Origin of the sequence: Streptomyces sp. NPDC001270, assembly GCF_042896695.1 — a bacterium.
In the GTDB taxonomy this organism is placed as follows: domain Bacteria; phylum Actinomycetota; class Actinomycetes; order Streptomycetales; family Streptomycetaceae; genus Streptomyces.
In genome coordinates, this window is record NZ_JBIAXM010000006.1 from 166,984 (window position 1) to 222,937 (window position 55,954).

Sequence of the window (55,954 nt, forward strand, 5' to 3'; positions counted from 1 at the left end):
GCCGGGCCTGGACCGCTCCGCGACGCCCGAGGTGCGGCACCGGGTGCTGGGTCTGCTGGCCGGGCTGCCGGAGGGCGCCGCCCCGGCGCCCGACGCGGTACCGGCGCGGCTGCGGTGGGAGCGTCCGCTGCGCGGCACGGTGGCGGCTCCGGCGCGCGACGGCGCCCGGCCGCAGGGCGGTGCCGACGATCTGCGCTCCCGGATCGCGCGCTGGACGCTGACGGAGGCGGAGCTGCTGGGCATCACGGGCCGTGGCGCCCTGTCGTCCCACGGCCGCGCGCTGCTCGGCACGCCCGCGCCCGCCGCTCCCGACGCTCCCCCGCCGGCGCCCGCGCCCCCTCCCGCGCCCGCCGTGAACGGCAGCCGCACAGCCGCCGGCGATCCGGGCGCCGGGCCCGGGGACAAGCTGCCCGCCCACCACCGGCGGCGCCCGCCCGCACCCCGTGAGACCCTCTCCCCGGCCGAGCAGTCGGCGGCCCGCGCCGTGGCCGCCGGGCTGCTCGCCCCGCTGCTGCCGCAGCCGCTGGACCACGTCCTGCTCCAGGCGGACCTGACCGCGGTGGCGCCGGGACCGCTGGAACGGCCGCTGGCCGCGACGCTGGGCGTGCTCGCGGACGTCGAGTCGAAGGGCGGCGCGACGGTGTACCGCTTCACGCCCGGCTCCGTGCGCCGTGCCCTGGACGCCGGGCGGGCCGCCGCCGACCTGCACGCCTTCCTCGCCGCGCACTCCCGTACCCCGGTCCCGCAGCCGCTGACGTACCTGATCGACGACGTGGCGCGCAAGCACGGCCGGCTGCGGGTGGGCGCGGCGTCCGCGTACGTCCGCTGCGACGACGACGCCCTGCTGAACGAGATCCTCGCCGACAAGCGGTCGGCCGCGCTGCGCCTGCGCCGCCTGGCCCCGACCGTGCTGGCGGCGCAGGCCGACCCGGCGACGCTCCTGGAGGGCCTGCGCGCGCTGGGCTACGCCCCCGCCGCCGAGTCCGCCGAGGGCGATGTGCTGATCGCCCGCGCACAAGCGCACCGCACCCCGCCCCGGACCGCCCCCGAGCCGGTCCCGGACGGCCCGCCCACCCCCGATCCGACCCTGCTGTCCGCGGCGATCCGCGCGATCCGGGCGGGCGACCTGGCCGCGACGGCTCCGCGCAAGCCCGCGGGCAGCCCCGCGGCGGGCGGCGACCTGCCGCGTACCAGTTCGGCCGAGACCCTGGCCACCATGCAGGCCGCCGTGCTGACCGGCGGGGCCCTGTGGATCGGGTACGTGAACGCCGAGGGCGCCGCCAGCCAGCGGGTCATCGCGCCCATCCGGGTCGAGGGCGGCTTCGTGACGGCGTACGACCACACGGCGGACGAGGTGCGCACCTATCCGCTGCACCGGGTGACCGGCGTCGCGGAGCTGGCGGACGGCTGACCGGCGGGCCTCCACGATCACCTGCGACTAGGGCACACTTGACGTTTGGCCGAGAATGAGGCCGTAAGAAAGGGTGCCGCGCGTGAATGGTCCGCTGATCGTCCAATCCGACAAAACCCTGCTGCTGGAAGTCGACCACGAGCAGGCCGACGCCTGCCGCCGCGCCATCGCGCCGTTCGCCGAACTGGAGCGGGCGCCGGAGCACATCCACACCTACCGGGTGACCCCGCTGGGACTGTGGAACGCGCGGGCCGCCGGGCACGACGCGGAGCAGGTCGTCGACGCGCTCGTGCAGTACAGCCGCTACCCGGTGCCGCACGCGCTGCTCGTGGACATCGCCGAGACCATGGACCGGTACGGGCGGCTGACCCTGAGCAAGCACCCGGCGCACGGTCTCGTGCTGACCAGCACCGACCGGCCGGTCCTGGAGGAGGTGCTGCGGTCCAAGCGGATCGCGCCGCTGGTCGGGGCCCGGATCGACCCGGACACCGTCGCCGTGCACCCCTCCGAGCGCGGCCAGATCAAGCAGACGCTGCTGAAGCTGGGCTGGCCGGCCGAGGACCTCGCCGGGTACGTGGACGGCGAGGCGCACCCGATCGAGCTGCGCGAGGACGGCTGGGCGCTGCGCGCGTACCAGAAGCAGGCCGTGGAGAACTTCTGGCACGGCGGCAGCGGGGTCGTGGTGCTGCCCTGCGGCGCGGGCAAGACGCTGGTCGGCGCCGGTTCGATGGCGCAGGCCAAGTCCACCACCCTGATCCTGGTCACCAACACCGTCTCGGCCCGGCAGTGGAAGCATGAGCTGGTGAAGCGGACCACGCTGACCGAGGACGAGATCGGGGAGTACAGCGGTACGCGGAAGGAGATCCGGCCGGTCACCATCGCCACGTACCAGGTGCTGACCACGAAACGGAAGGGGATCTACCCCCATCTGGAGCTGTTCGACTCCCGGGACTGGGGCCTCATCGTCTACGACGAGGTGCATCTGCTGCCGGCCCCGGTGTTCAAGTTCACCGCCGACCTCCAGGCCCGCCGGCGGCTCGGGCTGACCGCGACGCTGGTGCGCGAGGACGGCCGCGAGTCGGACGTGTTCTCGCTGATCGGGCCCAAGCGGTTCGACGCGCCGTGGAAGGAGATCGAGGCGCAGGGCTACATCGCGCCCGCCGACTGCGTCGAGGTCCGGGTGAACCTGACCGACACCGAACGGCTCGCGTACGCGACCGCGGAGACGGAGGAGAAGTACCGCTTCTGCGCCACCACCGACACCAAGCGGAAGGTCACGGAGGCGCTGGTGCGCCGGTTCGCCGGGCAGCAGATCCTCGTCATCGGCCAGTACATCGACCAGCTCGACGAGCTGGGCGAGCACCTGGACGCGCCCGTGATCAAGGGCGAGACATCCAACGCGCAGCGCGAGAAGCTGTTCGACGCGTTCCGCGAGGGCGAGATCAGCGTGCTCGTCGTGTCCAAGGTGGCGAACTTCTCCATCGACCTGCCGGAGGCGACGGTCGCCATCCAGGTGTCGGGCACCTTCGGCTCCCGGCAGGAGGAGGCGCAGCGGCTCGGCCGGGTGCTGCGTCCCAAGGCCGACGGCCACCAGGCGCACTTCTACTCCGTGGTCGCCCGCGACACCATCGACCAGGACTTCGCCGCGCACCGCCAGCGGTTCCTGGCGGAACAGGGGTACGCCTACCGGATCATGGACGCGGACGAACTCCTCGCGGAGAGCTGAGCGGGGCGGGCCCGGGGCACGGATCACGACCGGGCACCGGTCACGGGTCGGCACGGGCCACGGATCACGCCGAGCACCGGTCACGGGTCACGGGTCACGGGTCACGCCGAGCACCGGTCTCAGGTCGGGCACAGGTCACGCCGGGCACAGGTCCGGCACCAGTCACACCGGGCACAGGTCACACGGCCGGGGCATGTACCGGGCGTCATGCCGACCCTATGATGCCCGGCATGACGGTGAACATGACCTTCTCGCTGCCGGACGAGGTGGCCGCCTATCTGAAGGCCCGCCCGAACGCGTCAGCGCAGGTCGCCGCCGCCATAAGGCGTCAGATGCTTGAGGAGGCGCTGGACGCGCTGCCCCGCCGCGGGGACGACGACGCCTACCTCGGGGCGTCCGCCGACGCGTTCTTCGGCGCACCCCGGTGAGGCGCGGCCACGTCTACGACATCGAGCACGGCGGCCGTACCCGCCGGGTTCTCGTCGTCTCCGACGACCTCGCCAACGAGCGGCTGGCCATCGCCACCTGCGTGGAGGTCCACGAACCCGGCGGAACTCCGCCCTCCCTGCTGGCCACCGAGCTGACCGCCCCCGTCCCCGGGACGGCCGTCGTGGACGCCTACGCCACCTTCGCCGCCCGGTACTTCGTCCGCGATCTCGGTGCCGTCGCGCCCCGGGACATGGAGGCGGTCGAGACCGGCATGCGGGTGATCCTCGCGCTGTAGCCGCAGCCGCCGGGCCACCGGCCCCACCAGTGCCCCGCCCGGCAGTACCGGACCCAGCAGCACCAGGCCCAGCAGCACCAGAGCCAGCAGCGGGTACGGCGCCGCCAACGGCTGCTGCCACCAGGGCAGCCGGAGGTCCAGGTCGCCCTCGTGCGGCAGCAGCCACATGGTGCGGGCGGTGAACACGGCCACCGTCAGCGGCGCGAGCCGGGTACGGCCCTCGGCGAGGAGCACGGCGGTCAGCGGCACGCACCAGATCCAGTGGTGGGACCAGCTGACCGGCGAGACGAGCAGGGCGGTGCCCGCCGCCAGCAGGATCCCGTGCCGTTCGCGCGGCGCCCGCGCCGCCGCCCACAGCCCGGCGACGGCCACGGCGGCGGCCGGGAGCGCCCACGCCGGGCCCGGCGCCGGATCGCCCATCGCCCGCGCGACCAGGCCCAGCAGCGACTGGTTGTCGACGATCCAGCCCTTGCCGACGCGGCCGGTCTCGAAGATCCGCCCGGTCCAGAAGTCGACGCTTGCCGCCGGGAGCAGGACCGCCCCGAGGGCGACGGTCCCGGCGAAGGCGGCCGTCGCCGTCGCGGCCTCCCGCCGCCGGCCGGTCAGCAGGAGATAGCCGACGAAGACCGCCGGGGTCAGCTTGATCCCGGCCGCCACGCCCAGGGCGAGCCCGCTGCCCCGGGCGCCCGGCGGGCGAGTGAGGTCCCACAGGACGAGGCAGGCGAGTGCCAGGTTGATCTGGCCGAACAGGACCGTCTGGAAGACCGGTTCGAGCCACAGGGCGAACGCGGTGGCCGTGCACACCAGGGGCAGGCGGACGGTGCGGCCCGCGAGCCGGACGGAGAGGGCGACGAGACCTGCGAGCAGGAGCGCGTTGCCCGCGAGGAAGGCCGCCTTCATGGCCGGGACGGGGATCCAGGTCGTCGGCACGAACAGGACCGCCGCGAAGGGCGGATACGTCGCCGGGAGCCGCCACTCGGTGACGGTGAAACCGTACAGGTCGCCGCCGTGCAGGACGGCCTCGCCCTCGGCCCGGTAGACCAGCGCGTCGGCCATCGGGGCCCGTTGCACGACGCAGAGGGCGGCGAACGAGAGGAGGGACAGGGTCAGGAGGAGGTAAGGCGTCGCCGTCCGTTGTGCCACGGAGGCGAACCTAGGGGTTACTTACGGCGAACGCCCGCTTCCTCGCCGTATTCACCGAGTATGACGACGCCGAACGCCGCCTCGGCGAACACCTTGATGGCCCGCAGGGCACTGCCCAGGCGGTGATGGTGGTAGCCCGCGACGGCTGTGGCGCCGGCCGGGGCGGCTGATGCTGGGTGAATGGTTGCTGCGCTCATGTCTCCATGGTGGATCGTCGGGCACAAGACCGGCATCGGTCTGCGGAGCCAATTCCGGATGCCCCCGCGTAGCTCTCGGGATGGACCCGCTCCCCCTATGGAGGGTGGAGGTGTCCCCTAGGGGACGGCGGGGCGGACGCCGGAACACGCCGCGGGAAATCCATTGGCCACCGCCCGGACCTGCGCACTAGAATCCCCGCTCTTGCCCGCCTCCCTCCCGGAGTGCTGCCGCCCGGCCGGAAACCGGACGGCGTCCACAGTCACGCAGCCGCGCCGAGCGCGCACTGTCCGTGCAGCCGCCCTTGCAGCAGCCGACCGGAGGCACCGCCTTGTCCACGCCCGCCCACGACCCGCTCGACACCCCCGCCGGCACCCCCACCGGTGGTCCGGCCGCCGATCCCGCCGCTGATCCCGCCGGCGACCCCCTCGCCAGGGAAAGCGCCCATCTCACCGAGTCCCGCGCGGCCCTGCGCGCCATGCGCGAGGACGTCGAGTCCCTCGACATCAGCGACGTCACCGCGAACTGGGTCAACGCCGAGGTGCTCGCCGCGCAGATCGACGAGCGCATCAAGTCGCTGGCCGACCTCAGCGACACCCCGCTGTTCTTCGGCCGCCTCGACTATCTGCACGCTCCGGGCGCTCAGGAGGCCGAGGGCGCGGTGGGCGAGCGGTTCTACATCGGGCGGCGGCACGTGCACGACGCCGAGGGCGACCCGATGGTCATCGACTGGCGGGCGCCGGTCTCGCAGCCGTTCTACCGGGCGTCCAAGAAGGATCCGATGGACGTGGGGCTGCGCCGCCGCTTCGGCTACACCGGCGGTGACCTCACGGCGTACGAGGACGAGCATCTGTCGGACCCCGCGGAGGTGGCGCGCACCAGCAAGCTGCTCCAGCAGGAGATCGAGCGCCCGCGCGTGGGCCCGATGCGGGACATCGTCGCCACCATCCAGCCCGAGCAGGACGAGATCGTACGGTCCGGGCTGGGCGGCACGGTCTGCGTCCAGGGCGGCCCCGGCACCGGGAAGACCGCCGTCGGCCTGCACCGCGTCGCCTACCTGCTCTACGCGCACCGCGAGCGGCTGGCCCGCACCGGCACCCTGGTCATCGGGCCGAACCGGTCCTTCCTGCACTACATCGAGCAAGTGCTGCCCGCGCTCGGCGAGTTGGCGGTGCGGCAGGCCACCGTCGACGACCTGGTCGGGCAGGTGGAGGTACACGGCACGGACGAGGCGGCGGCCGCGCTGGTCAAGGGCGACGCCCGGCTGGCCCAGGTGCTCAAGCGGGCGCTGTACGCGCACGTGACCATGCCCGCCGAGCCGGTCGTGGTGGTGCGCGGCTCGCGCCGCTGGCGGGTCGCGGCGTACGAACTTCAGGACATCGTCCGCGAGTTGCTGGCCCGCGACATCCGCTACGGGGCCGCCCGCGAGGCCCTGCCGCAGCGCATCGCGCACGCCGTGCTGGTGCAGATGGAGCGCTCGGGCGAGGCACCGGACGACCGGGTGCAGGACGCGGTGGCCCGCAACAGCGCGGTGAAGGCGGCGGTCAAGGCGATCTGGCCGCCGGTCGAACCGGCGAAGCTGGTGCTGCGGCTGCTGACCGACGCGGACTTCCTCGCGGAGCACGCGGACGGGCTGCTGTCGGAGGACGAGCAGAAGATCCTGCTGTGGGCGAAGCCGGTGCGCAGCGTGAAGTCCGCCAAGTGGTCGGCGGCGGACGCCGTACTGATCGACGAGGCCACCGACCTCGTACAGCGCACGCACTCGCTGGGGCACGTGGTGCTGGACGAGGCGCAGGACCTGTCGCCGATGCAGTACCGGGCGGTGGGCCGCCGCTGCACGACCGGCAGCGCGACCGTCCTCGGCGACCTCGCCCAGGGCACCACCCCGTGGGCGACCCGCAGTTGGGACGAGGCGCTCGCGCACCTGGGCAAGGCGGAGGGCGTGGTGGAGGAGCTGACCGCCGGTTTCCGCGTCCCCACGGACGTCATCGCGTACGCCTCCCGGCTGCTCCCGCACATCGCCCCCGGCCTCACCCCGGTCGCGTCGGTCCGGGAGAACCCGGGCTTCTTCGACCTGCGCGCGGCCCAGGGCACCGGTGAGGTGGTCGCGGCCTGCGAGGAGTTGCTGCGCAACGCGGGCTCGACCGGTCTGATCGCGGCCGACGCCCGGGTCCCGGCACTGGCCGAGGCGCTCACGGCGGCCGGGATCACCTTCCTGGCACCGGGCGAGGAGACGACCCGGCAGACCCGGCTGACCCTGGTCCCGGCGTCACTGGCCAAGGGCCTGGAGTACGACTACGTGGTCCTCGACGAGCCGCAGGCGGTGGTCGACGGCGAACCCGACGAGCGCACCGGCCTGCGCCGCCTCTACGTGGCCCTCACCCGGGCCGTGTCGGGCCTGATCGTCACCCACACCGCACCGCTGCCGCCCCAGCTGGCCTGACGCCGGGGGCCTGCCGCGCGGACGCCGGTGCGGGAGCGGGCTCGGACCCGAAACCGGGCACGGGCGCGGACCAGGCACGAAGCGGCCCCAGGCCGCCCCCGGGCACGGACACCGGCGCGGGCACCCGCAGCACACCGAGCACCGCTCCCGCGCCGGCACCGGCACCCGCACCCGCACCCGCACCCGCACCCGCAGCGTCCGTTCAGGACCCGCAGCGTCCTTCAGAACCCGTCAGTCCTGTCAGTCCTGTCAGTCCTGTCAGTCCCGTCAGTCCCGTCGAGTTCGTCCAGCGTTCTCCGCCATTCCGTCACCGAGCGGGTCGACACCGGGCCCGACCAGCCGGACGGGCGGGCCGCGCCGCCGATGTGGAAGGCGGTGATGCCCGCGGAGCGGAGGGTCGGGACGTGGTCGAGGCGCAGGCCGCCGCCGACCATGACCGTCGGCTCGTACCCCGGTTCCCGGTCGCGCCCGGCCTCCGCCACCAGGGTGGAGAGCCCGTCGTCCACACCGGCCGCCGAACCGGCGGTCAGGTAGGCGTCGAGGCCGGGCAGGTCCGCGAGCTGTTTGCGCAGGGCGTCGCGGTCGGCGGCCCGGTCGATCGCACGGTGGAAGGTCCACCGGCAGCCGTCCAGTTCGGCGACGATCCGCTCCACCGCCGCCAGGTCCGGGCCCCCGCCCGCGTCCAGGAACCCGAGCACGAACTGGTCGGCCCCGGCCCCCCGCAGCTCCCGGGCCACCCCGGCCAGCCGGTCGACGCCCTCCGGACCACCGGCCGCGAACCCGTCGGAGAGCCGCAGCATCACGCGCAGGTCGATGTCGACGGCGGCGCGGATCCCGACGAAGGTCGGCACCGACGGGGTCAGCCCGTCGGCCGCCATGTCGGTGACCAGTTCGAGGCGGTCCGCGCCTCCGGCCTGGGCGGCGACCGCGTCCTCGACCCCGAGGGCGATCACCTCCAGGACTGCACGCGTGCTCATAGGACCCCTTTCCGACGGTGCTCCCTGGAGCGATGACAGGTCTAGTCCAATTGAGGGTACGCCCGCCCGCCCCGGCCCCGCGAGATCACCCCCGCCGACCGCGGCCCGCCGCACCGGGCCCGGCGGCGGAGCCCGCACCTCCCCGCAAGCCGGCAAGCCAGTCGGCTGGAGCCCGCACCACCCCACGAGCCGTCGACCGAAGCCCGCGCCACCCCGCAAGCCCGCCAACCGAAGCCCACACCCCCCACAAGCCGGCCGTCCGGGCCCCGCACCGCCCCGTGTAGAAGATCACCCGAAGATGTTCAGCTCCCCGGCCGCCGCCCCCGCCAGTTCGTACGACGTCCCGTCGAGCGGGCGGCCCGCGTACAGCCGTACCAGCGTGGCGCTGTCCCCGATGAAGCGGGCCGGGGTGCGCACCCCGCCGGTCGCCCCGAGCCGCAGCGGCTCGTCCAGGTCGTCGAGGTCCGCGTGGACCGGCAGGTGCGACCGCTCCCGGGTCACCCGGGACAGCAGGGTGAGCGCGTGGGGCGTCCCCGGCCCGCCGTACGCCCCGGGCACGCCGAGCGCGTCACGTACGTCACCGGAGTGCACCCTCCCCCACTGCCTGAAGGGCGTGGGGGGACCCCCACCCCAACGCGACCATGTCCAGCACGCCGTCGGCCGCCGCGATCACCGGCCCGGCCTCGGTCATGCCGCGCTCCAGTTCGTCGACGACCTCCGCATGGGTCCACCCGGCCCGTTCGGCGATGTCCCGTCGGTTCGACTCGGCGGAGAACACCCCCTCCTCGAAACGGTTCTCCACCACCCGGATCAGCGCGGCCGAGCAGTGCGCGAGCACGTCCCGGACGGTCCACCCCGGACACCCCGCGGTCGCCCGCGTGAAATCCGTGTCGGGCCGGGACCGCAGCAGCGGCACCAGGGCGTCGCGCTCGACGGCGAGCAGCCGGCCGGGCAGTTCGGGGTCCCGCGGTTCACCTGTACCGGTCGTGCCAGTCATTCCAGTCATGCGGTCCACGCTAGGGCCTGTCCGAAGTCCCGACCCGGGCCCGCGCGTACCGGCGCGGGAGAATGGCCCCATGGCCGACCTCGACGCCCTCCGCATCCGTTGGACCCGTGCCCTGGAAGGAGCCCGCGGCCCCGGCGGCGGCCCCGACCCGCTGCCGTACGCCGACCGCCTCCTGGCCCGCTGGCAGGAACCGCAGCGCCACTACCACACGCTCACGCACCTCACCGCCGTCCTGGACCACGTCGACGTCCTCGTGGACCACGCCGACGACCCCGATGTCGTACGCCTGGCGGCCTGGTTCCACGACGCCGTCTACCTCCCCGACCGCTCCGAGAACGAGGAGCGCTCGGCCCGCCTGGCCGAACGGGCCCTGCCGGAGGCCGGTGTCCCGGCGGACCGGACCGCCGAGGTCGCCCGGCTGGTCCGGCTCACCGTCACCCACGACCCGGCCGACGACGACCCCGACGGACAGGTGCTGTGCGACGCCGACCTGGCGATACTCGCCGCGCCGCCGTCCGCGTACGCCGCGTACACCGCGGCCGTCCGCGAGGAGTACCACTTCGTTCCGCCCGACGCCTTCCGTTCGGGCCGTGCCGCGGTCCTGCGCCAGTTGCTGGAGCTGCCCCGGCTGTTCCGGACGCCGTACGGACAGCGCACGTGGGAGCCGACCGCGCGCTACAACCTCACCGCCGAGCTGGAGCTGCTCACCGGCTGACCCCGGATCCGGGGAATGGCCCGAGCGGGCCGGGTGTTCTTCCCCGATATGCCCGCACCCGACATACGCCGCTCCCGTATGCCCCTTGCCGTCCGTGTCCTCGGACTGTCCGTCTTCGCCCTCGGCACCAGCGAATTCATGCTCTCCGGCCTGCTGCCGGCCGTCGCCGACGACATGAACGTGTCGATCCCCCGGGCCGGCCTGCTGATCTCGGCCTTCGCCATCGGCATGGTGGTCGGCGCGCCGCTGCTCGCCGTGGCCACGCTCCGGCTGCCCCGCCGCACCACCCTCATCGGGCTGCTCGCCGTCTTCGGCCTCGGCCAGGTCGCGGGCGCGCTCGCGCCCTCGTACGGGCTGCTGTTCGCCTCCCGGGTGATCAGCGCGCTGGCCTGCGCCGGGTTCTGGGCGGTGGGGGCGGCGGTGGCCGTCGCCATGGTCGACGAGGGCGTACGGGCCCGTGCGCTCGCCGTGATGATCGGCGGACTGTCCGTCGCGAACGTCCTCGGTGTCCCGGCCGGCGCCCTCCTCGGTGAGCACCTGGGCTGGCGCTCGGCGTTCTGGGCGGTGGCGCTCGCCACCGCCGTCGCGCTCGTGGGCGTCTCGACGCTCGTGCCGCGCATCCCGCGGCCCGCCGAACAACCGCGGCTGCGGCAGGAGTTGAAGATCTACGCGGACCGCCAGGTGCAGGTCGGCATCGTGCTGATCGCGCTCGCCGCGGGCGGGGTGTTCTGCGCGTTCAGCTATCTCGCGCCGCTGCTCACGGACGTGGCCGGGCTCGCCGACGGCTGGGTGCCGATCGTGCTCGCGCTGTTCGGGATCGGCGCCCTGGCCGGTACGACGCTCGGCGGCCGGATCGGCGACGCGCACCTGTTCGGGGTGCTGCTCACCGGGACCGCGGCCTCGACGGTGTTCCTCGTCCTCCTCGCGCTCCTCGGCCAGTTCGCGGCGGCGGCCGTCGTCCTCTCCTTCCTCCTCGGCTGGTCCGCCTTCTACACCGCGCCCGCCCTCAACGCCCGGCTGTTCGACGTCGCCGCCGCCGCCCCGACGCTGGCCGGTGCCACCACCACGGCCGCGTTCAACGTCGGCAACACGGGCGGCCCCTGGCTCGGCGGCGCCGTCATCGACGCCGGCTACGGGTACGCGGCCCCCGCCTGGGCGGGCGCCGCGCTCACGCTCACGGCGGTCGGCGCGGCCGGCGTGTCCCTGCGGCTGCACCGCCGTACGTCCGCGTCCCGCGGCCCGACCGCGTCCCGCGTCGTCACCGGCTCCGACGCCACCCGGCCGGAAAACCAGGTTCGTCCGCGGGGCCGATGACCCGCAAGGCCCAGGGCAGCATGATCCGCCGATACATCGTCTGGCGGAACGAGAACGCCGCCGGCAAGCGCCTCACTGCCCTCGTCCACCGGGCGAACGCCACCTGACCCGCGCCGCCGGCGTCGGTCCTGGGCCGTCAGATCCGGGTCGGTGGCGCGCTCAACGCTGCCGTCAGGAACGTGATCGCCCATCGCCGGGCCGCGTCGCCCGCCACCGGGGACCCGCAGCCGGGGGAGGGCTGCTGGTGGACCTCAAGGCGGTCGACGACCGTCACGGCAAGGATCCCCCGCATCCGGAACCACAGTTCCTCCGGGGAAAGGCCGGGCAGTACGCGCGCGAAGGCTGCGAGGTAGCGCTCGCGGACCGAGTATTCGGCCGGGCCGGTCCAGCTGCGGGCCTCCTCGGCCGGGTCGCTGAGGATCGTCACGATCAGCCGGGACGTCCGGGCGCCGCCCTCGTCGTCGGCCGGCATCTCGTCGAACAGCGGCCCCGCGAATGCCTCCACCAGTTCGCTGACCGACGGGTCGGGGGTCCGGGCGAGCAATGTGTCGAGCCCGGCGCACTGGGCAGCGTTGACGGGCTCGCTCACGCGGCGGGCGACTGCGGCCATCAGCTCCGCCTTCGAGCCGAAGTGGTAGCCGACGGCGGCCAGGTTCGCTCCGGCGAGTTTGGTGATCGCGCGGACCGAGGTGCCGCGGTATCCGTGCTCGGCGAAGAGGCGCTCGGCCGCGTCGAGGATCTGGGTGCGAGTGTCTGGGGTCGCCACACAAGGGACTCTACATATGTTTGAATGAAACGAACGTATGAGTCAAACGAACGTGTGAAAGAGGGCTGTCATGAAGCTGCTCGTGTACGGCGCCGGGGTGTGCGGCAGTCTGTTCGCCGCCCGCATGCATGAGGCCGGCCACGACGTCTCGCTCCTCGCCCGGGGCGAGCGCCTGACCGCCCTGCGCCGGCAGGGAGTGCAGCTCGCCGAGGAAGACAGCCCAGCTGTCAGGCGGGTGCCGGTGCCGGCGATCGAGCACCCGGACGGCGCGTACGACCTGATCACCGTCTTCGTCCGCACCCACCAGGTGAATGCGGTGCTGGAATCACTCGCTGATGTCCAGGGCGACGTGCTGTTCCTGCTCAACTGGGCAGCCGGCCCGGAGGCGCTGGGTGCGGTGATCGGCCACGAGCGGGTGCTGCTCGGCTTCCCCGCCACTGGCGGCACGATGGACGGCGACGTGATCCGCTACCGCAAGACCAATTTCATCACCCGCCGGGTCGTGATGCCGATCGGCGAGCCCGACGGCCGTACCACCCCGCGACTGGTACGGATCGTGGAGACGTTCCGTACCGCCGGGTTCAACGCCAAGGCCGTGCCGCAGATGGATGCCTGGCTCAGGACGCACGCCGCGTTCGAGGTCCCGCTCGGTCAGGCGGTATACGCGGCGGGCGGCCCGGTAGCGCTGGCCGACGCCCCGGACGCGGTCCGCGGCATGCTCCACCTCATGCGGCAGAACCTCGCCGCGATGGAGACGCCGCCGGTACCCCGCGCGTTCGCCGCGTTGCGGGCTCTGCCGCAAGGGCTCCTCGTGGCCATGTTCCGGCGCTTCCTGACGAGCCCGACGGCCGTGCACAGCGGACTCAACGACCCCTCGCCTGCCACGGCGGCCGAACTCAACCGGCTGGCCGAACAGCTCCGTACCCCTGCGGCAGCCCGCTGAGCGACCCAGGACGGCGCAAACCTCACCGCGCACATCACCGCCAGTCCCACAGTCCTCGAACCCAGCTCCGCCGGCTCCACGGACGGCAACCGCTGACCTCATGACCGTTTCGGCAGCAATGGAGCGTCCGGCCTTCGGAGTTGGCGTGGCTTTTACCCCCCTTGCGGCCACGTCCTTCAAATAGCCCGGCACTACAGGGCGAACGTCGGTCGATGCGGCACTAGTCTGCGCGCATGCGTGAACTGGGCGGAGATCAGGTGGACGAGGCCGTCGCGGGCTGTGTGGCGACGCTGCGCGCGGCCGTGGACCGGGACTGGACGGCGGTCAGGGCGGGGTCGCTGGACTGGAGCTGCCGGCAGACCGCCGTGCACCTCGCGAGCGATCTCATCGCGTACGCCGGGCAGTTGGCCGGACGCGCGCAGGAGTCGTACGTACCCTTCGACATCACCCTGGACGGCGAGGGCGACGAGGGCATGCCCGCCGCCGACAGCGCCGGCGTCCTCCAGGTCATCGAGACCACCGGCGTGCTGCTCGCCACCACCGTGCGCACCACCCCGCGCGAGGTGCGCGCCTTCCACCCGTTTCCCTTCCGCAGCGCGGACCGCCAGGGCTTCGCCGCGATGGGCATCGCCGAGGTACTGCTGCACACGCATGACATGGCCACCGGGCTCGGGCTGGCCTACGAGCCGTCGGCGGACCTCGCCGAGTCCGTACTGACCTGCATCTTCCCGCATGTCCGGCCCGGCCCGGCGCCCTGGCCGACGCTGCTGTGGGCGACCGGCCGCGGCGAGCTGCCCGGACGTGCCCCGGTCACCGACTGGCGCTGGTGCAACAACCTCGTCATCCCCGCCGAACGGCTCACCCTCCAGGGCGTACGGCCCGCCGCCGCCCGCGATCTGCGGCTGGGCGGCGACGGCGGCTTCGACTGGATCGACGGCGGCCCGTTCCAGGGCACGCGGGACGCCGCCGGAATGGTGGCCAAGAGCTATGAATCCGGCGTCCACCGGCCGGAGTTCGGGCTGTTCGTGCTGGTCCGGCGGGAGGACGGCCGGGCACTCGGCGGCCTGGGCTTCCACTCGGCCCCGGACGAGGACGGCCGCGTCGAGATCGGCTACGACCTCGCCGAGGCCGCCCGAGGCCAGGGGTACGCCACCGAGGCGCTGGCCGCGCTGGCCGAGTGGGCGTTGGCCAGGGACGAGGTGAACCTGCTGGTCGCCTGCGCCGAACAGGACAATCTGCCGTCGCAGGGCGTGCTGAACCGGACGGGGTTCGTCCGTGCCGACACGGCGGAGGAGGAGACCGCGCACACGGAGCACGGCATGGCCCGTTCGCTCCGGCTCTACGTCCGCCGCTGAGCCACCTGACACCCCTCCGGCCCGCGACTCCAGCCCCACCGAGCCGAGCCACCTGACACCCCGCCGCCCCACGGCTCCAGCCCCGCCGGGCCATCCGACACCACACCAGCCTGCGACTCCAGACCCGCCCCCGCCGGGCCACCGACACCCCACCCCCGACCCGCGTCGCTACACCCGCCGGGCCTGCCGCCCCTTCGGCCTGCGCAGCCCGGCCGCGTACAGCAGCCGCACCACGTCCCGGCTGCGCACCTGCACCGCACCGGCGGCCACCGCGTCCTCGTACCGCTGTGACGGGATGTCGTAGTGATCGCGTTCGAAGGCGCGGCGGGGCACACCCAGGGTGGCGGCGAACAGGTGCAGTTCGTCGTAGGAGACGTCGCTGACGAGGTGTGACCACATGCGTCCGTGTCCCGGCCAGTCCGGCGGGTCGATGTAGACGGTCACGGCTGCCTCACGAGGACGGCACCCCGCCCGTGGCCCGCCCCAGCGAGCCGACCGCCGCGACCTTCACGCCCGCCTGGTGGCACACCCAGTGCGGGTCGGGTCCGAGTTCCGGCTCGACGTCCAGCGCGTGCGGATCGCCGGAGCCGCACACCGGGCACAGCGGCCAGCGCCCGTACCGCTCCAGGAGGGCGTCCTGCACGTCCTGCGCGACCAGCCCGGCGACGTAGGCCGCCCCGTCCGGCCACTGCTCGACCCACCAACGCCGCTGCACGACCGATTCCTCGACCAGCGAGACCACGTCCGCGTCGGCGACCTCACCCGCGACCAGGTCGGCGAGCACCCGGGCACGGGCCGTGTGCAGGGCACGTTCCAGTGGGGTGATGGGATCCATGGCGCCATTGTGCGGGGTCCCGCCCCCGCCACCAAGCCGTACCGCACCCCGCGTCTTTCATCTCACGTCGCCCGTCCCCCGGCCCCCGGCCGGGGCCCCTGCCTCCCCTCCCCCCTGAGACCACGCCGCCGCGGTCTTGACCCCGGCCGCGAGCCGAAAATATCTTTCACGAGTGACCCAGGACGTGAAGGAAATTTTCGGCAGCCCTGGCAGCCCCGGAAACGCGCCGCCCGCCCCGGCCGCCCTCACCGCCAAGGTGCGCACGCTCGCCCCGTCCATGACCCGTTCGATGCAGCGGGTCGCCGAGGCCGTCGCCGGCGACCCGGCCGGCTGCGCCGCCCTCACCGTCACCGGGCTGGCCGAACTCACCGGCACCAGCGAGGCGACGGTCGTCCGCACCGCCCGGCTGCTCGGCTACCCCGGCTACCGTGACCTGCGCCTCGCCCTCGCGGGCCTGGCCGCCCAGCAGCAGTCCGGCCGCGCACCCGCCCTCACCACCGACATCGCGGTCGACGACCCGATCGCCGACGTCGTCGCCAAACTCGCCTACGACGAGCAGCAGACCCTCGCCGACACGGCCGCCGGTCTCGACACCGCCCAGCTGGGCGCGGCGGTCGCCGCGCTCGCCGCCGCACGGCGCACCGACGTGTACGGGATCGGCGCGTCGGGACTGGTCGCCCAGGACCTCACCCAGAAGCTGCTGCGCATAGGCCAGATAGCCCACGCCCACAGCGATCCGCACCTCGCCGTGACCAACGCGGTGCAGTTGCGCTCCGGGGACGTGGCCATCGCCATCACCCACTCCGGCTCGACGGGGGACGTCATCGAGCCGCTGCGGGCCGCCTTCGAGCACGGCGCCACCACGATCGCCGTCACCGGGCGGCCGGACGGTCCGGTCACCCAGTACGCCGACCACGTGCTCACCACCTCCACGGCCCGGGAGAGCGAGCTGCGACCGGCCGCGATGTCCTCGCGCACCAGTCAACTCCTCGTCGTGGACTGCCTGTTCATCGGAGTGGCGCAGCGTACGTACGAGACGGCCGCGCCCGCGCTGGCCGCTTCCTACGAGGCGCTCGCCCACCGGCACCGCTGAGCACCGGGTGCTCCGCGGGTCCCCCAGGAAGAACCGCGTCGCCTCTCGCCTGCGGGCGGCGCGGAGGCGGGTCGCTCCCCCGAGTTCTCGGTTCCCGGTTCCCGGCTCGGCTCGCACACTCGAACAGAGGGACCCCCGTTCCCGGCGCCCCGCGCGCGGGGAATGCCGAACCGCAGCGGACTTCGCTCGCTCCACCCGCACCGCACGCCTGAAAAGCACGGAAAAGAGCCGCTCGCCATGACCTCCACGTCCGACCCCCGTCAGCTCCGCGCCCAACTCGACACGCTCACCACCGAAGCCTTCCGGCCGGAACTCGCGGACATCGACCGGCTGCCCACCCTGGAGATCGCCCGGCTGATGAACGGCGAGGACAGCGCCGTACCCGCCGCCGTGGCCGCCTGTCTCCCGCGGATCGCCGCCGCCGTCGACGCGATCGCCGCGCGCATGGCCCGCGGCGGCCGGCTGATCTACGCGGGCGCCGGCACCGCGGGCCGCCTCGGCGTGCTGGACGCCTCCGAGTGCCCGCCCACCTTCAACACCGACCCCGCCCGGGTCGTCGGCCTGATCGCGGGCGGCCCCGCGGCCATGGTCACCTCCGTGGAGGGCGCCGAGGACTCGCCGGACCTGGCCCGCGCGGACCTCGACGCCCTCGCGCTCACCCCCGACGACACGGTGGTCGGCGTCTCCGCCTCCGGCCGCACCCCCTACGCCGTCGGCGCGGTCGCGCACGCCCGCGCTCTGGGTGCCCTGACCGTCGGCCTGGCCTGCAACGCGGACAGCGCGCTCGCGGCGGCGGCCGAACACGGCATCGAGGTCGTCGTCGGCCCCGAGCTGCTCACCGGCTCCACCCGGCTGAAGGCCGGTACGGCGCAGAAGCTGGTCCTCAACCTGCTGTCGACGATCACGATGATCCGGCTGGGCAAGACGTACGGAAACCTGATGGTCGACGTCCGCGCCTCCAACGACAAGCTGCGCGCCCGCTCCCGCCGTATCGTCGCGCTGGCCACCGGCGCCACGGACGGGGAGATCGAGCGGGCCCTGGCCGAGACCGGCGGCGAGACGAAGAACGCGATCCTGACCATCCTGGCCGGTGTCGACGGCCCGACGGCCGCCCGCCTTCTGGAGGAGTCGGACGGTCATCTGCGTGCCGCGCTGGCGGTCGCGGGCGGCTGACCCGCACGCTCGGGGAGTGCGCATCGACCCCGCCTCCACCGCCGCCGCGCTGCTCCCCCTGGTCGGCGGCCCCGCCAACGTCACCTCCGTCGCCCACTGCATGACCCGGCTGCGGCTGGGCCTGGCCGACGCCTCGGCGGCCGACGCGGCCGGGCTGCGCGCGCTGCCCGGGGTGCTGGGCGTGGTGGTGGACGGGCCGTCGTACCAGGTGGTGCTGGGACCGGCGGCGGTGGCCGGCGTCACGGCCGAGGTCGAACGCCTGACAGCGGAAGCAGCAGCCGGGACGACCGGGACAGGCGGTACGACCGGAACAGGCGGCACCACCGGGACAGGCGGTACGACCGGAATCCTCGCGCCGACCGGGACGGCGGAGGCCACCGGGACGACCGAGGTCACCGGCGCAGCCCCCACGACCGCCGCCGAACTGGCCGCGCGGGGCGCCGTGCTGCGGGAGGAGCGGCGCCGCCGCAACGCGACCCCGGTCAAAGCCGCGCTGCGCCGCGTCGCGGCCGTCTTCGTGCCGCTGATCCCGGCGTTGATCGGCTGCGGCATCCTCGCCGGGCTGGCCGGACTGCTGGCCAATGCGCACTGGCTGCCCGGCCTGACGCCCGCCCTCACCGCCATCGCCTCCGCCTTCATGGCACTGATCGCGGTGTTCGTCGGATACAACACGGCGAAGGAGTTCGGCGGTACGCCGGTGCTCGGCGGGGCGGTGGCGGCCGTGGTGGTCTACCCGGGCGTGGCGCAGGTGACGGCGTTCGGTGTGCGCCTGACGCCCGGCCAGGGCGGGGTGCTGGGCGCGCTGGCGGCGGCGCTGCTCGGCACGTACGTGGAGAAGTGGTGCCGCGGCCGGGTACCGGGCGCGCTGGACGTCCTGCTCACCCCGACCGTCACGGTCCTCACCGCGGGCCTGGTGACGCTGTACGGCCTCATGTACGCGGCCGGTGCCGTGGCCACCGCCATCGGCACGGCGGCGGACTGGCTCCTGGCCACCACCGGCGCGTTCGCCGGGCTGGTGCTCGGCGGTCTGTTCCTGCCCCTCGTCATGCTGGGCCTGCACCAGGCGCTGATCCCCATCCACACCACCCTCATCGAGCAGCAGGGCTACACCGTCCTGCTGCCCCTGCTGGCCATGGCGGGCGCCGGCCAGGTGGGCGCGGCCCTCGCGGTGTACGTCCGGCTGCGCCACGACACCTCCCTCCGTACGACGATCAGGTCGGCGCTCCCGGCGGGGCTGCTGGGCGTCGGGGAGCCGCTGATCTACGGGGTGTCGCTGCCGCTGGGCCGGCCGTTCCTGACCGCCTGCGCGGGCGGCGCGGCGGGCGGGGCCTTCGTCGGCTTCTTCGCGATGCTCGGCGACAAGGTGGGCGCGACGGCCATCGGCCCGTCCGGCTGGGCCCTGTTCCCGCTCCTGGCGGGCAACCGGCCACTGGCCCTGACGGCGTCGATCTACGCGGGCGGCCTGCTGACCGCCTATGTGACGGGCTTCGCCGCCACCTACGCGACGGTCCCGGCCCTCCGACCTGAACCAGGCGGAGAACCGGGACCGAGCGGGGAACCCGGACCGCGCGGAGAACCAGGTCCCGGCAGGGAACCGGGACCGGGCGGCGTCAGCTGAGCGTCTTCAGCGCGCCCCCGTCGTACGGCTTCAGCTCGTCGAACCGGCCCTCGAGGACCTTCGCCGCCCACTCCGGGTCCTGGAGCACCGCGCGCCCGACCGCCACCAGGTCGAACTCGTCCGCCTCCAGCCGGTCCAGGAGGTCGTCGATGCCCCTGACCGCCGAGCCCTCACCCCGGAAAGCCGTGCTGAAGTCACCGTCGAGACCGACCGAACCCACGCTGATGACCGGCTTGCCCGTGAGCTTCTTGGTCCAGCCGGCCAGGTTGAGGTCGGAGCCCTCGAACTCGGGGAGCCAGTAGCGGCGGGTGGAGGCGTGGAAGGCGTCCACACCGGCCGCGGCCAGCGGGGTCAGGATCGCCTCCAGTTCCTCGGGGGTCTCGGCGAGCCGCGCGTCGTAGTTGTCCGACTTCCACTGCGAGTAGCGGAAGGTGACCGGGAAGTCGGCGGAGACGGCCGCGCGCACCGCGGCCACGACCTCCGCCGCGAACCGGGTCCGGGCCACCGGGTCCCCGCCGTACGCGTCGGTACGCCGGTTGGTGCCCGCCCACAGGAACTGGTCGAGCAGATAGCCGTGGGCGCCGTGCAGCTCCACCCCGTCGAAGCCGATGCGCTCCGCGGCCACCGCCGCCTCGGCGAAGGCGCCGATCACGGCGTCCAGGTCGGCCTGCGTCATCGCGTTGCCGGTGCCCTCGGTGCCGTCGAGGCGCAGCCCGGAGGGGCCGACCGCGGGCGCGTCCGGGAACGGCGGCTGCCCCTGCTCGCGGACCATGCCGATGTGCCACAGCTGCGGGAAGATCGTGCCGCCCGCCGCGTGCACCGCCTCGGCGACCCGGGCCCAGCCCGCCAGCTGCTCCGTGCCGTGGAACCGCGGAATCCGGTCGCTCTGTCCGGCCGACTCGTGACCCACGTAGGTGCCTTCGGTGACGATCAGTCCGACACCTGCGGCGGCCCGCCGGGCGTAGTACGACACGACGTCCTCGCCCGGGATGCCGCCCGGTGAGAACGAACGGGTCATCGGGGCCATCGCGATCCGGTTGGGGACCGTGACCCCGTTGATCGCGATCGGGCGGGCGAGAACCTGGGCCGCGCGGGAGGCGGACGTGGCGCTGACGGTCACCTGGGTACTCCTCGGTGCTGGGGACGTGATGGGGGATATGACGGGGGGGATCGACACAGGCAGTGTGTGCATGCGCATCCGTACAGCACCTGAAGCAACCTCGGCACCCTCCGCCAGATTCCACCCCGACCGCTTTGTGACCCGGAACATAGCCCTCCGGCCTCACCTCAGCGGGGCGGCTCGATCGCCCCCAGCAGACTGGCCTCCCGGTTCAACCGCCGCACCCGCTCCCGCAGCACCTCACCCGGCGCCGCCGCCTCGGCGGACTCCGGCGGACAGTCCCACTCCCGCCCACCACCAACGGGCCGCAACTGCACACACCCGCCCACGTGATCCATCACCTCACCGAGCCGCCCGCTCCGTAGATCGACGACATACCGGCCGACCGCGGGCCGCTCCCCGCTCACGCCCCACCGCCCCGCGCCACCCCCCGCAGCGCAGCCGCCAGCCGCGCGGCCACCCCGAGATTGCAACGCCCCAGATCGACCAGGGCGTACGGCTCCTCCTGCCCGGCCGACAGCGGATCCACCCCGAGCCCCGGCAGGATGATGCCGACGTCGCGCAGAGCCGAGCGCAGTTGCCCCACCGCCTCCTCGGTCGTCCGAGCGGACCGCGCGACCTCCGCCGCGCCCTTCATCTCTTCCATCCCACACCTCCACGCTGAGTTCGTGATTCGCAACACAGCGTGGCCGCCGGACTCCTAACCTGGCGAGACGCCACACCCCAACAAGATCGGGTGTCGGACGGGGAGGAATGCCATGCCCGGACCGAAGGACCTCGACCCGTCGTCGTCACCGCGCGCCCTGCTGGGCGCGGAGTTGCGGCACGCACGGGACACGGGAGAGGAAGGGCCTCAGTCAGGCCCAGTTGGGCCAACGGCTGTTCGTGAGCGGATCGTTCATCGGACAGTTGGAGACGGGATCCCGGCGGATGCAGCAGGAGTACGCGGTGCTGCTGGACGAAGTCCTGGGAACGGCGGATTTCTTCACGCGCAATTGCGCGGCAGTGGCCAAGTCGAAGTATCCGGAGCACTTCGCCGAAGCGGCAGAGGCGGAAGCGAGCGCCACAGCGATCAGGGAGTACGCGCCGCTGCTCATCCCCGGACTGCTCCAGACACCCTCCTACGCGGCTGCCGTCTGCCGGGCCTACCAGCCAACGGCACCCGAGGAGGCGATCGACAAGCTGGTGGCAGCCCGGATGGAGCGTGCCCACATCCTCGACAATCCAACAGACCCTTTGTTGTGGGCGGTGATCGACGAGGCCGCACTGCGCCGGGTGACGGGCGGACGTGCGGTGATGGCGGAGGCCCTGCGGCACATCGCCGACCTGGCCGACCGGGGCCGTGTCATCGCGCAAGTCCTGCGATTCGAGGCGGGAGCGCACGCCGCAATGCAGGGCGCGATCAAACTGATGGACTTCGAGGAAGCCCCTCCGCTGGTGTATTTCGAGGGAGTCGGCACCGGACGCCTGGAGGACGACCCGGCCGTCATCCGTCACCAGCGGTTCACGTACGAACTCCTCACGGCCTGCGCGCTCTCCCCGGAGAACTCCCTGGTCCTCATCGAGGCCATGGCGCAGGATTACGCGCATGAGGACCATCCCTGAGTACGACCCGGCCGGGGCCACCTCCGCCTGGTACAAGTCCAGCTACAGCGGCGGCAGCGGCGGAAACTGCCTGGAAGTAGCCCGCTGGCGCAAGTCGACGTACAGCGGCGGCGACGGCGGAAACTGCCTCGAAGTAGCCGACGGCCACCCCGCCCTCATCCCCGTCCGCGACTCCAAGAACCCCCACGGCCCGAAGCTCGCGTTCCGACCGGACGCCTGGTCGGCGTTCATCAAAAACGTCGGCAACCTGGGCGCTTGAGCCTCGGGCACCGAGCCCCGAGCCCTCTTTGCAAGGAACGGGTGGAGGTCCCAACCCGCCCTCCCACCCTGCGAGTTGACTTGACGCAACCGACTTGCAACGGAGGGTGACAACCGTCTAGCGTCCCGCATAACGAATCAGCCCCCGCCAGGTGCGCCAACACCTGCGGGGGCTTGACCGACGAGATCGAACACCCAAAGAAAGCGATCCCGCGGCTACCGACGAGATCGAAATGAGGTCGATCCCGTGGCTGACGCCAATGCTAGTGCTGCCCACCCGTCCGCGCATCCGACCCCGCCCCCGATGGCCAATCCGGGTTACGGAAAACGTTCGACTCCTGACCAACTCCCCCGTACCAACCTCGACTTCGCGCATCTCCCGCCCCGCGAGGCAGCCATCGCCGCGTACGTCGACCGCCTCCCCGACGGCGCCGACATCTCCGTGAAGACGCTGGCCAACACAACCCCGTACGGCCAATGCGCCCTCCGCACCGCCCTCAACCGACTCGTAACCGCAGGCCACTTGAGGCGCGGCCGGGAACGGCTGGAGACCACGGCCGGAGGAACCCGCTGGATCACCCGAACGTGGTGGTCCCGGACCGCGCGCGACGACACGTGGTGGGCGGCGTTCACCCGCGGCGACGCACCGGAACCCGGACAGCCTCCAGGACCGCCGCCGGACCAGCCGCCAGCCGACCACCGCGGCCCCACCCGGACCCGCGCCCACACCCTCCTCGCCGCCCTGGGCCGCACGGCCCCGGTGCTGTCGCTCTCCGCCGCCGACTGCGCGGCCCTCGCCCCGCTCCTGACGGACTGGTTCACCCGGGGCGCCACCGACGAGTCCGTACTCCGCGCCCTGACCGAGGGCCTGCCCACCCCGGTCCACCACCCGGCCGCCCTGGTCCGCCGCCGCCTGCTGGACAAACTCCCGCCCGAACCCGTACGGCAGTCACCCCGCCCGCCCCTCCGCCTCCTGGAGTGCGCGAAGTGCGGAGTCCCCGGACGCCCGGAGGCCCTGCCGGGAGGCGTGTGCAGCGGCTGCCGTGGCGAACGCGCCCCCACACAACCCCGTACGCCCCTGCCCGCCCCCGCAGTCCGAGCCCGCGCGGACAAGATCCGCGCTGCGATGTCCACGACACCTCTGAACAACCGACCGGACAACCAACCGAACAACCGCCCACAGGACAGGACACCCCCATGACGGCTCCTACGGTCCGCCGAGATCACTCCGATGCACCATGGAGGGAAGGAGGCAACGCCATGACCCCTGACACCGCTGACCGCCCGCAGATGTCCGTCGAGGACTTCGAGGAACTCGTCCGCAGGGCTCCGCGAGAGCTGCGGAACCGGCTGGAGTTCCTCGGCGGAAGGCTGTGCATTCGGCACGGCCCGCTCGACGTCGAGGAATTCGAGGAACTGGCCGCGGCGGCCCCAGAGACCGTGCGGCTCGAATACATCAACGGAAAAGTCGAGGTCAAGGCAGTGCCGGACGGCAACCACGGCGAGATCTTCATGTGGCTGCTCCGCCAGTGCATGCAGCAGCGCCCCGAGCTGAACCTCATGCCCGAACGGGGCGTCAAGGCCGAGGCATACCGCAAGGGCCGCGCCCGCACCGACGGGTTCCTCGCACCGGTGGGCCACTTCAGGAGTCACGGCGAATGGTCCGCCCCCGACGGCGCACTCATGGCCGTAGAGATCACCTCCCACGACCGCGACACCGACCAGCGCGATCGGATCGACAAGCCCATCGGCTACGCGGCGGCCGAGATCCCCGTCTACCTCCTCATCGACCGCGACAACAACACCATCGTCGTCCACAGCGAACCCAAGGCCGGCCGCTACCAGCAGACCCAGTCGTACCCCTGGGGCACGACCGTCGAACTCCCCGCCCCGGTGAGCATCACCCTCGACACCGAAGAACTCAAGGAATACGCCGACTGACGCCCATGCCCATCGAGGGCCGGCGCGGTGGAGCGTGAGTCAGCCGTAGGCGCGCCCGATCGGCTGTCGTGAACCGTGGAACGACCTGATCCGTTGTGTCTTGGAACGCCGCAGAAGACTCAACCAGGAGGAAACCACCGTGCTACCACCAAGAGCCGCCGAACTCCCTGAAGCAGAAAGGAAATTCTGGGAGGAAACGAGAAACATCTACTACGAAAATGATTCACGGAGTTCCACAAGAGAGAGAACACCCGAGCTGGCGAAAGCGTGGGAACACGGATATAATTCCGGCCGCCAGAATCACCCGGCCCCATACTCTGAGATCCATAAATACGACTTGTTTGTGCAGAAGTTGGCCAAGACGGCAGATGACAACCATGAAAGCTTTTGGGATCCCGGTACTTGGGTCCACTACATGCATAAATCGGGCTACGAGTTCGGCGCTCTGGAGAAGAAGTACGGATCGCGGGACGCTGCCCTGCAGAAGAAGATAGACATGTTCTGGCAGCCAGGGGATCGTCCTCGGCGGCCTGAGAGTGATGCCACCCTGGCCGTGCGGCATACCGCGAACCGCGTCGCCACGCGGCTCAGGGAGATAACGGGGATCTCCCAGAACCGCGATACCCGCGACGCTCGTGCCGCCGGAGCGCCACTGGGCAGCGGCGGTGCTGCCACGGAATCGGCCGAACGGCTGTTGCCGTCGGCCGCCTCGGTGGCTTCCTTCCTCCCGGAGGGAACCGACACGGAGTGGTCGCGGCCCGCTTCGCCCGATCAGCGGCCGTCGGCGGCCACCCCGCGCCCCATTGCCCTCGATCTCGGACCCGCCCGTAATAAGAGGTCCGCCCGCTGAAGGAGCAGGGAAGACACTCATGGCATGAATAACAAAACGCCGCCGGATCCACCCTGATCCACCCGACGGCAGAACCGTAATTCCCTGAAAGAACGACCGGACCGGACACCACTCCCTTGCCGCGGATCCCTCGACCAGAGTGGTCCGACACACCACCTCGACCCTTACCGTCCGGGGCCGACAAACCACCGCTAGCGTGCCGGGCCCCCCGCGCCGCGCCCCCGCCCCGAAGGCTGGAAGTTACCCCGGTGGGCCGGGGGAAGGTTCCCCCTTTCCACCTGACCCTCCTGCCTCGGCGGAGCGCACTGATAAGGCGACATGCCGACGGGTGGCCGAGGAGCGGAGGCCATATGACTCTGCTGGCTCCGCCGCGCATCCGCCCCCTGATGCAATTCTTGATACCTCTGATACATCTTCGTGTAATTTTGCCATCGGCCGGGATCCTGCCGGACGGAATCTCTTGCCCACCTTGCCTCGTTGTAGAGATCCTGCGTCGCAGACGGCGGCTGCGGGGGCGACGCGTCGTTCCAGGACGGGTGAGGACTGTTGTTCCAGTCCTGGGAAAACACTCGAAACTGCTCTGAGTCCGCATTCTTATGCCTGGCCCACCACTCGGCGTAAGACCAGAGATTTCCGTCCACCCCTGCGTGTTCGGTGTGCTGCCCGGACCGCGCATACCACTCGGCATACTGGTGACGGAACTGCTCGTATTCCGATGCCCGGCCCTCTCTGGCATTCTGCGTCGCCGCACGGACGTTCTCCGGCGTCAGCGCCCATTCCAGTCTCCGCCGCGCATCCCGTACTTCCGGCGCAGCCAGCAGATTGTCCGCAGACCCGATCAGCCGGTCGTGCCCATCGCGCTCGTCCGGCATGCTGAACACGTCCGCACCGCCGATGTACAGGGTAGATATCCCTTTGTAATGGATGATTTCCTGCTGATGACGGAAGGCCACCTCGCGGAGAGTGGCCAGGACGTCGATCCCCCCGGGTACATTCGGCATGGAGTACCGCGCGTATTCCCCCTCATTGACCCACAGCGGTTTGGGTCCTGCCGGATCCCGGTCCCGGCTGGAACTGACATACACCGTTTCTCTGTGGTTGTTCTGGTAGTACTGGATACTGGAGGGAACTTTATCGCTTTTATTCTCGAACCCGTCCCTGAAGACAATTCCGAGGCCGCGCTCCCTCGTGTGGGTCTCAAAGCGGTAGAGCGGATCACGGTCCAACCTATGAGCGATCTCATAGTCGGCAGCCGGTCCGCTGTTGGCCACCGTGAGATATACCGGGTCGACGCCGTATCTGGATTCCCCGGAACCCACCGTTTCCACCGGGTCCGGCCCGACCCTCCTCCCGGGAAAGGCTTCCCATGCCTGCCGGAAGTCCTCTGGAGTACTCTCGAAGCCCTCGTAGGAACCCCCGGAATCGCTGTCTGCCGCCGAGCCGAAAGATCTGGCCGGGGAGTAATCGTCCCGCGCCCGCTCCACCATCCGAGAGTCACTCCTCCTGTGTTCGGGCATGTGACAGCGCAGAAGTCACCGCCGACTCCGACCGGCCCTACGCCCAGCTTCCACTTGCTCCAGTTTCTTCCACCTCCTGAAACGGCTGAAAATACCGACCGGTTCACCAGCCCCGAGCCCTGGCAAGGGCATCTCGAACATGACGACGAGTGGCCGCTGCGAAAGCAACCGCCGCGGCGGTCCGCGCGCTCGCCAAGGATCCACGCCCGGCACTGCTTCAGCGGAACACGGAGATCAGAGCGGTAGGTCGTCCGGAAGTACCCGGAACGCCTTGTGACGACCCAGCGGGCGTACGGCCCGGAAGTCCCGCCGGTCGAGGGTGAGGATCGCGTCCGTGTCGTAGTCGGCGGCCAGCGCCACGTTCACCGCGTTGGCGAGATCGAGGTCCAGCGCGCGATAACGGACCCGGACGGACTGGGCGGCACCCAGCTGGGCCTCAGTGATCTCCGGCATGACCACACGCCCGCGGCTCATCCAGCGCCGCAGATCGTCGACGGCGCTGAGAGCGGCATCCCGCCCCAGCTCGCGCGTGGCGACGTGGTCCAGCTCCGCGAGCAGAAGTGGGGACATGACCAGGAGACCGGCCGCCATGATCGCCTCGTTGGCCGCCCCGTGCTCCGGGTGATGCAGGTCCAGGGCCGCCAGGAGGCCGGACGTGTCGGCGATGACAATGATCACGCAGCGGTCCCGGGCTCGGAGCCGGCCTCGCGCCGGACCGCGTCGGCGACCGTGTCCCGGACCTCGGCCTTGGACGGGGTACGGCCCGGACCTTCGAAGGTGCGCGAGAAAAGCGGCTCGTCCCAGACCCTGTTCGCCATGGCCGCGAGGTGGATGCCCTGACGGATGATCTCCGCCTCGCTTATCCCGCGCCGTCTGGCGGCCTCCTTGATGATCGCCAGATCCTCGGGGTCGGCGTAGACATTCGTGCGCTTCATCGACATGTACCAATGCTAGGTCATGTACCAGATTGACACATGTCATATGAACCGGTGGGCCGCTCGCTACCGGACAGGCCGCCGCAACGCCCGAGGGCGGCACCCCCCGTCACAGACAGGGAGTACCGCCCTCGGAAAAGGACAGGTGATCCAGGAAGGATCAGAAGTCCATGTCACCGCCCGGCATGCCGCCCGGAGCGGCCGCGGCGGCCTTCTCCGGCTTGTCGGCGATGACGGCCTCGGTGGTGAGGAACAGCGCGGCGATGGAGGCGGCGTTCTGCAGAGCGGAACGCGTGACCTTCGCCGGGTCGATGATGCCCTCGGCGACCAGGTCGACGTACTCACCGGTCGCGGCGTTCAGGCCGTGACCCGGGGTGAGGTTGCGGACCTTCTCCACCACGACGCCGCCCTCAAGGCCGGCGTTGACGGCGATCTGCTTGAGCGGGGCCTCCAGGGCGAGCTTGACGGCCTGCGCGCCGGTCGCCTCGTCGCCGTCCAGCTCCAGCTTCTCGAAGACGCTGGTGGTCTGGAGCAGGGCCACGCCACCGCCGGCGACGATGCCCTCCTCGACGGCCGCCTTGGCGTTGCGCACGGCGTCCTCGATGCGGTGCTTGCGCTCCTTCAGCTCCACCTCGGTGGCGGCACCGGCCTTGATGACGGCCACGCCGCCCGCGAGCTTGGCCAGGCGCTCCTGGAGCTTCTCGCGGTCGTAGTCGGAGTCGCTGTTCTCGATCTCGGCGCGGATCTGGTTGACCCGCCCGTTGACCTGCTCGGAGGAGCCGGCACCGTCGACGATGGTGGTCTCGTCCTTGGTGATGACGACCTTGCGGGCGCGGCCCAGGAGGTCCAGGGTCGCGTTCTCCAGCTTGAGGCCGACCTCCTCGGAGATGACCTCGCCGCCCGTGAGGATGGCGATGTCGCCGAGCATGGCCTTGCGGCGGTCGCCGAAGCCCGGGGCCTTGACGGCGACGGACTTGAAGGTGCCGCGGATCTTGTTGACGACCAGGGTCGACAGGGCCTCGCCCTCGACGTCCTCGGCGATGATCAGCAGCGGCTTGCCCGACTGCATGACCTTCTCCAGGAGCGGGAGCAGGTCCTTGACGGAGCTGATCTTGGAGTTGGCGATCAGGATGTACGGGTCGTCCAGGGACGCCTCCATACGCTCCATGTCGGTCGCGAAGTACGCGGAGATGTAGCCCTTGTCGAAGCGCATGCCCTCGGTGAGCTCAAGCTCAAGACCGAAGGTCTGCGACTCCTCGACGGTGATGACGCCTTCCTTGCCGACCTTGTCCATGGCCTCGGCGATCAGCTCGCCGATCTGGGTGTCGGCGGCGGAGATGGAGGCCGTGGAGGCGATCTGCTCCTTGGTCTCGACGTCCTTCGCCTGCTCCAGCAGGGCGGTGGAGACGGCCTCGACGGCCTTCTCGATACCGCGCTTCAGGGCCATCGGGTTGGCACCCGCGGCGACGTTGCGCAGGCCCTCCTTGACCAGGGCCTGGGCGAGGACGGTCGCGGTGGTCGTACCGTCACCGGCGACGTCGTCCGTCTTCTTGGCGACTTCCTTGACCAGCTCGGCGCCGATCTTCTCGTACGGGTCCTCCAGCTCGATCTCCTTGGCGATGGAGACACCATCGTTGGTGATCGTGGGGGCGCCCCACTTCTTCTCAAGGACGACGTTGCGGCCCTTGGGGCCGAGGGTGACCTTGACGGCGTCGGCGAGCTGGTTCATACCGCGCTCAAGGCCGCGCCGCGCCTCCTCGTCGAACGCGATGATCTTGGCCATGTGAAGTGGTCCCTCCAGGACTGGGGGTGATTCCAACGGACCGCGCCCGCGCCCGCGACGGACGGCTCGTCGGCCTCGTGGTTCCTTGCCCCACCCGGCCTACGGGCCTCACCGACCCGGTCCTTCATTGTCACTCTCACCTTCAGAGTGCTAACGCCAATGATTAGCACTCGGGTGGGTCGAGTGCAAGGCGCGCCCGCGAAGCGGGCTCCAAGGGGTGGTGGTCGGGTGACGGGTGGGAGCAAGGCGCGCCCGCGAAGCGGGCTCCAAGGGGTGGTGGTCGGGTGACGTGGCTCCACGAATGGAAGTGGTCGGCTTCCGGCGTGCCGGGGGTGCGTCAGCCGTGCGCGAACACGCGTCGGCGCGCCCCCGGACGGCGACGGGAGCACGCAACGGGGAACAGGTGCCGGGAACAGGTGCCGGGACGGCGACCGGAACGGATGACGACTCCGGCGCGAGGACATAAGGACATGACGAAGGACCCGTACCCGTAAAGGTGCGGGTCCTTCGTGACAAGAAAATTCAGGCGGTGACGCGAACCATGTCGGCCTGCGGGCCCTTCTGACCCTGCGAGATCTCGAACTCGACCCGCTGGCCCTCTTCCAGGGTGCGGTAGCCGTCCATCTGAATGGCGCTGTAATGGACGAAGACGTCCGCACCACCGTCGACCGCGATGAAGCCGTACCCCTTCTCCGCGTTGAACCACTTGACGGTGCCCTGAGCCATGCCTAACTCCCCTATTACTGGCCCTTGCACAGATCCACACCTCGCGGACCCGGGTCAGACCTCACCCCCCAAGGTTTGGGGGCGTGCGCCGGAACGCGTCGACCGCGGCTGAATGTATCTGTCCAACTGCCGTCTGCAACAGGTCAATCGGACGAGAAATCTGGACGTACCCGGTCGGGAATCTCCCGAGAATTCACCAGAATTCAGGGCAAGTCGGGCCTCATAAAAGGAGTAAAAGCCACAAAAAACGCGCACAGATTGGCGACTTCTTGCGGGGCGCGCGGAATGATTCCAGGGACCGCGCCCCGGGCGTGGGGCTCGCGTTCCCCAACTCTACCGCGCTCAACCCCACTGAATTGCCCCCTCCGCTTCTCTCACGGAGGGGGCAATTCGATGAACAGTCGGTGACAGGCGTAACCGAAGGTAACGAGGGGTCAGCCGCCGGCCACGGCCGGGATGATGGAGACGCCCGCGCCCTCCGGGGTGACGGTCTGAAGGCCCTGCTCGAAGCGGACGTCGTCGTCGTTCACGTACACGTTGACGAAGCGGCGCAACTGGCCCTGGTCGTCCAGGACCCGGGCGGCGATGCCCGTGTGGTTCTTCTCCAGGTCGGCGATCACCTCACCGAGGGTGGCACCCTCGGCGCTCACCTCGGCCTGACCGCCGGTATAGGTGCGCAGGATGGTGGGGATACGAACGGTGACGCTCATGCGGTGTGACCTCCGGTCGGGTGCACAGGTGGTACGGCGGGGAAGGGGAGTGACGGGCTCCGCCGGCCCGCGGCACGCATACGACCTCGGATGCGGCCTCGGACGGCGTCTCGGACACGGGCTCGGTCAGGACCGGCCGGCGGCACGCCGCCAGTCATGCGGAACCGCCGGTCATGCGGAACCGCCAGTCATGCGGAACCGCCGGTCATACGAGGCCGGCCGCTCGGAAGGAGTCCAGGTTCGGACGGATGGTGGCGGTCAGGCCGGTGCCGGCCACCGCGTCGAGGGTCTTGAGGCCGTCGCCGGTGTTGAGGACGACCGTGGTGAGCGCGGGGTCGAGGACACCGTTCTCGATCAGCTTCTTCGTCACGCCCACGGTCACCCCGCCGGCCGTCTCCGCGAAGATGCCCTCGGTCTGCGCCAGCAGCTTGATCGCGTCGACGATCTGCTCGTCCGTGACGTCCTCCACGGCGCCGCCGGTGCGGCGGGCGATGTCGAGGACGTAGGGGCCGTCGGCCGGGTTGCCGATCGCCAGGGACTTGGCGATGGTGTTCGGCTTCTGCGGCCGGACCACCTCGTGTCCGGCCTTGAACGCGGCCGACACCGGCGAGCAGCCCTCGGCCTGCGCGCCGAAGATCTTGTAGGGCCGGTCCTCGACGAGGCCCAGCGCGATCAGCTCCTTCAGCCCCTTGTCGATCTTGGTGAGCTGGGAGCCGGAGGCGATCGGGACGACGATCTGGTCGGGCAGCCGCCAGCCGAGCTGCTCGCAGATCTCGTACGCCAGGGTCTTGGAGCCCTCCGCGTAGTACGGCCGCAGGTTGACGTTGACGAAGCCCCAGCCCTCGCCGGCCGGGTCGCCGATCAGCTCGGAGCAGAAACGGTTCACGTCGTCGTAGGTGCCCTCGATGCCGACGAGGTCACCGCCGTAGACCGCGGCCATGACGACCTTGCCCTGCTCCAGGTCGTGCGGGATGAACACGCAGGAACGCAGGCCCGCGCGGGCGGCGGCGGCGCCGACGGCTCCGGCCAGGTTGCCGGTCGAGGAGCAGGAGAGGGTGGTGAAGCCGAAGGCGCGCGCCGCCTCCAGCGCCTGGGCGACCACCCGGTCCTTGAAGGAGTGCGTCGGGTTGCCGGAGTCGTCCTTGACGTACAGGCCGCCGGTGACGCCCAGCTCGCGGGCCAGGTTGTCGGCCTGGACCAGCTTGGTCCAGCCGGGGTTCAGATTGGGCTTCCCGGCCACGTCCGCGGGGACGGGCAGCAGCGGCGCGTAGCGCCAGATGTTCGCGGGTCCCGCCTCGATCGTGCGGCGCAGCTCCTCGGTGTCGTAGGCCGAGTAGTCGTACGCGATCTCCAGCGGGCCGAAACACTCCTCGCAGGCGAACACCGGGCCGAGCGGTACCCGGTGACCGCACTCGCGGCAGCTCAGGGCAGCGGCGGGGCCGAGGTCGACGGTCGGGTTCGTGGTGCTTGCAACGGTCTGCACAGCCATGTGAGGCGAGGCCCTTTCTCCTCATCTTCCCCACGACGCATCTCGCCGTGAGACGGAATTGGCACCTTCCCAAGCCGGGAGCCTCGCGAGAACGATCGGATTGCGCTGCGATCAGTACGAGTACCGACTGGAGGGTTGCCGGGGCTTCATCGGGCCGTATCCCTCTGCCCCTCTGGATGAGCTGTATGCGGTTGTGTACACCGATGACCCCCGACATGCGATGGTCATCCGCGTTGTTCAAGACTGTAACCGAAGGCCAGGACAGTTGAGATAGTCGTCCGAACCGCGAGATGGGTCACACACGCACCCGGTGTGATCACGACAGTGAGGAGCCGCCGACCGTGCTGGAAGAAGTGGAACGCTGGCTGGCCACCCGCTCCTGGTCCGTGACCGATCGACCGCTGCACAAGATACTCGCCGCGAAACAGCGCACCGGCCTGTCGGTCTCCGTGGTCCTGCCCGCGCTCGACGAGGAGGCGACGGTCGGCGCCATCGTCGCCGCCGTCCGGCACGACCTCATGCTGCGGGAGGTGCCGCTGGTCGACGAGATCGTCGTCGTCGACTCGGGGTCCACCGACCGCACCTCCGAGGTGGCCGCCGCGGCGGGCGCCCGGGTGGTGCACCGCGACGACATCCTGCCCCGGCTGCCCGCCGTCCCCGGCAAGGGCGAGGTGCTGTGGCGCTCGCTGCTGGTCACCAGCGGGGACATCGTCTGCTTCGTCGACGCCGACCTGCGGAACTTCTCCTCCGACTTCGTCACCGGGATCGTCGGCCCGCTGCTCACCGAGCCGGACGTCGACCTGGTCAAGGCCATGTACGACCGCCCGCTGGCCGGCGCGGCCGGGCAGGGCGGCCGGGTCACCGAGCTGATGGCCCGCCCGCTGCTCAACATGCACTGGCCGCAGCTGGCCGGTTTCGTGCAGCCGCTCGGCGGCGAGTACGCGGCCCGCCGCTCGCTGCTGGAACAGCTGCCGTTCCCGGTCGGGTACGGCGTCGAGCTGGGCATGCTGGTCGACGCCCTGCACCTGGTGGGCCTGGACGCGCTCGCCCAGGTCGACGTGGGCGTGCGCAAGCACCGGCACCAGGACGGGCAGGCGCTCGGCCGGATGGCCGCGGCGATCTACCGCACCGCGCAGCTGCGGCTGGCCCGCGGACACCTGGTACGGCCCCGCCTCACCCAGTTCGAGCGGGGCGAGGACGGTTTCGAGCCGCACACCCACGCGGTGGACACCGAGGAACGGCCGCCCATGGTGGAGATCGCCGAGTACGCGCGGCGCCAGGTCGCGTGAGCGGGAAAAACTCACCGTATACGATCGCTGACTGGCCGCAACCGTACGTTTGAGCGTTTCCGGGCCGGGCTAGGTTGAGGCGTATGGCTTCCACGCAGGGTGCTGCCCAGGTGCTGGTCGCGTCCAACCGCGGCCCGGTCTCGTACGGCGTCCGGGAGGACGGCTCGCTGGCCGCCAGGCGGGGCGGCGGCGGGCTGGTCTCCGGGCTGTCGGCGATCGGGCCCGAGGCGGGCGCGCTGTGGGTGTGCTCGGCGCTGTCCGACGGCGACCGGGAGGCGGTGCGGCGCGGTGTGGGCGAGGACGGCGTGCGGATGCTCGCGGTCCCGGCCGACGTGCACGCGGACGCGTACAACGGCATCGCGAACTCGGTCCTCTGGTTCGTCCACCACATGCTGTACCAGACACCGCTGGAGCCCGTCTTCGACGCGGAGTTCCGCCGTCAGTGGGCGTCGTACGAGACCTACAACCGGATGTTCGCCGAGGCGCTGGCCGAGGAGGCGGCCGAGGGCGCCGCGGTGCTGGTGCAGGACTACCACCTGTGCCTGGTGCCGGGCATGCTGCGCGAGAAGCGGCCGGACCTCAGGATCGGGCACTTCTCACACACGCCGTGGGCGCCCGCGGAGTACTTCCGGATGCTGCCGGACGACATCAGGTCACAGCTGGTGCGGGGGATGCTGGGCGCGGACCGGCTCGGCTTCCTGACCTGGCGCTGGGCGCGGGCGTTCATGGAGTGCGCGCAGGCGGCGGACCCCGGTGTGCGGCGGTTCGGGGCGTCCGGGGCCGGGGCGGAGGCGGAGGCGGGGCCGCGGGGTCTTGAGCATCCGGCCGGCGCCCAGGTGTCCGCCCGCAGGACCGTCGTCGACGTGCACGGCCTAGGCGCCGACCCCGAATTCCTCCGCGCCCGTTCGCACGAGGCGGACGTCGAGGAGCGGATGGCCGCCCTGCGCGCGGAGATCGGCGCGGGACGCCGGACGATCGTGCGGGTGGACCGCACCGAGCTGTCGAAGAACATCGTGCGCGGGCTGCTGGCGTACCGGCAGCTCCTCGACGACCACCCCGACTGGCGCGAGCGGGTCGTGCACGTCGCCTTCGCCTACCCCTCCCGGCAGGACCTCGCCGTCTACCGGGACTACACGGCCGAGGTGCGACGGCTCGCCGAGGAGATCAACTCCCGCTACGGCACGCCGGGCTGGACCCCGGTCGTGCTGCACGTCAAGGACGACTTCGCCCGCTCGCTGGCCGCCTACCGGCTCGCCGACGTGGCCCTGGTCAACCCCATCCGGGACGGCATGAACCTGGTCGCGAAGGAGGTGCCGGTCGTCTCCGACAAGGGCTGCGCGCTGGTGCTCTCCCGGGAGGCCGGGGCGTACGAGGAGCTGGGCGAGGACGCGCTCGCCGTCAACCCGTACGACATCGGGGACACGGCGGACGCCCTGCACCGGGCGCTCAGCCTGCCGGCGGACGAGCGGGCGGAACGGACGAAGCGGTTGGCTGCCGCGGCGGTGGCGTTGCCGCCCGGCCGGTGGTTCCTGGACCAGCTGGAGGGCCTGCGGGCCGGCTGAGCGGGGTGCTGCGCCGGCTGGGGCGGTGTGCTGCGCCGGCTGAGGCGGGGGTGTCGTCGTTCTCCGGCTGCGGCCGGGAGGTGGCTGGTCGCGCAGTTCCCCGCGCCCCTCAAAAGGGGCGCTGCCACCGGCCCAGTGGGGCCCGAACCCACACCCCACCCACGGCCGCGGGCGTCCCCGTACTCCGGCTGCGGCCAAGACGTGGCTGGTCGCGCAGTTCCCCGCGCCCCTCAAAAGGGGCGCTGCCACCGGCCCAGTGGGGCCCGAACCCACACCCCACCCACGGCCGCGGGCGTCCCCGTACCCCGGCTGCGGCCAAGACGTGGCTGGTCGCGCAGTTCCCCGCGCCCCTTGGAACGGGCGGGCGGTCAGGGTAGGTGTGTGGACAGGGTTCTCAGGAGTTGTACGACGCCCGCCGGGCCGTCCACCACCAGGTCGGCGCGTTCGGCGAGTTCCGTCACCTCGGTGCTGCCGCTGCACACCAGCAGGCCGGGTACGCCGTCCGAGCGGAGTTTGTCGACGGCCGCGAAGGCCGGCAGGTCGCCGAGGTCGTCGCCGCCGTACAGCACGGACCGGGCGCCGATCTCGCGGACGTACTCCAGCAGGGCGACGCCCTTGTCCATGCCGGGCGGGCGGAGTTCGAGGACCAGACGGCCGGGTTCGACGATCAGGCCGTGCCGGGCGGCAAGTTCGGCGAGCGGGCCGCGCAGGGCCTCGAACGCGGCCTGCGGGTCCTCGGCGCGCCGGGTGTGCACGGCGACGGCCCGCCCCTTCTCCTCGATCCAGGTGCCCCGCCAGGCGCCGATCCGGTCGAGGAAGCCGGGCAGTTCGGCGCGGACGGCGGCGACGCCGGGGTGCGGGGCGGGGGCGCTGACGGTGCCGCTGACCGCGTCCCAGCGTTCGGCGCCGTAGTGGCCGAGCACGACGAGGTGTTCCAGCCCTGGTACGCCCGCGAAGCCGCCGTGCCGGACCGCCACTCCGGCGGGGCGTCCGGTGACCACCGCGACGGCGGCCACCTTCGGGGCGAGGCCGGCGAGCGCGGGCACGGCGTCCGGGTGGGCGCGGGCCTGCTCGGGGTCGGCGACGATCGGCGCGAGCGTCCCGTCGAAGTCGAGCCCGATCACCGCGGTGCGCGGCCGGGCGAGCAGAGCCGCGAGCCCGTCCCGCCCCGCCCGGGTCACGGGCGTGGGGAGCGCGTCCCGGGGGTCGGTCGAGTCCGTCGAGTCCGTCGAATCCGTTCGGTTGCCCATACGGCGTACCTATCCCGGGAAGGCGGTGCGCACGCATGCCCGGCGGGGGCGGTCCGGATGCGACGCGCGCACGGGGGCGGTCCGGACGCGCCCGTGTCCGCGGGAGCGCGCGGGGCGGGCCTCAGCGCTGGGTGCGGCGCGTCTCGCGGACCCGGCGCAGCCGGTTGACCGTGACCGGGTCGTGGGCGAGGGCGCGGGCGTCGTCCAGCAGGGCGTTCAGGAGCTGGTAGTAGCGGACCGGGGCCAGGCCCAGTTCCTCGCGTATCGCCCGCTCCTTGGCGCCGGGTCCCGGAAAGCCCCGGCGTTCCAACGCGAGGATGGCCGCTTCGCGTCGGCCCAGTTCGTGGCGGTCGTCCGGTTCCATGGGGGAACGGTAGCGCCGGGCACCGACACCGGCCCGGTCCCAGGGCCCGCACCGGTGGACATCGAAAGGTCTGGACCGCGTAAGTGGACTAGACCTCTTATGGGTCCGCGGTCCACACTGTTCCCCGTGAGACATGTCATCGCCCTCGACGTGGGCGGCACCGGGATGAAGGCCGCCCTGGTCGGGGACGGCGGCGAACTGCTGCACCAGGACCGCCGCGCGACCGGCCGGGACCGCGGGCCCGAAGCGGTGGTCGCGGGCATCCTCGACTTCGCCGAGGAACTGCGCGCGCAGGGCGTCGGGCGGTTCGGGGAGCCCGCGGTCGCGGCGGGCATCGCGGTCCCGGGCATCGTCGACGAGACGGACGGCGTCGCCGTCTACTCGGCCAACCTGGGCTGGCGCGACGTACCGCTGCGCGACCTGCTCGCGGCCCGGCTCGGCGTCCCGGTCGCGCTCGGCCACGACGTGCGCACCGGCGGCCTCGCCGAGGGCCGGATCGGCGCCGGCCGGGGCGCGGACCGCTTCCTGTTCGTGCCGCTGGGCACCGGCATCGCGGGCGCCATCGGCATCGACGGCCGGGTGGAGGCGGGCGCGCACGGCTTCGCCGGCGAGATCGGCCACATCGTCGTACGGCCCGGCGGCGCCCCGTGTCCCTGCGGGCAGCGCGGCTGCCTGGAGCGGTACGCCTCCGCGGCGGCCGTGAGCGACGCCTGGGCGGCGGCCGGCGGCGGGCCCGGCGCGGACGCCGCCGACTGCGCGAAGGCCGTCGTGTCCGGCCATCCGGACGCCGTACGGATCTGGCAGGAGGCGGTGGGCGCGCTGGCCGACGGGCTGGTCACCGCGCTCACCCTGCTGGACCCGGGCACGCTGATCATCGGTGGCGGGCTCGCCGAAGCCGGGGAAACGTTGTTCTCGCCGCTGCGGGACGCCGTCCGGCGCCGCGTCACCTTCCAGAAAGTCCCGTCGCTCGTCCCCGCCGCACTCGGCGACACCGCCGGCTGCCTCGGCGCGGGACTCCTCGCCCGGGATCTCCTCGAAACCGCTGACCCCACGGAGGTAACCGCCTGATGGCCCCCAGTACCGTTCTTGCCGGTGCCCGGGTGGTGCTGCCCACCGGGATCGTGACCGACGGCCGCGTGGCCGTCGAGGGTACCCGGATCGCGGCTGCCTCCCCCGCGGACGCCGAAGTGATCGACGTACGGGGCCACTGGGTGGTGCCCGGCTTCGTCGACCTCCACAACCACGGCGGCGGGGGCGCCGCGTTCTCGGGCACCGCCGACGAGATCCTGACGGCCGTGCGCACCCACCGGCTGCACGGCAGCACCACGCTGGTCGCCTCCACCGTCACCGACGACATGGACTTCCTGGTCAAGCAGGCCGGACTGCTGGCCGAACTGGCCGAGCAGGGCGACATCGCCGGGATCCACTTCGAGGGCCCGTTCATCTCGCCGTGCCGCAAGGGCGCGCACGCCGAGGAACTGCTGCGCGACCCGGACCCGGCCGAGGTGCTGCGACTGGTCGAGGCGGGCCGCGGCTGGACCCGGATGATCACCCTGGCCGCCGAACTGCCGGGCGGCATCGACTCCGTCCGGCTGCTGGCGGAGCAGGGCGTGATCGCCGCCATCGGCCACACGGACGCGACGTACGAGCAGACGAAGGAGGCGATCGACGCGGGCGCGACGGTCGCCACCCACCTGTTCAACGCGATGCCGCCGCTCGGCCACCGCTCGCCCGGCCCGGTCGCCGCGCTGCTGGAGGACGAACGGGTCACGGTCGAGCTGATCAACGACGGCACCCATCTGCACCCGGCCGCGCTGGAGCTGGCGTTCCGGCACGCGGGCGCCGGGCGGGTCGCGTTCATCACCGACGCGATGGACGCGGCCGGGACCGGCGACGGCCGCTACATGCTCGGCCCGCTGGAGGTCGAGGTCAGCGAAGGGGTGGCCCGGCTGGTGCAGGGCGGCTCCATCGCGGGCTCGACCCTGACCCTGGACCGCGCCTTCAAGCGGGCGGTGACGGTCGACCGGCTGCCGGTCGAGGACGTGGTGACGGCGCTGTCCGCGAACCCGGCCCGGCTGCTGGGCCTGGCCGACCGGGTGGGTTCCCTGGAGCCCGGCAAGGACGCCGACCTCGTCCTGCTCGACGACAGCTTCGACCTCAAGGGCGTGATGCGGCGGGGCGAGTGGGTGGTCGATCCCCAACTGCCCTGATCCGTCCCCACGCCGGGGCGTCGGCGAGGTGTCCGGGACCGTCCGCGGTCTGGGCCCCTCGCCGTCTGTTTGGCATGATCGTGACGAGACGCACGGCACAGGTCAGCACGCCACAGATCTGCACGCCACAGATCTGCACGCCACAGGTCAGCACGGCGCGAGGGAGGTCGGCCCAGGTGATCCTCACGGTCACGCTCAACACCGCTCTCGACCTCACCTATCGCGTGCGCTCGCTGCGGCCGCACGCGACGCACCGGGTGTCCGCGGTCGCCGAGCGGCCGGGCGGCAAGGGCGTGAACGTGGCCCGGGTGCTCGCGGCCCTCGGGCACGAGGTGACGGTCACCGGGTTCGCCGGCGGCGGCACCGGCCGGGAGATCCGCGAACGGCTCGCCGACACCCCGGGCGTGCTGGACGCGCTGGTCCCGATCGCGGGCGCGACCCGGCGCACGATCGCCGTGGTCGACGAGCGCAGCGGCGACACGACCCAGCTGAACGAGCCGGGGCCGCAGGTCACCGCCATCGAGTGGGCCGCGTTCCAGGAGGCGTACGCGGGTCTGCTCGGGCCGGCCTCGGCGGTGGCGCTGTGCGGCAGCCTGCCGCCCGGGGTACCGGTCGGGGCCTACGCGGGCCTCATACGGGCCGCCCGGTCGGCCGGCGTCCCGGTGCTGCTCGACACCAGCGGGGAGCCGCTGCGGCGCGGGGTGGCGGCCCGCCCGGACATCGCCAAGCCCAACGCCGAGGAACTGGCCGAACTCACCGGATTCCACGAGCCGTTGCGCGCGGCCCGGGACGCCAGGCGGCGCGGCGCCCACGCGGTGGTCGCCTCCCTCGGCCCGGACGGTCTGCTCGCCCACACCGCGGACGGCCACTGGCGGGCCGCCCCGCCCGCCACCGTGACCGGCAATCCCACCGGCGCCGGCGACTCGGCGGTGGCGGGCCTGCTGTCGGGCCTGGTGGAGGACCTCGCCTGGCCGGACCGGCTGGCCCGCGCGGTCGCCCTGTCGGCGGCGACGGTGGCGGCACCGGTGGCGGGGGAGTTCGACCGGGCGGCCTATGAGGAGCTGCTGTCCCGGACCGACGTCAGCGTGTCGGCTTGAGGTCCGGGGAAACAGCGAGGGCCGTGTGAGGCCGCTTGCGCGGACCCGTACGGCCCTTGGCGTCCGACGTTGTCGGCCCGGTGGAAAGCCCCGAGGTGAACGCACCCGTGTGCGACGTATCGCTCGGTCCACCGATGTGCGGGGTCACCCAGGTGTTGCCCGACGGCCCGCTACGGCGATCATCCTGAAATGACCACCCAGAAATGACCACCCTGAAATGACCACGCCGTAAATCACTGCCCGTCACATCCGTTTACCGGCCGGGCATTTACCGATCGGGCATTTACCAGCCGGGCTTCTGCCCCTCCTGGAGCAACGCCAACTGGTCCAGATTGAAATGGCAGGCGTCTCCCTGACCGCAGGTGACAGCCACCGTATTCGTCCCCTTGTCGAGCTGGACGGAGACGTAGGAGCGGTACCAGGCGTTCCAGTCGCCTTCTTTGCCGTAGTTCTGCAGATCCGGCTTGTAGCTCAGCGCCTTGCCGTTCACCACGGTCGTCGCACTCGCCGCGTCCTTCTCGGCGTTGGCGTACCGCATCCACAGGTCGTACGTGCCGGCCTTGGGCACGTCGACCTTCCAGGTCACCGAGGCCCCGGGCTGCGTCATCTGGTCGACGTACTTGCCGCCGGCGGCCCGGGCACCGGAGTACTCGGTGCCGACCTGGGCGCCGCCCCCGAGCGGCAAAGCCGCCGCGTCCTGCACGCCCGGCCCGGAGGCAGCGGTCTTCGTGGGACTGGAGGAAGCCGACTCCTGAGAGCCGGCATCGTCCGTCGAGGCAGAGGCCGTGGGCGCGCCGTCGCTCTTGTCGCCGTTCGTGTTGCTGAACATGGCCACGCTGATGCCGATGACCACCGCGGCGACCACCGCGATCGCGCCGATCAGCAGCCCCTTGGTGTTCGGGCCGCGGCCGTTTCGGCCACCGCCGCCGTGCGTGGGCTGCGGGGCGCCCGGCCCGGCACCACCGGGGAAGGTCTCCGGGGCCTGGTAGTGGGCGTTCGACTGGCCGTAGGCGCCCTGCTGCTGCACGGGCACCGTCTGGTCCCCGTAGCCGGCCGGGGGCTGCTGGCCGTAGGGGGCCTGCTGGCCGTACTGGCGCTCCCCCACCGCGCGCACCCTGCTGACCGAGTTCGGGTAGCCGTAGCCACCGGACGGCGGCTGGGCTCCCCTGGCCTGCCCGTCGGCGTACAGATAACCGAACGGGTCGTCGTCCTCGGGCGTGCTCGCGCCGTTGTCGCCGGGCGTCATGCCTAGTACTCCTCAACAGGTGCGGGCGGATGCGGTACGGGTAGTGGAGACGGGTGGTGAACAGCGAGCCTACCCGCTCTCACTGGGCCAAACGGGTGACCTCATGTGCTTCAGCCCACTGACCTGCGCTCATCCGGCTCGCCTGTGTTGTTTGGGACGAGATCGTTTCTCGACGTACATCCGCTCGTCAGCGGATTTCAACACCTCGTCCGCCGTCATGCCGCAATGCGCCCAGCCGATGCCGAAGCTCGCGCCGACCCGCACCGCCCGGCCCTCGGCCCGGATCGGCTGGATGATCTCGTTGCGCAGGCGTACGGCGAGGTCCTGGGCGTCGGCCTTGCCGAGGCCGTCGGCCAGGATGACGAACTCGTCGCCGCCGAGGCGGGCCACCGTGTCGCCGTCGCGGACGCCGCGCGACAGCCGCCGCGCCACCTCGATGAGGACCGCGTCGCCCGCGTTGTGCCCGAACCGGTCGTTGATCGACTTGAAGCCGTCGAGGTCGCAGAAGAGGACCGCGAGGCCCTTGGTGCCGTCGTCGCGGTCGCCCTCGGGTGCGACGACGTGCACGTGGTGGTCGAAGCCGTCGTAGCGAGCCGCGCCGGAGGCGAAGTCGAAGCCGTGACCGTTCACGTCGTAGGCAGGATGGCCGTACGCGGCGTCCAGCGACTCCAGGTCGTCGACGTGCGTGGGGCGGCGGCACAGGCGGGACGCGAGCCGCGCGCGCAGCTCGGCGGAGTTCGGCAGGCCGGTGAGGGAGTCGTGCGAGGCGCGGTGGGCGAGTTGCAGCTCGCGGCGCTTGCGTTCCTCTATGTCCTCAACGTGGGTGAGCAGGAAGCGGGGGCCGTCGGCGGCGTCCGCGACGACGGAGTTGCGCAGCGACACCCAGACGTAGGAGCCGTCCCGGCGGCCCAGCCGCAGCTCCGCCCGGCCGCCCTCGGCGGAGGTGCGCAGCAGTGTGCCGATGTCCTCGGGGTGGACGAGGTCGGAGAAGGAGTAGCGGCGCATCGCGGAGGCGGGGCGGCCCAGCAGCCGGCACAGCGCGTCGTTGGTGCGCAGGATGCGGCCGTGCTGGTCCCCGCCCAGCTCGGCGATCGCCATGCCGGACGGGGCGTACTCGAACGCCTGCCGGAAGCTCTCCTCGCTCGCGCGCAGCGCCTGCTGCTCCCGCTCCAGGCGGACCAGGGCGCGCTGCATGTTCGCCCGCAGCCGGGCGTTGCTGATCGCGATGGCCGCCTGGAACGCGTACATCTGGAGGGCCTCGCGGCCCCAGGCGCCCGGGTGCCGTCCGTTGCGCGGCCGGTCCACGGAGATCACGCCGAGCAGTTCACCGGAGCCGCCGCCCTGCGCGCCGGGCGTGTTCATGGGGGCGAACAGCCGGTCGGCGGGGTGCCACTCGTCCTCGAAGCGGGGCTCGGGCCCGTCGGTGAACCACTGCGGGACGTCGTCGTCGTCGAGGACCCAGCCCTCGGTGTGCGGTATGAACCGCAGGTCGCCCCAGGACTCGCCCATGCGCAGCCGGCGGTCCCAGGACTCCCGGGAGCCGACCCGGCCGGTGATCAGGGCCTCGGCGGCGGCGTTGCCGGAGAAGGCGGCGACCACCAGGTCGCCGTCGGCGCGTACGAGGTTGACGCAGGCCAGTTCGTAGCCGAGGGCGGTGACGGCGCCGTCGGCGACGGTCTGGAGGGTGTCCGCCAGGCTGCGGGCCGTGTTCATGTCGGCCATGGCCTGGTGCAGTTGCCGGAGGGAGGCAAGGCGGACGTAGGGCTCCGACTCGGTCTCCATGCTCGCCCTCCCCCCGAGACCTCGCAGTGAATCAAGGGTTCTGTTCGGCGTTATCTCTTCCGTGGTGCCCTTGCAGCTTCACCGCCACTGAATCACAGTGCGCTGCCCACTCGGTACACAGGGTCAACAATTCATGGCCCTTGTGACTCAAGTCACAGAAGAACATGAACAATCAGGAAGAGTCTCGGCGTTCTTCGTCCCCTGGTCCTAGGACCAGTCTCGGGCGGAGGCCCGATGCGACGGACCCGGAGCGAAGATTAGCGTTTCCGCCGTGCTGAACACTCCTTCGCCGCCCTCCCCCGCCGTCCCCGGGCATGCTGAGGGGGTGAGCAACGACGAGTTCCGGGCCGCCATGTCCCGGCTGGCCGCAGGCGTGGTCCTGGTCACCGCGCAGGAGCCGCCGCTCGCCCCGGACGACCCGACGGCGCCGGCCGGCGAGGACGCCGGAATGACGGCCACGGCCTTCCTGTCCGTGTCGCTGGACCCGCCGCTGGTCATGGTCAGCCTGCGCGAGGGCTCCCGCATGGACGACCTGCTCGCCGAGCAGCCCCTGTGGGCGGTGTCCGTGCTCTCCGAGAGCCAGCGGCACATCGCCGGCCGCTTCGCCATGAAGGGCCGCATCAGTGACCGGCTGCTGTTCGAGGACATCCCCTACGCCCGCGGCGCGGTCTCCGGCGCGCCCCTGGTGCGCGGCGCCCTCGCGACCCTGGAGTGCCGCACCGAACAGGTGGTCCCGGCCGGGGACCACAATCTGGTGATCGGCCGCGTACTGACCGCGGACCTGCCCAGCGCGGACGGGGGGCCGCTGTTGTACTTCCGGGGGCGGTACCGCCGGCTGGGCTGAGGGCCGCGGGCCGGGCGTGCGGGGCGCGGGCCCGGCGTGCGGACCGGGGGCGAAGGCCAGGGTGCGGACCGAGGACCCTGCGTGCGGACCGGGGGCGAAGGCCGGGGTGCCTCGGGGTGCGAGGACCGGGGACGTCCGCGGCGGTGTGGGATTCCCGGTGCCCACGCAGCCGAATCCCCCGGCCCGGCAGGCGAAAATCCCTGGCACGGTGATCGGCAGCGGAATTACGGTGCCCGGATGACGCCCCGCCTGGAAGTGATCACGCCGCGCACCCTCGACGCCGCCCTCGGCATCCGGGTCCGGCCCGACCAGGAGTCCGCCGTGGAGCCCGTCGTGCGCTCCCTCGCCGAGGCGTACGTCCATCCCGCGGGCGTCGCCTGGCCGCGGCTGATCGTGGACGGCGACGACGACCGCCCGGTCGGCTTCCTCATGGCCTTCCTCGGCATCGACTGGCGGGGCGACGGGAGCCTGTTCCGCTCGGGGCTGTGGCGGTTGAACATCGCGGCCGGCGAACAGGGCCGCGGGTACGGCCGTTTCGCGGTCGAGTCCGTCGCCGCCGAGCTGCGCCGCCGCGGCGACGAGCAGCTCCACGTCACCTGGCACCCGGGCCCGGACGGTCCCGAGGAGTTCTACCGGCGACTCGGCTTCCGTACCACCGGTGAGACCAGCGGGGGACAGACGGTCGGGGTGCTCGAACTGACGTAGCGCCACCGGCGGCCCACCGGGCCTCACACCGGTGTGACGGTCAGCCGGGACAGGCGGTCGTCGGGGGCGATGACGATGTCGATGGCCGCGATGCGGTCGTGTACGAAGGTGAAGGCCAGGACCCGCTCCGGCCGGCCGTCCACCAGCATCACCAGACCGGGGGTCCCATCGACCAGGGCCACGTGGGTGAGGTGGGCCAGGTGCGGGAAACGCGTCGCCCCGGCGACGACCCGCTCCGCGCCCGTCGTGACCCCGGCCGCGCTGCGGGCCACCACGTCCGGGTCGAGCACCGCGAGCAGCCCCTCGAAGTCGCCGTCGCGCGTCGCGGCCAGGAACGCCTCCACGACCTTGCGCTGCCGGGCCAGGTCGGCGCCCGGCAGCGGGGCACCCTGCACCCGCCGTCTGGCCCGGCTGGCGAGCTGGCGGGCGGCGGCCGGGGTGCGGCCGAGAACACCGGCGACCTCCTCGAACGGCACCGCGAACAGGTCGTGCAGCACGAACGCCAGGCGTTCGGCGGGCGTGAGGGTTTCGAGGACGACGAGAAGGGCGACGCCGACCGAGTCGGCCAGCAGGGCGTCCTGTTCGGGTCCGGCGTCCGCGACGGCGACCGGCGGGCCGGACTCCAGGGGCTCCTCGGCGCGGGACCTGCGGGAGCGGAGCATGTCCAGGCAGACCCGGCCGACCACGGTCGTCAGCCAGCTGCCCAGGTTCTCCACCCGGCCGGCGTCGGTGCGGCTCAGCCGGAACCACGCCTCCTGCACCGCGTCCTCGGCCTCGGCGGCCGAACCGAGCACGCGGTAGGCGACGGCCCGCAGCCGGGGCCGGTACACCTCGAAGCTCCGGGCCAGCGCCTCGGCCTCACTCGCACCCGCACCGGCGCCGACGCCCGTGCCTTCATGCCCGTGCCCGGTCCGGTGTTCGTTCATCGCTGGCCACACCCTCGTCCGTCGTGGAGACCGCCCCGGCTGTCATGGGGACGGCGTACCTGCCGTCCTGGGGACGACGTACATGGAGGTGACGTACGGCGGGACGGGAATGTGACACGAGGGCCCGGCTCAGTTCGTCCAGTCCCGGCCGGACCTGCCGCGCTTGGTGTCCGAGCGCTGCTTCTTCTCCCGCAGCCGCCGCTCATTGATCCCGCGCGGGATCCGGGTCGGCTTCCGGGGCTTGGGCGGTGGCGCGGTCGCCTGGGCGAGCAGGGCCGCGAGGCGCACCGCGGCGGTCTCGCGGTTGCGCCACTGGGACCGGTGCTCGGACGCCCGGACGGTCAGCACGCCGTCGGTGAGCCGGCCCGCGAGGCGCCGCAGCGCCCGGTCCTTCCACACCTGGGGAAACGCCTCGGTCCGCGCCAGGTCGAAGCGCAACTCGACCTGCGAGTCGCTGGTGTTGACGTGCTGTCCGCCAGGCCCTGACGAACGTGAGAAACGCCACATCAGCTCGGCCTCGGGGAGCGAGACGGAGCCACGGATGACGTAAGGACCGGACATGCTCTCCATGGTCGCCTCATCGTCCGGTCCGCGTCACCCCGATTTGCCGGAGCCGGAGACCGGGCCTTTGCCGAGCCGGAGACTGGGCCAAGGAGGGTAAAAAAGGTAAAGGGATGCGGAACCTCCTGGACCCCCCTTGGCGTTCTTCCCGGTGAGGGTAGCTTCGTCCCCAGTACGAAGCCGTAGGTAAGCAACGAGGGAAGGGACTCCCAAACCATGGCTGTAAGCCTGTCCAAGGGTGGCAACGTCTCGCTCACCAAGGAGGCTCCGGGCCTGACCGCCGTCACCGTGGGCCTCGGCTGGGACGTCCGCACCACCACCGGCACGGACTTCGACCTGGACGCCTCCGCGATCGCGGTCAACACGCAGGGCAAGGTCTACTCGGACGCCCACTTCGTGTTCTTCAACAACAAGCAGACCCCGGACAGCTCGATCGTCCACACGGGCGACAACCGCACCGGCGAGGGCGCCGGCGACGACGAGGCGATCAACGTCAACCTCGCCGCCCTCCCGGCCGACATCGACAAGATCGTCTTCCCGGTCTCCATCTACGAGGCCGAGAACCGCGGCCAGAACTTCGGCCAGGTCCGCAACGCCTACATCCGCATCGTCAACCAGGCCGGCGGCACCGAGATCGCCCGCTACGACCTCTCCGAGGACGCCGCCACCGAGACGGCCATGGTCTTCGGCGAGCTGTACCGCAACGGCGCGGAGTGGAAGTTCCGCGCGGTCGGCCAGGGCTACGCGTCCGGTCTGGTCGGCATCGCCCAGGACTTCGGCGTCAACGTCTGAGTCACCCCGTGCCCGGCCGGGCCCGACCGCGCTGTTCCGCGGTCCGGGACCGGCCGTGCCCGTTCTCGTTCCTGTTCCGCACAACGGGCCGCGTCCCCTTACAACAGGCCGTGTCCCCTTCAACCCCGCGCGTTCACCTCCGCGCGGCCGCTTCCGCCGTGGCCGGAGTCCGGTCGGCCGCCCCGGTGCCCGTCACTGGCCCACCCGGCCGTCGATGCGCTCCCGCAACAGGTCGGCGTGCCCGCAGTGCCGGGCGTACTCCTCGATCCTGTGCACCAGCAGCTCCCGTACCGCGAACCCGTCCTTCCCCAGCCGCTCGCCCAGGTCCGGGTGCTCGGCCAGCGCGGCGTCGGTCGCGGCCTGCTCGCGCGCCAGAGCGGCGTACGCGGCGTCCACCTCGGCCTGCTCGGCGACGGCCCCGTCGAAGTCCCCGTCGTCCCCGCCGTTCCCGCCGTCGTCCCCGCCGTTCCCGCTGCCGTACAGCTTCGGCAGCGGTTCGCCGTCGCCGATCCAGTTGTGCCAGTCGCGCTCCACCTCGGCGAGATGCCGGACCAGGCCGAGCAGTGACATCGTCGACGGCGGCACCGACCGCCGGGCCATCTGCTCCGCGTCCAGGCCCTCGCACTTCATCAGCAGGGTTGCGCGGTAATTCGACAGAAAGTCCTGAAGTGTGGCGAGTTCGCCGTCCGGACTGACCCCGTCGCTGTTGCGCGGATCGTCGTCCGGATCGACCCACATGTCGGGGTAGACGGTCGCCCGGCTCCAGCGTGCGCTTCGCTCATCCATGCACCCCATGATCGTGCGCGCGGACCCGCGCCCACCAGCCCCCGGACGACACCGGTCGGCGGCGTCGGCCCGCGCCCGGACGGGTACCACCTTCGGTAATGAAAAAGTTATGTGCATCATTAATGTTCGGCGAAATCTTGCACAACCTTCCGCGCAGTGCGTGCGTCTGGTTAACGCAAGTCCATGAAGAGGTTAATGAACAGGAGCCAAGAACGTGACCGTGCGTTCCTTTGCCCGCCGGATGCGGCCGCGAGTCGAGCGGGAGGCGGCCGAGCGGGTGTGGCAGCTGCGCACCATGCGGCGGCGGCGGCGAGCAGCGGTCACGGATCCGGTGCTGCGCCCGGTCGCGGTCCGCGGCCAGCGGCTCTACGGACGGGTCGTGACCCGGTTCAGCGCGGCCGAGGCAGCCGCCGAGAACCTCGGTCTGGTCGTCGCCGCGCTGGAGAGCGAAGGCATCCCGTACTTCCTGGTGCCGGCCTCCCGCACCCGGCACACCGTCGGGGTGAACGCCGTCGACCGGGAGCGTTTCCTCACCGCCCTGGAGACGCAGAACGCGGGCACGGCGGTGTTCATCGGCAGGCCGCTGCCCGGCGGGAAGCTCAAGCATCCCGCGCTGTTCCTGGACGGCGTGCTGCCGGCCCCGCTGCGCACGTCGCCCGCGCTGCGCATCGGGGAGAACCACCTCGGGCCCGCGGGCCAGCTGCTCGCCGGGCCGGAACTCGCCTGTGACGTCGAGTTCTGGGAGGACGGGGCGGCGCTCCTCGCCTCCGAAGAAGGGCCCCGGCGGCTGGCCAAGGTGCAGCCGCAGGCGTCCGAGGACGTCTTCGCCGAGTCGCTGATCGCGCCCCGCAACAACGGCATCACGGACGTCCTGCCGGCGTCCGAGCAGCAGCCGGCCACGGTCCGCGTCGGTGACCGGGAACTGCCCACCTTCGCCGCCCTCACCCTGCCGGCCGTGAACGACGTGACCTTCCCCGTCGACGTCGTCTACACGTGGGTGGACGGCGAGGAGCCGGCGATGCGCGCCAAGCGGGCCCGGTACCAGGACCGCGGCACCGCCGAGATCCTGGACAAGGAGACCAACGCCTCCCGCTACACCAGCCACGACGAGCTGAAGTACTCGCTGCGCTCACTGGCGATGTACGCCGACTTCGTCCGCCACATCTACATCGTCACCGACGGCCAGAAGCCGCACTGGCTCGACGACCGGGCCGCGGGGATCACGGTCGTCGACCACCGCGACATCTTCCCCGAAGGCGTCCTGCCGGTGTTCAACTCGCACGCCATCGAGACCCGGCTGCACCACATACCGGGTCTCTCGGAGCACTACCTGTACTTCAACGACGACGTGTTCGTGGGCCGCCGGGTCACCCCGGAGCACTTCTTCCACGGCAGCGGACTCATGAAGATCCCGGTGTCCCCGCTCAAGATCGGCATCGGCAAGCCGCACGCCGAGGAGACGGCCACCAACTCCGCCAGCAAGAACGTCCGGCGCCTGCTCCTCGACAAGTTCGGGCGGATGACGACGAACAACTTCATGCACACCCCGCTGCCGCAACGGCGCGACGTGCTCCAGTCGCTGGAAGGACTCTTCCCCGAGGACATCCGCCGCACCACGGCGTCCCGGTTCCGCTCGCCGCAGGACATCGCCCTGACGGCCCCGCTGCTCTACCAGTACGCGCTGATGACCGGCCACGGCGTGCCGGGCAAGTTCGGCTTCCGGTACGTCAACATCAGCCGCCCGGACGCCGAGGCACGCCTGGCCGACCTGCGCCGCACCCGCCGCTTCGACTTCTTCTGCCTCAACGACGTCGACGTACCGCCCGAGGAGCGGGAGCAGGTCAGCATCCGCATGAGCGAGTTCCTGGAGGACTACTTCCCGTTCCCGAGCCCTTACGAGAAGCAGAGCTGACGGGAACATGCCCATGGATATCCGCCACCGCCTCGCGGCGCCCAGCGGCCTGCGGGCCGTCCGGGACGTGCTGCTCCGCCTCCGGCTCCGGCTGGTGGCACGGCTGTGGACCCTGCGCACGGCCCGAGCCCGACGGCGCCTGCGCACCGCCGTCCCCGGGCTGCGCCGGATCACCTGCAAAACGGTACGGCTGTACGGACAGCCGGTCGCCGGCTACACCACCGCCGACGCCGCCGAAACCGACCGCGAACGGGTCTGCGCCCTGCTGGAGGCGATCGGCGTCCCCTACTTCCTCGTCCCCGCCGAGCACGGGTACGGCACGCGGCAGGTGATCGGCGTCGAGGAGACCCACCGCGGCGACGTCCTCGCCCGGGCCGCGCAGCGCTTCGCCCGCACCGCCGGGTACGTCGGCGCCGTCGGCCCGGACGACGAGGTGACGACCGCGGTGCTGTGGGCCGACGGGAAGCTGCCCAAGGCGCTGAAGCGGGCCAGGGTGCTCCGTACCGGTGTGGTGCGGCTCGGCCCCGCCGGGCAGGTCCTCAGCGGTCTCGACGCCGGGTGCGACATCGAGTTCTGGCGTCGCGGCCGGGACCTGGGCACCGCCCCGGACGCGGATCCCTCCTGGGTCACCGTGCCCGGCGGCCGGCTGGAGGACGTCTTCGGCCAGGCCCTGGTGGCGCCGCGCCGCAACCGGGTGTCCGAGGTGCTGCCGGTGTCGGCGCAGCAGCCGGCCTCGGTCGCGGCCCGCCGCGGCAGCGTGCCGACGTTCGTGCCGTTCGCCGAGCCGGGCATCGACGAGGTGCGCTTCCCCGTCGACGCCGTGTACACCTGGGTCGACGGGGACGACCCGGCGATGGACGCGAAGCGCCGTGCCCACCAGGCCGTCTCCGACAACTCCATCGCCCCGCGCGAGACCGGCGCCTCCCGCTACACCAGCCACGACGAACTGAAGTACGCGCTGCGCTCGCTGGAGATGTACGCCGGGTTCATCCGGCACGTCTACCTGGTCACCGACTCCCAGGTCCCCGCCTGGCTGGACCCGGACGCGGAGGGCCTGACCGTGGTCGACCACCGGGACATCCTCCCGGCCGACGCCCTGCCTGTCTTCAACTCGCACGCGATCGAGAGCCGGCTGCACCACATACCGGGTCTTTCGGAGCACTACCTGTACTTCAACGACGACGTCTTCATCAACCGCCCGGTGCGCGCCGAGCACTTCTTCCACGGCAACGGCATCGCCCGGATCCCGCTGTCCCCGCTGAAACTCGGCGTCGGCGCCCCGCACCCGGTGGAGCCCGCGCCGAACTCCGCCGGGAAGAACACCCGCGAGGTGATCAGGCGCTTCCACGGCAGGTACATCACGCACAAGTCGCTGCACACCCCGCATCCCCAGCTGCTGTCGGTCATGAACGAGATGGAGCACCTGGCCATCGAGGAGCTCCAGCGGACCTCGTACTCCCGCTTCCGCTCCACCACCGACGTCGCTCCGGCGTCCACGCTGCACCACCACTGGGCGATCGCGACCGGCCGGGCGGTCCCGGCCGACTACCGCTTCCGCTACGTACAGCTGGGCACCCCGGACATGCGGCGGCGGCTGGCCCGCCTCGCGGCCGGGGAGGACGTCGACTTCTTCTGCCTCAACGACGTGGACACCGCGCCGGAGGCCAGGACCGCGGCCCGCGCCGCCATCCGCGGCTTCCTGGAACGCAAGTACCCGTTCCCGAGCCGCTTCGAGAGGGTGCGCGGGACCGTACCGCACCCGTCCGCGGCACCGTCCGCGGAACGCCTCTCGCGGCGAGCGGCCCTGGAGGACGCGGGGCACGCGGACTGACGCTCCCGAGGCTCCGGACGCTCCCGACGGCGGGCGGAGCCGTCGGGCGGGCGGAGCCGTCGGGCGGCAGGCGGCAGGCGGCAGGCGGCAGGCGGCAGGCGGCAGGCGGCGCCAACTCGCAACCGGCCCGGCGGCGTTGGGTTCCGGGCATAGGGTTCCGGGTATGCCGCTGACCTACCTCACCCTCTCGTCCCGCCGTGGCATCGCCCTCACCTCGCTGCGGCTCGACTCGACGTACGCCGGACTGCTCGAAGGCGCACCGACCAAGCGCGTCAACGACGACATCATCGAATACCGTCTGCGCAAGGCCCGGGACGCCTACCCCGGCCTGCCCGTCCACCTCATACCTCCCGAGCGCACCCACCGCGACAGGACCACGCTCCGGGGCGAGCCCATCGAAGACTTGCCCGCCGTCGCCTGCATCGGCGCCTTCGACTCGAAGGAGATCGACCCCGCCCACAACACGGGCTGGTACTCCTCCGCCCTGGTCGTCGTCTGGTTCCAGGACACTCCGGACATCCCGTCGAACGACAACGCTCCCGCAGCCCTGCGCGACATCCCCTGGGACGAAGTGGCCCAGGATTTCGAGGACTGAGCCGAAGACGGGGCCACCGCCCAGTCCGGTCCCGGAGGCCGGACCCGATCCCTGTCCGCCCACGTCCGGCACACGTCCGGCACACGTCCGGTCCAGGCCCGGAGTCCGGGAGGGCGACGGCCTCTGACACGATCACCCCGTGCTCGACATCGGCTACGCCCTCTCCAACCGCTTCCCGGACCCGCCGCAGACGGACTACCGGCGGGCGGACGTCCACGCGCTGCGGTACGACCTGTTCTGCGGGGACGTCTACCTCGCGGACACCAAGACGGACCGCGAGTTGTCCACAGCCTGGGGATGGGTGCCGGTGCTCGACTTCGCCTGGGCGCTGTGCGACATCGTGGAGCGGCTGGACCGGGATCCGGCTGGCTCACGGGCGGCCCGGCCGCAGCGGGCGGAACTGGACTTCACCGAGTCGACCGACCGCCTCTTCTTCGAGCGCCGCTTCGGCTGGGTGGACATCGCGGCCGACTGGATGCCGGCCGAGGAGTCCCCGCTGTCCTTCTCCCACACCGAACTGCGCCGCGAAGCACGGGACTTCCTGCACGACCTGATCGCCGACCTGACCGACCTGCACGAGTCCCTGGCGGAGAACCCGGCCGTGTGGACGCTGCAAGCCCGCTTCCCGCGGTTGCCCTGAGCCCGGCGGCGGGGAGCCCCGCCGGACCGTGGCTCGGTCCGGACCGTGGCTCAGTCCAGCACCCGAATACCCAGTTCCGCCGCCAGCAGCGGGGCCAGATCCAGTAGCTGACCGGTGCTGAGCACCGCGCCGGACAGGCGGTCCACCCCGCGGGCGATCTCCAGCGGGGCGGCGCCGCGCAGGTCCACGTCCGTGAGGGTGGCAGCGCTGAGGTCCGCCCCCTTCAGCGCGCAGTCGACGAACTCGACCCGCTCCAGTCGCGCTCCCCCGAAGTCCGGTTCGACCAGGACACAGCTCTCGAAGACGACGTCCTTGACTCTGGCCGTACGCAGATTCAGATAGTCGATCTTGCCGCCGCGGATCAGCACCCGCTCCAGCACGGCACCGTGCAGCTGGGTGCCGCCCAGGCGGGCGTCGACGACTTCGACATCGCGCAGGGTCGCCTCGGCGAGGTCGGTGCCCACGCCCCGTATGCCGGTGAGTGAGCTGTCGAGGATCCGGGCCTTGCGCAGCCGCGTCTCGTCCAGCGCGCACCCCGTCAGCGCGCAGTCCATGAAACGGGCACCCGCGCCGTCCTGACCGACCAGGTCCGCCTCCTGGAACGCGACGCCGTCATAGTCCCCGTCCGGCTCCAGCTCCTGTCCGTCGTACGGCGCCAGGGGCGGCAGCCGCAGCTCGGGACGGCGGGCCGCCCGCACACCACCGCTCCGGCCCGGCCCTCCGGACCCACCACCGTCACCAGTCGCTCTCCTAACCATGCGCCCATGCTGCACCACACCTCTGACAATCCGCCCTGACCTGCGACGACACCGCCGATGTCACATTCCGGCCGACTCACCGAGTCCTATGTCCGAGCACCCAACACCGTCGTGGGCCGCCGGGCCCGAGGGAGGACACCAGCCATGCAGCGCACGCGGCGCATCACCGTCGTCGGCGGCGGCTTCGCCGGTCTCACCGCGGCCATCACCGCCGCGGAGGCAGGCGCCAAGGTCACCGTGTACGAAGCGCACCACACCCTCGGCGGGCGGGCGCGCACCGCCGAGGGCCCGTACCGGACGAACGAGGGCCCGCACGCCCTGTACAGCGGCGGCCCGCACTGGACGTGGCTCAAGCGGCGTGGACTGCTCGGGCCGCTCGCTCCCCTCCCGGCGCTGGAGGCGGCCCGGCTGCGGCTGCGCCACCACGGTGTGCTGCGCCGCACCCCGCCGTTCGCGATGCTCAAGCTGCTGCGCCCCGGTGCCCCGGCGGCCCCCGTGGACCGGGACTTCCTCGGCTGGGCGACGAAGGTCGCGGGCGAGGAGGGCGCACTGGCCGCCGCGCACTACTCCGCCGTCGCCCTCTTCCACCACGATCCGGGCGCGCTGTCGGCCGCCTTCGTGCAGGAGCGCCTGCGCCGGGCGACCCGGCTGCCGCCGGAGGCGCACTTTCCGCGTGGCGGCTGGGCGAGCGTCATCGACCGGATGGCCGCGCGGGCCTGGAACCTGGGGGTACGGATGGAGACGCTGTCCCGCGTCGACACCCTGCCCACCGGCACACCGGTGATCGTCGCCACGTCGCTCGCCGCCGCCCGCCGGCTGCTCGGCGACGACGCGCTGGTCTGGCCCAGCGGGTGCACGGTCCTGGTCGACGTGGCGGTGCGCACCCGGCGCGGGGACGCCTTCGTGGTGTCGGATCTCGACGCGCCCGGCTGGCTGGAGCGGTGCACCGCCGCGGACCGCTCCCTCGCCCCGGCCGGTGAGCAGTTGATCCAGGGGCAGCTCCCGATCGGGCCGGGCGCGTCACGGGCGGACGGCGTGGCCCGCGCCGAGGAACTGCTCGACCTCGGCTTCGAGGGCTGGCGCGGGCGGGTGACCTGGCGGCGGGAGGCGGTCGCGAGGGGCCGCACCGGGGCGCTCGACCTGCCGGGCACCAGTTGGCGCGACCGGCCCGGCATCGACCGCGGCGACGGGGTGTATCTCGTCGGCGACCAGGTCGCGGCGCCCGGCGTCCTGTCGGAGGTGTCCTTCAACAGCGCACTCACCGCCACGTCGCTGGCCCTCGGCCACCGCACACTCGGCCTCCGGCGGGCTTGACCTCAAGCGCGCTTGAGGTCGAAGAGTGGCTTCGGCACGCAGGGACCGGCGCACGCGCCACCACCGGCCTGCCGCACCCACGCCAACGGAAGGATGGAAACCACCAAAACCACCGTAGAAACCACCCCAGAAGCCAGATGACCACATAAACCACCGGATCAACCGGATCATTGATGGGGAGCCCATGCACGCCATCCGCCTGCACGCCTTCGGCCCGGCCGAGAACCTGGTCCACGAGGAGGTCGCCGACCCCGCCCCCGGACCTGGCCAGGTCCGCATCGCCGTGGCCGCCGCGGGGGTCCACCTCCTCGACGCCTTCCTGCGTGAGGGGCACCGGGGCCCGCTGCCCGAACCGCCCGTTCTGCCGACCGTACCGGGGCGTGAGGTGGCCGGTGTCGTGGACGCGCTCGGCGAGGGGGTCGCCGGGCTCTGGCTCGGCCGGCGCGTGGTGGCCCATCTCGGGTCCGTCCCCGGGGGCTACGCCGAACTGGCCGTCACCGACGTCGAGCGGGTCCACGACATTCCGGAGAACCTGGACTTCGCCGAGGCGGTCGCCATGATCGGCACGGGCCGTACGGCGATGGGAATCGTGCAGTTCGCCGAGCTGGACCCGGACTCGGTGGTCGTCGTCCCGGCTGCGGCCGGCGGCATCGGCACGCTGCTGGTGCAGTACGCGCGGCACGCCGGAGCGACGGTGGTCGGGCTCGCGGGCGGGCCCGAGAAGGTCGCGCGGGTACGGGCGAACGGCGCCGACATCGCCGTCGACTACACGGATCCCGGCTGGCCGGCCGTGGTCCGCGCGCAGTTGGGCGGGCGACGGGCGACGGTCGTCTTCGACGGAGTGGGCGGGGACGTGGCCCGGGAGTCGGTCGCGCTCCTCGGCGACGGCGGGCGGCACATCGTCTTCGGCTGGTCGGCGGAGGGCATCGGCACGGGCCGCGGCCACCTCGTCGAAGGCGTCTCCGATCAGGTACTCGGCCCGGTGATGCTGGGCCGCGCGGGCGGCGCCAACCCGGTGCGCACACTGGAGCTGCGCGCCCTCGCGGAGGCTGCCGCGGGACGGCTGCGCCCCGCCGTCACCCGCTTCCCGCTCGCCGCGGCGGCGACCGCCCACCGGGC

Annotated in this window: 53 protein-coding genes, 4 pseudogenes and 1 riboswitch (2 of these 58 running past the window's edge); of the genes and pseudogenes, 32 read left to right on the forward strand and 25 right to left on the reverse strand. The window is 71.9% G+C overall.

What is annotated here, in order from left to right; translation table 11 throughout:
* The 4 genes from ACFY2B_RS12565 to ACFY2B_RS12580 all read left to right on the forward strand — a co-directional run.
* A protein-coding gene (locus tag ACFY2B_RS12565; RefSeq protein WP_390763117.1) for a helicase-associated domain-containing protein crosses the window boundary here: on the forward strand, positions 1–1,411 show its 3' portion. The gene continues 1,220 nt to the left of window position 1, outside the view; only the last 1,411 of its 2,631 coding nucleotides appear in the window; its start codon lies off the left edge, out of view; its stop codon occupies positions 1,409–1,411.
* A gap of 82 nt (positions 1,412–1,493) precedes the next feature.
* A complete protein-coding gene (locus ACFY2B_RS12570; protein WP_390763118.1) occupies positions 1,494–3,137 on the forward strand; it encodes a DNA repair helicase XPB in 1,644 nt (547 codons plus the stop codon).
* Positions 3,138–3,367: 230 nt separating this feature from the next.
* Positions 3,368–3,565: a hypothetical protein gene (locus ACFY2B_RS12575; RefSeq protein ID WP_390763119.1), complete on the forward strand. Its 198-nt coding sequence runs from the start codon at positions 3,368–3,370 to the stop codon at positions 3,563–3,565.
* The gene (locus tag ACFY2B_RS12580; RefSeq protein ID WP_390763120.1) at positions 3,562–3,861 is read left to right on the forward strand and encodes a hypothetical protein; all 300 of its coding nucleotides are present in this window, start codon (positions 3,562–3,564) and stop codon (positions 3,859–3,861) included. The genes ACFY2B_RS12575 and ACFY2B_RS12580 overlap by 4 nt, the downstream gene beginning before the upstream one ends.
* On the opposite strand, the pseudogene ACFY2B_RS12585 reads toward ACFY2B_RS12580, so the two are convergent.
* Positions 3,756–4,917: pseudogene (locus tag ACFY2B_RS12585) on the reverse strand (glycosyltransferase 87 family protein). The gene ACFY2B_RS12580 and the pseudogene ACFY2B_RS12585 sit on opposite strands and share 106 nt — an antisense overlap.
* 104 nt (positions 4,918–5,021) lie before the next feature.
* Entirely contained in the window at positions 5,022–5,201 is a 180-nt protein-coding gene (locus ACFY2B_RS12590; RefSeq protein ID WP_390763121.1) for a hypothetical protein, read from the reverse strand.
* Positions 5,202–5,530: 329 nt separating this feature from the next.
* Between ACFY2B_RS12590 and ACFY2B_RS12595 the strand changes: the two genes are divergently transcribed.
* Entirely contained in the window at positions 5,531–7,642 is a 2,112-nt protein-coding gene (locus tag ACFY2B_RS12595) for a HelD family protein (protein WP_390763122.1), read from the forward strand.
* Positions 7,643–7,863: 221 nt separating this feature from the next.
* Here ACFY2B_RS12595 and ACFY2B_RS12600 read toward each other — a convergent pair whose 3' ends face one another.
* On the reverse strand, positions 7,864–8,619 hold the full coding sequence (locus tag ACFY2B_RS12600; RefSeq protein WP_390763123.1) for a copper homeostasis protein CutC: 756 nt from the start codon (positions 8,617–8,619) through the stop codon (positions 7,864–7,866).
* Positions 8,620–8,907: 288 nt separating this feature from the next.
* Positions 8,908–9,616 (reverse strand): annotated as a pseudogene (locus ACFY2B_RS12605) (maleylpyruvate isomerase family mycothiol-dependent enzyme).
* A gap of 79 nt (positions 9,617–9,695) precedes the next feature.
* Between ACFY2B_RS12605 and ACFY2B_RS12610 the strand changes: the two are divergent.
* From ACFY2B_RS12610 to ACFY2B_RS12620, 3 genes and pseudogenes are all read left to right on the forward strand, one after another.
* Positions 9,696–10,340 carry a hypothetical protein gene (locus ACFY2B_RS12610; RefSeq protein ID WP_390763124.1) on the forward strand — a complete coding sequence of 215 codons (645 nt, stop codon included), beginning with the start codon at positions 9,696–9,698 and terminating at the stop codon, positions 10,338–10,340.
* 78 nt (positions 10,341–10,418) lie between these two features.
* Positions 10,419–11,654 (forward strand): Cmx/CmrA family chloramphenicol efflux MFS transporter, encoded by a 1,236-nt coding sequence (locus tag ACFY2B_RS12615; protein ID WP_390763125.1) that lies wholly within the window; start codon positions 10,419–10,421, stop codon positions 11,652–11,654.
* Between the two features lie 5 nt (positions 11,655–11,659).
* Positions 11,660–11,761 (forward strand): annotated as a pseudogene (locus ACFY2B_RS12620) (transposase); the annotation flags it as partial.
* 29 nt (positions 11,762–11,790) lie between these two features.
* Here ACFY2B_RS12620 and ACFY2B_RS12625 read toward each other — a convergent pair.
* Entirely contained in the window at positions 11,791–12,420 is a 630-nt protein-coding gene (locus tag ACFY2B_RS12625) for a TetR/AcrR family transcriptional regulator (RefSeq protein WP_390763126.1), read from the reverse strand.
* Positions 12,421–12,490: 70 nt separating this feature from the next.
* Between ACFY2B_RS12625 and ACFY2B_RS12630 the strand changes: the two genes are divergently transcribed.
* Both ACFY2B_RS12630 and ACFY2B_RS12635 read left to right on the forward strand, forming a co-directional pair.
* Positions 12,491–13,363, forward strand: coding sequence for a ketopantoate reductase family protein (locus ACFY2B_RS12630; protein ID WP_390763127.1), 873 nt, complete (start codon positions 12,491–12,493; stop codon positions 13,361–13,363).
* A gap of 233 nt (positions 13,364–13,596) precedes the next feature.
* Positions 13,597–14,718, forward strand: a complete 1,122-nt coding sequence (locus ACFY2B_RS12635) for a GNAT family N-acetyltransferase (protein ID WP_390763128.1) — start codon at positions 13,597–13,599, stop codon at positions 14,716–14,718.
* 168 nt (positions 14,719–14,886) lie between these two features.
* Here the strand turns inward: ACFY2B_RS12635 and ACFY2B_RS12640 are convergent, their stop codons facing one another.
* Both ACFY2B_RS12640 and ACFY2B_RS12645 read right to left on the reverse strand, forming a co-directional pair.
* Positions 14,887–15,162 (reverse strand): DUF4031 domain-containing protein, encoded by a 276-nt coding sequence (locus ACFY2B_RS12640; protein WP_390763129.1) that lies wholly within the window; start codon positions 15,160–15,162, stop codon positions 14,887–14,889.
* A 7-nt stretch (positions 15,163–15,169) separates the two neighbouring features.
* Entirely contained in the window at positions 15,170–15,553 is a 384-nt protein-coding gene (locus ACFY2B_RS12645) for a hypothetical protein (RefSeq protein WP_376532604.1), read from the reverse strand.
* Positions 15,554–15,725: 172 nt separating this feature from the next.
* On the opposite strand from ACFY2B_RS12645, the gene ACFY2B_RS12650 reads away from it, so the two are divergent.
* The 3 genes from ACFY2B_RS12650 to ACFY2B_RS12660 all read left to right on the forward strand — a co-directional run bounded on the left by ACFY2B_RS12650 (position 15,726) and on the right by ACFY2B_RS12660 (position 19,437).
* A complete protein-coding gene (locus tag ACFY2B_RS12650; RefSeq protein ID WP_390763130.1) occupies positions 15,726–16,646 on the forward strand; it encodes a MurR/RpiR family transcriptional regulator in 921 nt (306 codons plus the stop codon).
* Between the two features lie 237 nt (positions 16,647–16,883).
* Positions 16,884–17,819 carry an N-acetylmuramic acid 6-phosphate etherase gene (murQ, locus tag ACFY2B_RS12655; protein ID WP_390763131.1) on the forward strand — a complete coding sequence of 312 codons (936 nt, stop codon included), beginning with the start codon at positions 16,884–16,886 and terminating at the stop codon, positions 17,817–17,819.
* Between the two features lie 16 nt (positions 17,820–17,835).
* Positions 17,836–19,437 carry a PTS transporter subunit EIIC gene (locus ACFY2B_RS12660; RefSeq protein ID WP_390763132.1) on the forward strand — a complete coding sequence of 534 codons (1,602 nt, stop codon included), beginning with the start codon at positions 17,836–17,838 and terminating at the stop codon, positions 19,435–19,437.
* Here the strand turns inward: ACFY2B_RS12660 and ACFY2B_RS12665 are convergent.
* The 3 genes from ACFY2B_RS12665 to ACFY2B_RS12675 form a co-directional block, all read right to left on the reverse strand.
* On the reverse strand, positions 19,430–20,557 hold the full coding sequence (locus tag ACFY2B_RS12665) for an NADH:flavin oxidoreductase (RefSeq protein ID WP_390763133.1): 1,128 nt from the start codon (positions 20,555–20,557) through the stop codon (positions 19,430–19,432). The genes ACFY2B_RS12660 and ACFY2B_RS12665 overlap by 8 nt on opposite strands.
* 167 nt (positions 20,558–20,724) lie before the next feature.
* Positions 20,725–20,964, reverse strand: a complete 240-nt coding sequence (locus ACFY2B_RS12670) for a hypothetical protein (protein ID WP_390763134.1) — start codon at positions 20,962–20,964, stop codon at positions 20,725–20,727.
* Entirely contained in the window at positions 20,961–21,203 is a 243-nt protein-coding gene (locus tag ACFY2B_RS12675) for a hypothetical protein (protein ID WP_390763135.1), read from the reverse strand. The genes ACFY2B_RS12670 and ACFY2B_RS12675 overlap by 4 nt, the downstream gene beginning before the upstream one ends.
* A gap of 112 nt (positions 21,204–21,315) precedes the next feature.
* Between ACFY2B_RS12675 and ACFY2B_RS12680 the strand changes: the two are divergent.
* From ACFY2B_RS12680 to ACFY2B_RS12700, 5 genes and pseudogenes are all read left to right on the forward strand, one after another.
* Positions 21,316–22,162 (forward strand): annotated as a pseudogene (locus ACFY2B_RS12680) (helix-turn-helix domain-containing protein).
* Entirely contained in the window at positions 22,146–22,421 is a 276-nt protein-coding gene (locus ACFY2B_RS12685) for a DUF397 domain-containing protein (RefSeq protein ID WP_390763136.1), read from the forward strand. Before ACFY2B_RS12680 ends, ACFY2B_RS12685 begins: the two are co-directional and overlap by 17 nt.
* Before the next feature lie 303 nt (positions 22,422–22,724).
* Complete coding sequence (locus ACFY2B_RS12690) at positions 22,725–23,621, forward strand: hypothetical protein (protein ID WP_390763285.1); 897 nt, start codon at positions 22,725–22,727, stop codon at positions 23,619–23,621.
* Positions 23,622–23,680: 59 nt separating this feature from the next.
* Positions 23,681–24,361, forward strand: coding sequence for a Uma2 family endonuclease (locus ACFY2B_RS12695; RefSeq protein ID WP_390763137.1), 681 nt, complete (start codon positions 23,681–23,683; stop codon positions 24,359–24,361).
* 100 nt (positions 24,362–24,461) lie between these two features.
* On the forward strand, positions 24,462–25,211 hold the full coding sequence (locus ACFY2B_RS12700) for a hypothetical protein (RefSeq protein ID WP_390763138.1): 750 nt from the start codon (positions 24,462–24,464) through the stop codon (positions 25,209–25,211).
* Positions 25,212–25,402: 191 nt separating this feature from the next.
* Here the strand turns inward: ACFY2B_RS12700 and ACFY2B_RS12705 are convergent, their stop codons facing one another.
* From ACFY2B_RS12705 to thrC, 7 genes are all read right to left on the reverse strand, one after another.
* Positions 25,403–26,698, reverse strand: coding sequence for a hypothetical protein (locus ACFY2B_RS12705; protein ID WP_390763139.1), 1,296 nt, complete (start codon positions 26,696–26,698; stop codon positions 25,403–25,405).
* Between the two features lie 264 nt (positions 26,699–26,962).
* The gene (locus tag ACFY2B_RS12710; RefSeq protein WP_390763140.1) at positions 26,963–27,406 is read right to left on the reverse strand and encodes a PIN domain-containing protein; all 444 of its coding nucleotides are present in this window, start codon (positions 27,404–27,406) and stop codon (positions 26,963–26,965) included.
* Positions 27,403–27,669, reverse strand: coding sequence for a CopG family transcriptional regulator (locus ACFY2B_RS12715; protein WP_390763141.1), 267 nt, complete (start codon positions 27,667–27,669; stop codon positions 27,403–27,405). Before ACFY2B_RS12715 ends, ACFY2B_RS12710 begins: the two co-directional genes overlap by 4 nt.
* A 154-nt stretch (positions 27,670–27,823) precedes the next feature.
* Complete coding sequence (gene groL / locus ACFY2B_RS12720) at positions 27,824–29,446, reverse strand: chaperonin GroEL (RefSeq protein ID WP_376532628.1); 1,623 nt, start codon at positions 29,444–29,446, stop codon at positions 27,824–27,826.
* A 522-nt stretch (positions 29,447–29,968) separates the two neighbouring features.
* Positions 29,969–30,172: a cold-shock protein gene (locus ACFY2B_RS12725; RefSeq protein ID WP_004986573.1), complete on the reverse strand. Its 204-nt coding sequence runs from the start codon at positions 30,170–30,172 to the stop codon at positions 29,969–29,971.
* Positions 30,173–30,606: 434 nt separating this feature from the next.
* Positions 30,607–30,882: a MoaD/ThiS family protein gene (locus ACFY2B_RS12730; RefSeq protein ID WP_390763142.1), complete on the reverse strand. Its 276-nt coding sequence runs from the start codon at positions 30,880–30,882 to the stop codon at positions 30,607–30,609.
* Positions 30,883–31,087: 205 nt separating this feature from the next.
* On the reverse strand, positions 31,088–32,371 hold the full coding sequence (gene thrC, locus ACFY2B_RS12735) for a threonine synthase (RefSeq protein ID WP_390763143.1): 1,284 nt from the start codon (positions 32,369–32,371) through the stop codon (positions 31,088–31,090).
* 18 nt (positions 32,372–32,389) lie between these two features.
* Positions 32,390–32,554: riboswitch (SAM riboswitch) on the reverse strand.
* Positions 32,555–32,712: 158 nt separating this feature from the next.
* Between thrC and ACFY2B_RS12740 the strand changes: the two genes are divergently transcribed.
* Complete coding sequence (locus tag ACFY2B_RS12740; protein ID WP_390763144.1) at positions 32,713–33,660, forward strand: glucosyl-3-phosphoglycerate synthase; 948 nt, start codon at positions 32,713–32,715, stop codon at positions 33,658–33,660.
* Between the two features lie 83 nt (positions 33,661–33,743).
* Entirely contained in the window at positions 33,744–35,222 is a 1,479-nt protein-coding gene (locus ACFY2B_RS12745) for a trehalose-6-phosphate synthase (RefSeq protein WP_390763145.1), read from the forward strand.
* A 368-nt stretch (positions 35,223–35,590) separates the two neighbouring features.
* Here ACFY2B_RS12745 and otsB read toward each other — a convergent pair whose 3' ends face one another.
* Complete coding sequence (gene otsB / locus ACFY2B_RS12750) at positions 35,591–36,472, reverse strand: trehalose-phosphatase (RefSeq protein WP_390763146.1); 882 nt, start codon at positions 36,470–36,472, stop codon at positions 35,591–35,593.
* 121 nt (positions 36,473–36,593) lie between these two features.
* Positions 36,594–36,836: a DUF3263 domain-containing protein gene (locus ACFY2B_RS12755; RefSeq protein ID WP_390763147.1), complete on the reverse strand. Its 243-nt coding sequence runs from the start codon at positions 36,834–36,836 to the stop codon at positions 36,594–36,596.
* 99 nt (positions 36,837–36,935) lie between these two features.
* Between ACFY2B_RS12755 and ACFY2B_RS12760 the strand changes: the two genes are divergently transcribed.
* The 3 genes from ACFY2B_RS12760 (at position 36,936) to ACFY2B_RS12770 (ending at position 40,143) form a co-directional block, all read left to right on the forward strand.
* Positions 36,936–37,904: an ROK family protein gene (locus ACFY2B_RS12760; protein ID WP_390763148.1), complete on the forward strand. Its 969-nt coding sequence runs from the start codon at positions 36,936–36,938 to the stop codon at positions 37,902–37,904.
* On the forward strand, positions 37,904–39,046 hold the full coding sequence (gene nagA / locus ACFY2B_RS12765; protein WP_390763149.1) for an N-acetylglucosamine-6-phosphate deacetylase: 1,143 nt from the start codon (positions 37,904–37,906) through the stop codon (positions 39,044–39,046). The genes ACFY2B_RS12760 and nagA overlap by 1 nt, the downstream gene beginning before the upstream one ends.
* A 176-nt stretch (positions 39,047–39,222) precedes the next feature.
* Complete coding sequence (locus ACFY2B_RS12770; RefSeq protein WP_390763150.1) at positions 39,223–40,143, forward strand: 1-phosphofructokinase family hexose kinase; 921 nt, start codon at positions 39,223–39,225, stop codon at positions 40,141–40,143.
* A 283-nt stretch (positions 40,144–40,426) separates the two neighbouring features.
* Here the strand turns inward: ACFY2B_RS12770 and ACFY2B_RS12775 are convergent, their stop codons facing one another.
* On the reverse strand, positions 40,427–41,389 hold the full coding sequence (locus ACFY2B_RS12775) for a CBM35 domain-containing protein (protein WP_390763151.1): 963 nt from the start codon (positions 41,387–41,389) through the stop codon (positions 40,427–40,429).
* Positions 41,390–41,518: 129 nt separating this feature from the next.
* Positions 41,519–43,171, reverse strand: coding sequence for a diguanylate cyclase CdgB (cdgB, locus tag ACFY2B_RS12780; RefSeq protein WP_390763152.1), 1,653 nt, complete (start codon positions 43,169–43,171; stop codon positions 41,519–41,521).
* A gap of 271 nt (positions 43,172–43,442) precedes the next feature.
* On the opposite strand from cdgB, the gene ACFY2B_RS12785 reads away from it, so the two are divergent.
* Positions 43,443–44,015 (forward strand): flavin reductase family protein, encoded by a 573-nt coding sequence (locus ACFY2B_RS12785; protein ID WP_390763153.1) that lies wholly within the window; start codon positions 43,443–43,445, stop codon positions 44,013–44,015.
* Between the two features lie 237 nt (positions 44,016–44,252).
* Positions 44,253–44,720 (forward strand): GNAT family N-acetyltransferase, encoded by a 468-nt coding sequence (locus ACFY2B_RS12790; RefSeq protein WP_390763154.1) that lies wholly within the window; start codon positions 44,253–44,255, stop codon positions 44,718–44,720.
* Between the two features lie 23 nt (positions 44,721–44,743).
* Here the strand turns inward: ACFY2B_RS12790 and ACFY2B_RS12795 are convergent, their stop codons facing one another.
* Positions 44,744–45,646 (reverse strand): sigma-70 family RNA polymerase sigma factor, encoded by a 903-nt coding sequence (locus tag ACFY2B_RS12795; protein ID WP_390763155.1) that lies wholly within the window; start codon positions 45,644–45,646, stop codon positions 44,744–44,746.
* A gap of 129 nt (positions 45,647–45,775) precedes the next feature.
* The gene (gene arfB, locus ACFY2B_RS12800; RefSeq protein WP_376532658.1) at positions 45,776–46,216 is read right to left on the reverse strand and encodes an alternative ribosome rescue aminoacyl-tRNA hydrolase ArfB; all 441 of its coding nucleotides are present in this window, start codon (positions 46,214–46,216) and stop codon (positions 45,776–45,778) included.
* A gap of 207 nt (positions 46,217–46,423) precedes the next feature.
* On the opposite strand from arfB, the gene ACFY2B_RS12805 reads away from it, so the two are divergent.
* Positions 46,424–46,999: a TerD family protein gene (locus ACFY2B_RS12805; RefSeq protein ID WP_390763156.1), complete on the forward strand. Its 576-nt coding sequence runs from the start codon at positions 46,424–46,426 to the stop codon at positions 46,997–46,999.
* 192 nt (positions 47,000–47,191) lie between these two features.
* Here ACFY2B_RS12805 and ACFY2B_RS12810 read toward each other — a convergent pair whose 3' ends face one another.
* On the reverse strand, positions 47,192–47,785 hold the full coding sequence (locus ACFY2B_RS12810; protein ID WP_390763157.1) for a DinB family protein: 594 nt from the start codon (positions 47,783–47,785) through the stop codon (positions 47,192–47,194).
* 214 nt (positions 47,786–47,999) lie between these two features.
* Here ACFY2B_RS12810 and ACFY2B_RS12815 point away from each other — a divergent pair, with 214 nt between their 5' ends.
* The 4 genes from ACFY2B_RS12815 (at position 48,000) to ACFY2B_RS12830 (ending at position 52,763) form a co-directional block, all read left to right on the forward strand.
* Entirely contained in the window at positions 48,000–49,697 is a 1,698-nt protein-coding gene (locus tag ACFY2B_RS12815) for a stealth family protein (protein ID WP_390763158.1), read from the forward strand.
* A 13-nt stretch (positions 49,698–49,710) separates the two neighbouring features.
* On the forward strand, positions 49,711–51,528 hold the full coding sequence (locus tag ACFY2B_RS12820; protein WP_390763159.1) for a stealth conserved region 3 domain-containing protein: 1,818 nt from the start codon (positions 49,711–49,713) through the stop codon (positions 51,526–51,528).
* Between the two features lie 163 nt (positions 51,529–51,691).
* Positions 51,692–52,123 (forward strand): hypothetical protein, encoded by a 432-nt coding sequence (locus ACFY2B_RS12825; protein WP_390763160.1) that lies wholly within the window; start codon positions 51,692–51,694, stop codon positions 52,121–52,123.
* Positions 52,124–52,262: 139 nt separating this feature from the next.
* A complete protein-coding gene (locus ACFY2B_RS12830) occupies positions 52,263–52,763 on the forward strand; it encodes a hypothetical protein (protein ID WP_390763161.1) in 501 nt (166 codons plus the stop codon).
* A 50-nt stretch (positions 52,764–52,813) separates the two neighbouring features.
* Here the strand turns inward: ACFY2B_RS12830 and ACFY2B_RS12835 are convergent, their stop codons facing one another.
* On the reverse strand, positions 52,814–53,521 hold the full coding sequence (locus ACFY2B_RS12835; protein WP_390763162.1) for a pentapeptide repeat-containing protein: 708 nt from the start codon (positions 53,519–53,521) through the stop codon (positions 52,814–52,816).
* A gap of 144 nt (positions 53,522–53,665) precedes the next feature.
* On the opposite strand from ACFY2B_RS12835, the gene ACFY2B_RS12840 reads away from it, so the two are divergent.
* Entirely contained in the window at positions 53,666–54,835 is a 1,170-nt protein-coding gene (locus ACFY2B_RS12840; RefSeq protein WP_390763163.1) for an NAD(P)-binding protein, read from the forward strand.
* A gap of 184 nt (positions 54,836–55,019) precedes the next feature.
* On the forward strand, positions 55,020–55,954 hold the 5' portion of the coding sequence (locus tag ACFY2B_RS12845) for a zinc-binding dehydrogenase (protein WP_390763164.1). It continues 46 nt past the right edge of the window; only the first 935 of its 981 coding nucleotides appear in the window; the start codon lies at positions 55,020–55,022; its stop codon lies beyond the right edge, outside the window.

Coding starts and splice junctions, on each gene's coding strand:
- ACFY2B_RS12575 (WP_390763119.1), top strand. CDS start 3,368: ATGACGGTGAACATGACCTTCTCGCTGCCGGACGAGGTGGCCGCCTAT.
- ACFY2B_RS12590 (WP_390763121.1), bottom strand. CDS start 5,201: ATGAGCGCAGCAACCATTCACCCAGCATCAGCCGCCCCGGCCGGCGCC.
- ACFY2B_RS12600 (WP_390763123.1), bottom strand. CDS start 8,619: ATGAGCACGCGTGCAGTCCTGGAGGTGATCGCCCTCGGGGTCGAGGAC.
- ACFY2B_RS12610 (WP_390763124.1), top strand. CDS start 9,696: ATGGCCGACCTCGACGCCCTCCGCATCCGTTGGACCCGTGCCCTGGAA.
- ACFY2B_RS12615 (WP_390763125.1), top strand. CDS start 10,419: ATGCCCCTTGCCGTCCGTGTCCTCGGACTGTCCGTCTTCGCCCTCGGC.
- ACFY2B_RS12630 (WP_390763127.1), top strand. CDS start 12,491: ATGAAGCTGCTCGTGTACGGCGCCGGGGTGTGCGGCAGTCTGTTCGCC.
- ACFY2B_RS12635 (WP_390763128.1), top strand. CDS start 13,597: ATGCGTGAACTGGGCGGAGATCAGGTGGACGAGGCCGTCGCGGGCTGT.
- ACFY2B_RS12645 (WP_376532604.1), bottom strand. CDS start 15,553: ATGGATCCCATCACCCCACTGGAACGTGCCCTGCACACGGCCCGTGCC.
- murQ (WP_390763131.1), top strand. CDS start 16,884: ATGACCTCCACGTCCGACCCCCGTCAGCTCCGCGCCCAACTCGACACG.
- ACFY2B_RS12675 (WP_390763135.1), bottom strand. CDS start 21,203: ATGGAAGAGATGAAGGGCGCGGCGGAGGTCGCGCGGTCCGCTCGGACG.
- ACFY2B_RS12685 (WP_390763136.1), top strand. CDS start 22,146: ATGAGGACCATCCCTGAGTACGACCCGGCCGGGGCCACCTCCGCCTGG.
- ACFY2B_RS12690 (WP_390763285.1), top strand. CDS start 22,725: ATGGCCAATCCGGGTTACGGAAAACGTTCGACTCCTGACCAACTCCCC.
- ACFY2B_RS12695 (WP_390763137.1), top strand. CDS start 23,681: ATGACCCCTGACACCGCTGACCGCCCGCAGATGTCCGTCGAGGACTTC.
- ACFY2B_RS12705 (WP_390763139.1), bottom strand. CDS start 26,698: ATGGTGGAGCGGGCGCGGGACGATTACTCCCCGGCCAGATCTTTCGGC.
- ACFY2B_RS12715 (WP_390763141.1), bottom strand. CDS start 27,669: ATGTCGATGAAGCGCACGAATGTCTACGCCGACCCCGAGGATCTGGCG.
- groL (WP_376532628.1), bottom strand. CDS start 29,446: ATGGCCAAGATCATCGCGTTCGACGAGGAGGCGCGGCGCGGCCTTGAG.
- ACFY2B_RS12725 (WP_004986573.1), bottom strand. CDS start 30,172: ATGGCTCAGGGCACCGTCAAGTGGTTCAACGCGGAGAAGGGGTACGGC.
- ACFY2B_RS12730 (WP_390763142.1), bottom strand. CDS start 30,882: ATGAGCGTCACCGTTCGTATCCCCACCATCCTGCGCACCTATACCGGC.
- thrC (WP_390763143.1), bottom strand. CDS start 32,371: ATGGCTGTGCAGACCGTTGCAAGCACCACGAACCCGACCGTCGACCTC.
- ACFY2B_RS12745 (WP_390763145.1), top strand. CDS start 33,744: ATGGCTTCCACGCAGGGTGCTGCCCAGGTGCTGGTCGCGTCCAACCGC.
- otsB (WP_390763146.1), bottom strand. CDS start 36,472: ATGGGCAACCGAACGGATTCGACGGACTCGACGGACTCGACCGACCCC.
- ACFY2B_RS12755 (WP_390763147.1), bottom strand. CDS start 36,836: ATGGAACCGGACGACCGCCACGAACTGGGCCGACGCGAAGCGGCCATC.
- ACFY2B_RS12760 (WP_390763148.1), top strand. CDS start 36,936: ATGGGTCCGCGGTCCACACTGTTCCCCGTGAGACATGTCATCGCCCTC.
- nagA (WP_390763149.1), top strand. CDS start 37,904: ATGGCCCCCAGTACCGTTCTTGCCGGTGCCCGGGTGGTGCTGCCCACC.
- ACFY2B_RS12775 (WP_390763151.1), bottom strand. CDS start 41,389: ATGACGCCCGGCGACAACGGCGCGAGCACGCCCGAGGACGACGACCCG.
- cdgB (WP_390763152.1), bottom strand. CDS start 43,171: ATGGAGACCGAGTCGGAGCCCTACGTCCGCCTTGCCTCCCTCCGGCAA.
- ACFY2B_RS12790 (WP_390763154.1), top strand. CDS start 44,253: ATGACGCCCCGCCTGGAAGTGATCACGCCGCGCACCCTCGACGCCGCC.
- ACFY2B_RS12795 (WP_390763155.1), bottom strand. CDS start 45,646: ATGAACGAACACCGGACCGGGCACGGGCATGAAGGCACGGGCGTCGGC.
- arfB (WP_376532658.1), bottom strand. CDS start 46,216: ATGGAGAGCATGTCCGGTCCTTACGTCATCCGTGGCTCCGTCTCGCTC.
- ACFY2B_RS12805 (WP_390763156.1), top strand. CDS start 46,424: ATGGCTGTAAGCCTGTCCAAGGGTGGCAACGTCTCGCTCACCAAGGAG.
- ACFY2B_RS12810 (WP_390763157.1), bottom strand. CDS start 47,785: ATGGATGAGCGAAGCGCACGCTGGAGCCGGGCGACCGTCTACCCCGAC.
- ACFY2B_RS12820 (WP_390763159.1), top strand. CDS start 49,711: ATGGATATCCGCCACCGCCTCGCGGCGCCCAGCGGCCTGCGGGCCGTC.
- ACFY2B_RS12825 (WP_390763160.1), top strand. CDS start 51,692: ATGCCGCTGACCTACCTCACCCTCTCGTCCCGCCGTGGCATCGCCCTC.
- ACFY2B_RS12835 (WP_390763162.1), bottom strand. CDS start 53,521: ATGGTTAGGAGAGCGACTGGTGACGGTGGTGGGTCCGGAGGGCCGGGC.
- ACFY2B_RS12840 (WP_390763163.1), top strand. CDS start 53,666: ATGCAGCGCACGCGGCGCATCACCGTCGTCGGCGGCGGCTTCGCCGGT.